This is a genomic window from Leucobacter insecticola (genome assembly GCF_011382965.1).
GTDB lineage: Bacteria > Actinomycetota > Actinomycetes > Actinomycetales > Microbacteriaceae > Leucobacter > Leucobacter insecticola.
This window is the reverse complement of sequence record NZ_CP049934.1, coordinates 2702705-2760375: the sequence shown is the minus strand read 5'-3', so window position 1 is coordinate 2760375 and position 57671 is coordinate 2702705. Positions and strand designations below refer to the sequence as shown.

Annotated in this window: 46 protein-coding genes, 1 tRNA gene, 3 pseudogenes and 1 riboswitch (1 of these 51 cut by a window edge); of the genes and pseudogenes, 35 read left to right on the top strand and 15 right to left on the bottom strand. The window is 62.3% G+C overall.

Going from position 1 to position 57671, the window contains the following annotated elements; all coding sequences use genetic code 11:
• From G7067_RS14735 to G7067_RS15300, 4 genes are all read left to right on the top strand, one after another.
• Window positions 1-241 carry the 3' portion of a site-2 protease family protein gene (locus tag G7067_RS14735; protein WP_166325147.1) on the top strand. Its footprint begins 26 nt before the window's first position, so only the last 241 of its 267 coding nucleotides appear in the window; the start codon falls outside the window, past its left edge; its stop codon occupies window positions 239-241.
• Window positions 242-254: 13 nt separating this feature from the next.
• A complete protein-coding gene (locus tag G7067_RS12925) occupies window positions 255-1019 on the top strand; it encodes a M15 family metallopeptidase (RefSeq protein ID WP_244301122.1) in 765 nt (254 codons plus the stop codon).
• 65 nt (window positions 1020-1084) lie between these two features.
• Window positions 1085-2236, top strand: a complete 1152-nt coding sequence (gene ispG / locus G7067_RS12920) for a flavodoxin-dependent (E)-4-hydroxy-3-methylbut-2-enyl-diphosphate synthase (RefSeq protein ID WP_205881149.1) — start codon at window positions 1085-1087, stop codon at window positions 2234-2236.
• Window positions 2237-2257: 21 nt separating this feature from the next.
• A complete protein-coding gene (locus tag G7067_RS15300) occupies window positions 2258-2539 on the top strand; it encodes a barstar family protein (protein WP_425280682.1) in 282 nt (93 codons plus the stop codon).
• A 127-nt stretch (window positions 2540-2666) separates the two neighbouring features.
• Here the strand turns inward: G7067_RS15300 and G7067_RS12915 are convergent, their stop codons facing one another.
• A complete protein-coding gene (locus G7067_RS12915) occupies window positions 2667-3353 on the bottom strand; it encodes an HAD family hydrolase (protein WP_166325144.1) in 687 nt (228 codons plus the stop codon).
• A 46-nt stretch (window positions 3354-3399) separates the two neighbouring features.
• Window positions 3400-4788: an amidase gene (locus G7067_RS12910; RefSeq protein WP_166325141.1), complete on the bottom strand. Its 1389-nt coding sequence runs from the start codon at window positions 4786-4788 to the stop codon at window positions 3400-3402.
• Window positions 4789-4944: 156 nt separating this feature from the next.
• Between G7067_RS12910 and G7067_RS12905 the strand changes: the two genes are divergently transcribed.
• Genes G7067_RS12905 through G7067_RS12885 form a run of 5 tightly spaced genes read left to right on the top strand, consistent with a single transcriptional unit; the run spans window position 4945 to window position 9940 of the window.
• Window positions 4945-5673 (top strand): GntR family transcriptional regulator, encoded by a 729-nt coding sequence (locus tag G7067_RS12905; protein ID WP_166325138.1) that lies wholly within the window; start codon window positions 4945-4947, stop codon window positions 5671-5673.
• Between the two features lie 52 nt (window positions 5674-5725).
• Window positions 5726-6829, top strand: a complete 1104-nt coding sequence (locus G7067_RS12900) for an urea transporter (RefSeq protein ID WP_166325135.1) — start codon at window positions 5726-5728, stop codon at window positions 6827-6829.
• Entirely contained in the window at window positions 6826-7770 is a 945-nt protein-coding gene (locus G7067_RS12895) for a hypothetical protein (RefSeq protein WP_166325132.1), read from the top strand. The genes G7067_RS12900 and G7067_RS12895 overlap by 4 nt, the downstream gene beginning before the upstream one ends.
• On the top strand, window positions 7767-8690 hold the full coding sequence (locus tag G7067_RS12890; RefSeq protein WP_166325129.1) for a choline kinase family protein: 924 nt from the start codon (window positions 7767-7769) through the stop codon (window positions 8688-8690). The genes G7067_RS12895 and G7067_RS12890 overlap by 4 nt, the downstream gene beginning before the upstream one ends.
• Entirely contained in the window at window positions 8687-9940 is a 1254-nt protein-coding gene (locus tag G7067_RS12885; protein WP_166325126.1) for a Zn-dependent hydrolase, read from the top strand. Before G7067_RS12890 ends, G7067_RS12885 begins: the two co-directional genes overlap by 4 nt.
• A 9-nt stretch (window positions 9941-9949) precedes the next feature.
• Here G7067_RS12885 and G7067_RS12880 read toward each other — a convergent pair whose 3' ends face one another.
• From G7067_RS12880 to G7067_RS12860, 5 genes and pseudogenes are all read right to left on the bottom strand, one after another.
• Complete coding sequence (locus G7067_RS12880; RefSeq protein ID WP_166325123.1) at window positions 9950-10669, bottom strand: FadR/GntR family transcriptional regulator; 720 nt, start codon at window positions 10667-10669, stop codon at window positions 9950-9952.
• Between the two features lie 59 nt (window positions 10670-10728).
• Window positions 10729-11520: a 3-oxoacyl-ACP reductase gene (locus G7067_RS12875; RefSeq protein WP_166325120.1), complete on the bottom strand. Its 792-nt coding sequence runs from the start codon at window positions 11518-11520 to the stop codon at window positions 10729-10731.
• Between the two features lie 56 nt (window positions 11521-11576).
• Window positions 11577-12931, bottom strand: a pseudogene (locus G7067_RS12870) (aldehyde dehydrogenase family protein).
• The gene (locus G7067_RS12865) at window positions 12928-13602 is read right to left on the bottom strand and encodes a gamma-glutamyl-gamma-aminobutyrate hydrolase family protein (RefSeq protein WP_341872839.1); all 675 of its coding nucleotides are present in this window, start codon (window positions 13600-13602) and stop codon (window positions 12928-12930) included. Before G7067_RS12865 ends, G7067_RS12870 begins: the two are co-directional and overlap by 4 nt.
• Window positions 13603-13737: 135 nt before the next feature.
• Window positions 13738-15108 (bottom strand): glutamine synthetase family protein, encoded by a 1371-nt coding sequence (locus G7067_RS12860; protein ID WP_166325117.1) that lies wholly within the window; start codon window positions 15106-15108, stop codon window positions 13738-13740.
• A gap of 264 nt (window positions 15109-15372) precedes the next feature.
• Here G7067_RS12860 and G7067_RS12855 point away from each other — a divergent pair, with 264 nt between their 5' ends.
• The 6 genes from G7067_RS12855 to G7067_RS12830 all read left to right on the top strand — a co-directional run bounded on the left by G7067_RS12855 (window position 15373) and on the right by G7067_RS12830 (window position 24262).
• Window positions 15373-16926 carry an amino acid permease gene (locus G7067_RS12855; RefSeq protein ID WP_166325114.1) on the top strand — a complete coding sequence of 518 codons (1554 nt, stop codon included), beginning with the start codon at window positions 15373-15375 and terminating at the stop codon, window positions 16924-16926.
• 36 nt (window positions 16927-16962) lie between these two features.
• A riboswitch (glycine riboswitch) is annotated at window positions 16963-17056 on the top strand.
• A 167-nt stretch (window positions 17057-17223) separates the two neighbouring features.
• Window positions 17224-20091: an aminomethyl-transferring glycine dehydrogenase gene (gcvP, locus tag G7067_RS12850; RefSeq protein WP_166325111.1), complete on the top strand. Its 2868-nt coding sequence runs from the start codon at window positions 17224-17226 to the stop codon at window positions 20089-20091.
• Window positions 20088-21203, top strand: coding sequence for a glycine cleavage system aminomethyltransferase GcvT (gene gcvT / locus G7067_RS12845; RefSeq protein WP_166325108.1), 1116 nt, complete (start codon window positions 20088-20090; stop codon window positions 21201-21203). Before gcvP ends, gcvT begins: the two co-directional genes overlap by 4 nt.
• 111 nt (window positions 21204-21314) lie before the next feature.
• A complete protein-coding gene (gene gcvH, locus G7067_RS12840) occupies window positions 21315-21695 on the top strand; it encodes a glycine cleavage system protein GcvH (protein ID WP_166325105.1) in 381 nt (126 codons plus the stop codon).
• 16 nt (window positions 21696-21711) lie between these two features.
• The gene (locus tag G7067_RS12835; protein ID WP_166325102.1) at window positions 21712-23124 is read left to right on the top strand and encodes an L-serine ammonia-lyase; all 1413 of its coding nucleotides are present in this window, start codon (window positions 21712-21714) and stop codon (window positions 23122-23124) included.
• 115 nt (window positions 23125-23239) lie between these two features.
• Window positions 23240-24262: an LOG family protein gene (locus tag G7067_RS12830; protein ID WP_166326198.1), complete on the top strand. Its 1023-nt coding sequence runs from the start codon at window positions 23240-23242 to the stop codon at window positions 24260-24262.
• A 10-nt stretch (window positions 24263-24272) separates the two neighbouring features.
• On the opposite strand, the gene G7067_RS12825 is transcribed toward G7067_RS12830, so the two are convergent.
• Together G7067_RS12825 and G7067_RS12820 are read right to left on the bottom strand one after the other, a co-directional pair.
• Window positions 24273-25742, bottom strand: a complete 1470-nt coding sequence (locus G7067_RS12825) for an amino acid permease (protein WP_244301121.1) — start codon at window positions 25740-25742, stop codon at window positions 24273-24275.
• 214 nt (window positions 25743-25956) lie between these two features.
• Window positions 25957-28311 (bottom strand): ATP-binding cassette domain-containing protein, encoded by a 2355-nt coding sequence (locus G7067_RS12820; RefSeq protein ID WP_166325099.1) that lies wholly within the window; start codon window positions 28309-28311, stop codon window positions 25957-25959.
• A 143-nt stretch (window positions 28312-28454) separates the two neighbouring features.
• Here G7067_RS12820 and G7067_RS12815 point away from each other — a divergent pair.
• Both G7067_RS12815 and G7067_RS12810 read left to right on the top strand, forming a co-directional pair.
• Window positions 28455-29311: pseudogene (locus G7067_RS12815) on the top strand (CPBP family intramembrane glutamic endopeptidase).
• A 163-nt stretch (window positions 29312-29474) separates the two neighbouring features.
• The gene (locus tag G7067_RS12810; RefSeq protein ID WP_166325096.1) at window positions 29475-29807 is read left to right on the top strand and encodes a TM2 domain-containing protein; all 333 of its coding nucleotides are present in this window, start codon (window positions 29475-29477) and stop codon (window positions 29805-29807) included.
• 110 nt (window positions 29808-29917) lie between these two features.
• Here G7067_RS12810 and aroQ read toward each other — a convergent pair whose 3' ends face one another.
• Complete coding sequence (gene aroQ, locus G7067_RS12805) at window positions 29918-30358, bottom strand: type II 3-dehydroquinate dehydratase (protein WP_166325093.1); 441 nt, start codon at window positions 30356-30358, stop codon at window positions 29918-29920.
• A gap of 174 nt (window positions 30359-30532) precedes the next feature.
• Between aroQ and trmB the strand changes: the two genes are divergently transcribed.
• The 6 genes from trmB (at window position 30533) to G7067_RS12775 (ending at window position 35932) form a co-directional block, all read left to right on the top strand.
• Window positions 30533-31189, top strand: coding sequence for a tRNA (guanosine(46)-N7)-methyltransferase TrmB (gene trmB / locus G7067_RS12800; protein ID WP_244301363.1), 657 nt, complete (start codon window positions 30533-30535; stop codon window positions 31187-31189).
• A gap of 57 nt (window positions 31190-31246) precedes the next feature.
• Window positions 31247-31501: a type II toxin-antitoxin system Phd/YefM family antitoxin gene (locus G7067_RS12795; protein ID WP_166325090.1), complete on the top strand. Its 255-nt coding sequence runs from the start codon at window positions 31247-31249 to the stop codon at window positions 31499-31501.
• The gene (locus G7067_RS12790) at window positions 31498-31890 is read left to right on the top strand and encodes a type II toxin-antitoxin system VapC family toxin (RefSeq protein ID WP_166325087.1); all 393 of its coding nucleotides are present in this window, start codon (window positions 31498-31500) and stop codon (window positions 31888-31890) included. Before G7067_RS12795 ends, G7067_RS12790 begins: the two co-directional genes overlap by 4 nt.
• Before the next feature lie 117 nt (window positions 31891-32007).
• On the top strand, window positions 32008-33390 hold the full coding sequence (locus tag G7067_RS12785) for an MFS transporter (protein WP_166325084.1): 1383 nt from the start codon (window positions 32008-32010) through the stop codon (window positions 33388-33390).
• A 44-nt stretch (window positions 33391-33434) separates the two neighbouring features.
• Complete coding sequence (locus tag G7067_RS12780; RefSeq protein WP_205881148.1) at window positions 33435-34100, top strand: hypothetical protein; 666 nt, start codon at window positions 33435-33437, stop codon at window positions 34098-34100.
• A complete protein-coding gene (locus tag G7067_RS12775) occupies window positions 34097-35932 on the top strand; it encodes a YhgE/Pip family protein (protein WP_166325081.1) in 1836 nt (611 codons plus the stop codon). The genes G7067_RS12780 and G7067_RS12775 overlap by 4 nt, the downstream gene beginning before the upstream one ends.
• A gap of 179 nt (window positions 35933-36111) precedes the next feature.
• Here G7067_RS12775 and G7067_RS12770 read toward each other — a convergent pair.
• Window positions 36112-36184: transfer RNA gene (locus tag G7067_RS12770), tRNA-Arg, on the bottom strand.
• Between the two features lie 45 nt (window positions 36185-36229).
• On the opposite strand from G7067_RS12770, the gene argS reads away from it, so the two are divergent.
• On the top strand, window positions 36230-37912 hold the full coding sequence (gene argS, locus G7067_RS12765) for an arginine--tRNA ligase (RefSeq protein ID WP_166325078.1): 1683 nt from the start codon (window positions 36230-36232) through the stop codon (window positions 37910-37912).
• 30 nt (window positions 37913-37942) lie between these two features.
• Complete coding sequence (locus G7067_RS12760; protein WP_166325075.1) at window positions 37943-38704, top strand: LmeA family phospholipid-binding protein; 762 nt, start codon at window positions 37943-37945, stop codon at window positions 38702-38704.
• Between the two features lie 23 nt (window positions 38705-38727).
• Here G7067_RS12760 and G7067_RS12755 read toward each other — a convergent pair whose 3' ends face one another.
• The gene (locus G7067_RS12755; protein ID WP_166325072.1) at window positions 38728-40236 is read right to left on the bottom strand and encodes an alanine/glycine:cation symporter family protein; all 1509 of its coding nucleotides are present in this window, start codon (window positions 40234-40236) and stop codon (window positions 38728-38730) included.
• Window positions 40237-40558: 322 nt separating this feature from the next.
• On the opposite strand from G7067_RS12755, the gene G7067_RS12750 reads away from it, so the two are divergent.
• Complete coding sequence (locus G7067_RS12750; protein WP_166325069.1) at window positions 40559-41857, top strand: NAD(P)/FAD-dependent oxidoreductase; 1299 nt, start codon at window positions 40559-40561, stop codon at window positions 41855-41857.
• Window positions 41858-42060: 203 nt separating this feature from the next.
• On the opposite strand, the gene G7067_RS12745 is transcribed toward G7067_RS12750, so the two are convergent.
• On the bottom strand, window positions 42061-43506 hold the full coding sequence (locus tag G7067_RS12745; protein ID WP_166325066.1) for a PucR family transcriptional regulator: 1446 nt from the start codon (window positions 43504-43506) through the stop codon (window positions 42061-42063).
• A gap of 156 nt (window positions 43507-43662) precedes the next feature.
• Between G7067_RS12745 and G7067_RS12740 the strand changes: the two genes are divergently transcribed.
• From G7067_RS12740 to G7067_RS12705, 8 genes are all read left to right on the top strand, one after another.
• Entirely contained in the window at window positions 43663-44760 is a 1098-nt protein-coding gene (locus tag G7067_RS12740) for an alcohol dehydrogenase catalytic domain-containing protein (protein ID WP_166325063.1), read from the top strand.
• A gap of 64 nt (window positions 44761-44824) precedes the next feature.
• The gene (locus G7067_RS12735; protein WP_166325060.1) at window positions 44825-46249 is read left to right on the top strand and encodes an APC family permease; all 1425 of its coding nucleotides are present in this window, start codon (window positions 44825-44827) and stop codon (window positions 46247-46249) included.
• Between the two features lie 178 nt (window positions 46250-46427).
• Window positions 46428-47876, top strand: a complete 1449-nt coding sequence (gene lysA / locus G7067_RS12730; RefSeq protein WP_244301120.1) for a diaminopimelate decarboxylase — start codon at window positions 46428-46430, stop codon at window positions 47874-47876.
• Window positions 47869-49173 carry a homoserine dehydrogenase gene (locus G7067_RS12725; RefSeq protein WP_166325054.1) on the top strand — a complete coding sequence of 435 codons (1305 nt, stop codon included), beginning with the start codon at window positions 47869-47871 and terminating at the stop codon, window positions 49171-49173. Before lysA ends, G7067_RS12725 begins: the two co-directional genes overlap by 8 nt.
• Window positions 49170-50102 carry a homoserine kinase gene (gene thrB, locus G7067_RS12720; protein ID WP_166325051.1) on the top strand — a complete coding sequence of 311 codons (933 nt, stop codon included), beginning with the start codon at window positions 49170-49172 and terminating at the stop codon, window positions 50100-50102. Before G7067_RS12725 ends, thrB begins: the two co-directional genes overlap by 4 nt.
• 195 nt (window positions 50103-50297) lie before the next feature.
• Entirely contained in the window at window positions 50298-52232 is a 1935-nt protein-coding gene (rho, locus tag G7067_RS12715; RefSeq protein WP_166325048.1) for a transcription termination factor Rho, read from the top strand.
• A 123-nt stretch (window positions 52233-52355) separates the two neighbouring features.
• The gene (gene prfA / locus G7067_RS12710) at window positions 52356-53429 is read left to right on the top strand and encodes a peptide chain release factor 1 (protein WP_166325045.1); all 1074 of its coding nucleotides are present in this window, start codon (window positions 52356-52358) and stop codon (window positions 53427-53429) included.
• Window positions 53430-53588: 159 nt separating this feature from the next.
• On the top strand, window positions 53589-54980 hold the full coding sequence (locus G7067_RS12705; protein ID WP_166325042.1) for an MFS transporter: 1392 nt from the start codon (window positions 53589-53591) through the stop codon (window positions 54978-54980).
• Between the two features lie 116 nt (window positions 54981-55096).
• Here the strand turns inward: G7067_RS12705 and cysE are convergent, their stop codons facing one another.
• Window positions 55097-55663, bottom strand: coding sequence for a serine O-acetyltransferase (cysE, locus tag G7067_RS12700; RefSeq protein ID WP_166325039.1), 567 nt, complete (start codon window positions 55661-55663; stop codon window positions 55097-55099).
• A gap of 4 nt (window positions 55664-55667) precedes the next feature.
• A pseudogene (gene cysK, locus G7067_RS12695) lies at window positions 55668-56601 on the bottom strand (cysteine synthase A).
• A 152-nt stretch (window positions 56602-56753) separates the two neighbouring features.
• On the opposite strand from cysK, the gene prmC reads away from it, so the two are divergent.
• Window positions 56754-57653 (top strand): peptide chain release factor N(5)-glutamine methyltransferase, encoded by a 900-nt coding sequence (gene prmC / locus G7067_RS12690; protein WP_166326192.1) that lies wholly within the window; start codon window positions 56754-56756, stop codon window positions 57651-57653.
• The last annotated feature ends 18 nt before the right edge of the window (window positions 57654-57671 follow it).

Here is a 57671-nt window from a genome sequence, read left to right as displayed (position 1 = left end):
CGTTGCGCTGTTCGTGTTTAACCTCGTACCTCTCATGCCGCTCGACGGCGGTCACATTGCCGGCGCCCTGTATGAGGGCGCGAAGCGTGGGATCGCCCGGATCAGGCGGAAGCCCGATCCCGGCCCCATCGACACTGCCAAGATGGTGCCAGTGACCTTTGTAGTGGTTATCGCCCTCGGCGCTATGAGCTTGCTCCTGATCTACGCGGACCTCGTGAAACCGGTGGCGTTCTTTGGTTAAGGTTTCAGCGCGCGTGTTCGCGCTTACGACGGCGCTCCTCGTAGGTGTCATGGCTGGGGTGTCTGGGTGCGCCCCTGAGCCGGTGAAGGCGCCGCCGGTCACGCAGGCTCCGGATCCCGGGCCAACTCTCACTCCGACACCAAGCCCCACGCCACCGCCCGAGCCCAGCTTCGATAAAGCAGCGCACTCGCTCGACGATCCGATGTCGATCTGGGTGGTCAGTAACAAGCTGCGCCCCCTGAACCCGATCGAGTTTGAGCCGAACGACTTAGTGATGCCTGAGGGCGTGGGCAACCAGAACGGCCAACCGCTGCGGGAGCCCGCAGCGCGCGCCGTCGAGGCGATGCTTGCGGCTGCAGCCGAGGCCGGTGTGCCCGCCGGGATCATTAGCGCGTATCGCGGCTACGAACTGCAGCAGTCTCTCTACACGAGCTACATTGCCCGCGACGGGCAGGCTGCCGCTGACAGCTATTCGGCGCGTCCAGGGCACTCGGAGCATCAGACCGGGCTCGTTGTCGACCTCGACGACGGCAGTGGCTGCGCCCTCTCAGAGTGCTTCGGCGCGACCGGTGCGGGCGTGTGGCTTGCCGAGCACGCCGCGGAGTTTGGGTTTATCGTTCGGTACCCGCCGGGCAAGGAGGGCGTCACCGGCTTCATCCCTGAGCCCTGGCACTTCCGCTACGTCGGCCCCGAGCTGGCGATCGAGATGCGCGATACCGGTGTGGTGACGCTCGAGGAGTTTTTCGGGCTGCCACCCGCTCCCGACTACGCGCAGTAGCGAGGCGTGCCCCGGAATGCTGCACACTCAGCGCACCTCCCGCAGGCACCGCTAGACTTGCTTTCGTGGCAGCAGTCAATTTAGGAATGCCGAAGATCCCAGAAGTCCTCGCGCCTCGGCGCAAGTCGCGTGAGATCAAGGTCGGTTCAGTTATGGTCGGCGGTAATGCACCGGTGTCCGTGCAGTCGATGACCACGACGCCGACGACGGATATCAATGCGACGCTGCAGCAGATCGCGGAACTCACCGCGGCGGGCTGCGACATCGTGCGTGTTGCCTGTCCCTCGCGAGACGACGCCGAGGCGCTCCCCATCATCGCGATGAAGAGCCAGATCCCGGTGATCGCAGATATTCACTTCCAACCCGCCTATGTGTTTGCGGCGATCGACGCCGGATGCGCGGCGGTGCGTGTGAACCCCGGAAATATTCGCAAGTTTGACGATCAAATTGCGGAAATCGCGAAGCGAGCGAAAGCAGCCGGTACATCGATTCGGATCGGCGTCAACGCGGGCTCCCTTGACCCTCGACTGCTGCAAAAGTACGGCAAGGCGACACCGGAGGCGCTTGTTGAGAGCGCGGTGTGGGAAGCCTCCCTTTTCGAGGAGCACGACTTCCACGACTTCAAGATTTCTGTGAAGCACAATGACCCGGTGGTCATGGTGAAGGCGTATCGCCTGCTTGCTGAGCGCGGAGACTGGCCACTGCACCTCGGTGTAACCGAGGCCGGCCCCGCGTTCCAGGGAACCATTAAGAGCGCAACGGCGTTCGGGATCCTGCTCTCCGAGGGCATTGGTGACACGATCCGCGTCTCCCTTTCGGCTCCGCCCGTTGAAGAGGTGAAGGTTGGCCTGCAGATCCTGCAGTCGCTGAACCTCCGCGAGCGCAAGCTTGAGATCGTGTCGTGCCCGTCGTGCGGGCGCGCGCAGGTGGACGTTTACACGCTCGCAGAAGAGGTCACCAAAGGGCTCGAAGGCATGAGCGTGCCGCTCCGTGTCGCCGTGATGGGTTGCGTGGTGAACGGCCCTGGCGAGGCGCGCGAGGCCGATCTTGGGGTCGCGTCAGGCAACGGCAAAGGCCAGATCTTTGTGAAGGGTGAGGTCATCAAGACCGTGCCCGAGAGCGAGATCGTCGCGACGCTGATCGAAGAGGCTAACCGGATCGCCTCCGAGATGCCGGCGTCTGCCGGATCAGGCACGCCCGACGTGTATACGCCGTAGCTGCTGTGACTGCTGGTTCTCATGGAGTCATTGGTAGTGGACTGCAGTGAGGTGCGGTCGCAGGCAGATTTCTGGCGACTTTACCTGCGAATGGTTCGCCCAGAGGGTGCAGAACACTTCGGATCTAATCTAGAAGCGTTCCGCGATGCCGTCTTGGGTGGCGGACCAGGCTGGCCTGGGGACCGCACGCTGCGTTTCACCGGTAGTGCGCATATGAGCGCCATTCAGAATGGGGAGTTTCTGGCCAAGCTGAAACTGATTGCTGAAGCCTCAGACGGTGACCCGGAGATACGTTTTGAGTGACGACTAAAGGAAACCGCGCAGATCCTCACACCGAGCGAGTCGAGGACACGCGAGGTCTAGGCGAAGTAGCCGCTCGCTGAGTTGACGTGGTCGGACTCGCGCTCCTCCATGAGATTCTGGATTTCCTTTAAAAGGCCCTTGGTTCGCGTGAGATTAAGTCAGGTGTGAGGCGTGCGATCGAGTGTTTTGTGAGTGCGACTGCTTCCGACTCCGTGAGGCTTCCCAACACCGCGACTGTAGCAAGCCCAGCTCTCGTTGCGGCTGCGATGCCAGTGCGTGAATCTTCAAATGCGACAGCCTTTCCCGTGGGCAGGCCGAGCTGTGCCACTGCGCGAATGTAGCACTCTGGTTCTGGTTTTGAAGCCGAGACATCTTCAAATGCGATCACGGCGGTAAATGCGCCAGCGAGTCCAGCCTGGTGGAGTGCCGGGAGTACCGTGTCTCGGCTTGCTGCGGTGACCACTGCGAGCTGCTTTCCAGCAGCGCAGGCTGCGTGAACAAAGGCCCGCGCATCAGGGGCGATCCTGCTCTGCTCTTTCGTTCGTGCAAGATAATGCGCGTTAAATAGGTGGAGCAGAGAGCTTGGGTTAGAAAGTGCTCCTGCAGATTCAGCAGCGAGGATGCTAAACATGTGTTCCTCTGTGAATCCGGCAAAATCAGTAAAGTAGCGTTCCTTAGAGATCGTGATGCCGAGCTCATGTTCTGCAATCTCGGAGACAATTTCGGCGAGCAAGTCCTCATCATCGGAAAGCGTTCCGTTGAAATCGAGCAGAAGCGCATCGGCCCGGTTGATGAGTTCCCGTGTGGCCGACATGCTGGGGGCAGTGAGGGGCAAAGTGGTGTCCTTCTCGTTGGGGTGGTTAAGAGGAAAAGTGCTGCGGCTGCAGCTTTGTCGCATCAGGATATTCAAGTGTGAGGGCCAGGAGTTCCTCCACAGTTTCTGCAAACTCAAGGAGCGCAAAATCGCTCCCGTGAGGCCCAGCAAGTTGCAGCCCTACGGGGTGACCCTCTGAAGAAAGCCCCATTGGTAGCGAAAGCGCGGGCTGTCCTGTCTGGTTGAACCAAGCTGTGAAGTTCGCGTGATAAAGGAGGGGCGCTGTGGTATCGGGACCGAAGTCGGTCGCTGGAAAACGATGGACTCCCATTACGGGGGAGACGATTAGATCGTAGCTGGCGAATTGTGCGCTGATGCGAGCTGAGACTGTGGAGAGGTGCTCAAAATCCCGAAAGTAATCGACAGCGCTCAAATCTCGGCCAGGTGCTGCCCAGATACGAATCTCTTCGAGCAGCGAGTCTCGACGCTCGGCAGGACACCCCTCAAGCTCCGCAATGCAACGGACCATTAGGCAGCGGTTGAGTGCCTCAAAGTCTGTGTCGTGTAGGTTCGGTAATACCGCGGTGAGGTGTGCTCCCTGATCCGCAAATAGGTCGGTGGCGTTGCGAAAAAGTTGAGCTGTGGTTGAATCGGCTCGGGGGCCGTAGCCAGGATGCTCCATGACACCGATATTTACCCCTCGTAGTGAGCGGGGTCTTTCCTGGTTCAAGCGGGGGATCTCGCGTGAAAGCTGATCGCTCGGATCCGGGATGGCAACGACTTGGAATAGCTTGCGTGTTTCTCTCACCGTGCGCGCCATTGGACCGGCCGACCGCCAGGTGCTGGCGGGTGCATAGGCAAGCGCACCCTGAGTGGGCTTGAGCGCTGTGATGCCGCAGTGCGCGGCGGGAAGTCTCACACTTCCAGCAATATCGGTCCCGAGTGCGAAGGGGGTTGCTCCCGTGGCTACTGCTACTCCTGCACCGGAGCTTGACCCGCCAGGTGAAGCTGATAGGTCCCAGGGGTTTCGGGTCACTCCAAAAGTAGAGCTTACTCCAGAGGCCAGGAGTCCGAAGTCGGGCATCGTTGTCTTTCCAAGGATGATCGCGCCAGCTTCCACCAAACGTTGCACGGGGACTGACGCTGTTGTCGAGACTGCGCCGGGGTGCGCAGCACTGCCGTGCCAGCGAGGCATGGCAGGAACATGAAAGCTATCCTTGACGGAAGCAATCACACCCCATAAAGGTTTGTCATTTTGAACCTTATTAGAAACGTTGAGTTTCTCTGCTTCATGCAGGGCATTTCTCGTATCGAGATGAGAGAACGCGTTCGTTGCTGCTTGGGTTAGTGCTGCGCTACCGATACGTGTTTCGATGGACTCAAGCGCTGAGTAATCGGCGATCGAGGGGTGTTTTGAGCTGTCTGTGTGTGTCACTTTGGGGTGCCCTTCTGCAGTGAAGGCTGACTGCCGCCTGGAAAATTGCCTCTGGACACGGAGTGTATCGGTGAATGTATACTTGCCGAAACCCCAAATGGGCGATCGACGTGATCGGTAAATGGTTTGGAAATTTGGCCTTAAGGAGCGGGTGTGATGATCGGCGAACAGCTCGCGCACTTGGTAGAGGGCCTCCGGCTTCAGGGAGAGCTGAAGCTGCCCTCTGAACGGGAGCTCGCGGCGCAGCTTGGCATTTCACGGGGTGGCGTCCGAAAGGGACTCGCGACGCTGATTGAGAATGGCCAGGTCGTTCAGCGTGTAGGCCGCAATGGGGGAACCTACATTCGCACCGTGAACGTTGACTCATACATTGTCTCCCCGCCAGTGGCGCCCTTTACTGTCTCCCGGTCTTTGAATGAAGTTGTTGGGGTTCCGACCCTCTTGGTCGACCAGGGGTACACGCCGAGTACACGAATCCTGCGGGCTGAGGAACGTGATGCCCAGAAGCGAGAGCGCGATCAGCTTGGCTTATCGCCCGGGCAGCGGGTCGTGACTATTCGCCGCTTGCGATCTGCGAATGAGGTGCCCCTTTCTCTGGAGGAGATGACTCTCCCTGCCTCAGTGTTCCCCGATCTCCTCTCGCGTGACCTCAGCTCAATCTACGAGTTAATGGCTGACGGCTACGGTGTGTCCGTGGTGACTGCTCAAGAACGTATCGGAGTGGGCGAGGCGACACCCTCAGCCGCCTATCTATTGAAGGTTGCTCCGGGCGCTCCGCTTTTTGACATCGAACGCATCGCCCTGGACCAGAACAATCGACCCATTGAACTCTCCCGAGATTTGTTTCGGGCTGACCTTACCCGACTCACAGTGACGAGTCCGTAGCCCTAGTGTGGCTGTGCTGCGGCTCAGTGACACCCAACAAAAGGAATCAACGATGATTCAGCATGATGTTCGTCCCCTTGATCGGTTTTCCGGAACCTTTCGTCTCACTGAACACATTGACCGCACCAGCAGGATTTTGGGCACTATTGACAGTTCCCTCAGAGGAATAGGTCAAATATTCCTGATCAACAATCCGCTCACTGGCCTCGCTTTCCTGATCGCAGTCACAGCTCATTCTCTTTGGAGCGGGACCATGCTAATCGGGGGTGCGATAATCGCCACCCTTACTGCTGTTCTACTCGGATATGACTCCGGGGTTGTACGTCTCGGATTCTTCTCATTCAACGGCGCACTTTTTGGAGTACTGGGGGCAGTCTTCCTTCAAGGGGAGTGGGTGCCGAGCAACGCGGCCTTCACACTTCTGGCCGCAGCGATTTCCGTCCCGATTATGCAAGCAACGATTGAGGTGCTGGTGGTCAGGTTTGACGCGCCAGCACTCTCGCTGACTTTCGGATTGCTCGGATTGCTCGTGCTGCTTCTCGCTCCTGCAACCGCGAATGGCAATGGCAACCTCGCTCTGCTGCAGCCAGTTGAGAGGTTTTCCCAAACTCCTGACCCGATTCTCCGCGCCAGCCTTGAGGGGAATGCGGTGGACTCGCTCACTGGTCTTCTTAATGCTACCTTTCGCGGAATTAGCCAGGTTTTGTTGATGGATTCAGTTCTTGTCGGCGTGCTGATCGTCATCGGGATCGCACTCGCCACACGTATTGGAGCGATCATGGTGATTCTTGGTTCCTTTGCCGGTGCGCTTGCTGGGCAAGCGATTGGAGCCGATGGATCGGAGATTTATCACGGTCTCTGGGGATATAACGGCGCCGTTGTGGCTGCTGCCCTGTTCGGAATCGTGCTCGTACCGAGCGTGAAATCGTTTATCGCAACCATCGTCGCTGCGGCTGCCTCGGCACTTCTTTACGGAGCGCTCTCTCAATTCCTGGCTCCGTATGGAATTATCCCGCTGAGCCTGCCCCTCGTGATCGTAATCATTGGATCCGTACTCGCATTTCGCGGCAGCCGAATTGGCGTGATCGCGATTGCCAATTACTCCAACGCCGAGCATCAGTTCAGCGTACGCTCCGTCGAAAGGAATAACTCGTGACGCACTGGCAAGAAAACCCTGGCGCCTGGGTGCAGGGCTTTAGTCTGGAAACAATTGAGTGGGGTGGTCCGGTTGCTCAGGTACCATCGCCGAGTTGGTGGGCGTCAGACAGCGAACTACTTACGGGGGAAAGCCCTGAGCATGGCCCGGTGCTCCTTAAGAAGCTCTCCCGACACGCCTGGTCCTGGCGGAACAAAGAAAACCTGATCGCAGCTGCGACCGCCGCGGGCGAGATCGGAGTGGGGCCACGGGTTCTCGCTGCAGACAGCGAGCTGGGGGTCATCCTTCAAGAGAGGCTCAGCTCGGAATGGCGCGTGGGGCGTCTCGACCTTTTCCGCAGCAAGGCGCTGCGTGGAAACCTCATTGAGGCGCGAGCACGTTTTGCCGAGCTTGATGTTCCATTGTCGCCTCGGAGTCCCTTAATCGATCTCAACCAACTACTGGACGAATGCGATGACAGAGGCATCGAGGTCGACCCACGGGTGAGGAGCCTCATCGCCTATGTGTCCGAATTTCGTGAACCGCTACTTGCGTATCGAAAAACCATAGAAATGCGGCCATCTCACGGAGAAGGCACCGTCTCGAACGTTATGGTGCACCACTCTGGGGAGGTACAACTGCTGGGGTGGGGGTCGGCTGCAAGCTTGTCAGCCGTGCATGATCATGCGACTCTCATTGCTGAGGCCTGTCCTGGCGCTCTCGATATCGATGGCTTTATTGCGGAGTTGGCACCAGACGCTCAACCAAGAGATCGAGCAGTGATCAAGCTTGTTACTGGAATCGAACACTTGCGTTGGGCGGTATTGACGCGGCTCCGGTCATCAGTTGACCCTGATGTCAACCTCGATTCAATTAAGTATGGCCTTTGGCGGATGACCTTTGCCGATCTCCTCCTCACCGCCCCCGGTACCCGCGCCGAGCTTGAAGGAGCGCTCTCATGAACTCGATTACACTTCCCGAAGAAGTGCTCGCTGCGATCGCGAAGAATCCAGACTGGACTGGCAAACAAGTACTGGCGGACCCCGTATTCGGAGGAATTACCAACGAAAACTTTCGGCTACGCATCGGAGAGGCCGACCCAGTGTTTGTGAAAATGCCGGGCATAGGCACCGAGAAGTTCATTAACCGTGACACGGCGAACCAAGCTGCTCGACAAGCCGCGGCAGTTGGGATTAGCCCCAGGGTGCTCTTCTATGACGTTGCATCAGGCATTGAGTTCACTGAGTTTGTTGAAGGCGGGTTTCGCGCCGCCACAACCCTTGACTTCCAAAGAGCCGACGTGTGCAGTGGGGTGATACGGGTCTACCGTCACTGGCACAGCACAGAACTGCTGAGTGAAACCAAAACGATGATTGACATGGTCGATGAACACCTTTCGCAAGTGAAGGCCGATCGTATCGAGCTCCCAGACTGGAGCGGGGACGTGCTGAAGAACTATCGAGAGGCCATCGAAGCTTTTGAAGCCTCGGGACTGGACCTTGTTCCTGCGCATAACGATCCAATGCCGGGCAACTTCCTCATCGACGCGGAAGCCAACGTGAAACTCATCGACTTTGATTACGCGGCGAATAACGAGGCAAGTTATGAGCTTGGATTGATCCTCACTGAAATGTTTGTAGATATTGATCGATCACGTGAACTCGTGGCTGAGTATTGCGGTGGTCCTGACGAACGGTTCTTTGCTCGCGCAATGCTTTCCCGCATGATCGCGGATACAAAGTGGGGGCTCTGGGGGCTGATTAACGCCCATGCGCGCGATGAGGACTTCGACTACTACAAATACGGATCATGGAAGTTGTACCGCACCTTTTGGATATCTCGGCACCCTGATTATCAGGCATGGCTTAAGGCGGCACGATGACAGATCCTGCGGCTGAGCTTTGCGACGAGCTGTTTGGTCGTTTTTCCGACATTGGACGTAAAGACGAAACTGGAGTTGAGCGTCTCGCTTTCGGAAGAGCTGACGCTGAGGTTCGTGCACAGTTCCGGGATGAATGCCATCGGCACGGGCTTCATTTTCACGTTGATCAAATTGGCAATCAATTTGGGTTGGTGAAGGCTCCGGAAGAGGGACAAAAGATAGTTCTCGTGGGTTCCCATCTGGATAGCCAACCGGCTGGTGGACGCTTTGACGGGCAACTTGGAGTCGCCGCAGGACTGGCCGTTGTGGCGATAGAAAGAGCGAAGGGCAGCCTCCCCGTTGGTTGTAATCTCGGTACCGTGAACTGGGCGAATGAGGAAGGAGCCCGATTCCAGCCGAGTGTGATGGGAAGTAGCGTTTTTACCGGACAGCTTGCGCTCGAGACTGCACTGAACGCGCGAGATGCGCAAAATGTGCTCCTGGCAGATGAGCTAGAGGCGAAATGCCTAGCGGGGACCTCGATGTTGCCCGGCCAGCTTGCCGCGTACGCAGAGCTGCACGTCGAGCAGGGGTCTGAACTGGAAGAGCACGACTTGAATATTGGTGTGGTCGAACGGACCTGGGCGGCATACAAAGCTGACATTCGTGTGCGTGGGCAGCAGACCCACACAGGACCAACACCAATGGCAAAGCGCATAGACGCGCTGGCTGCGGCGGCCAGGCTTATCGTTTTGGTGCGTGAGCTAGGACTCCGGGATTACAATGCGCAATTGCATACGGCGATAGCTTGGATGCGGATAACACCAAACTCACCAAACGCGACTCCCTCGCTGGTTGAACTGAAAGTTGAACTGCGTAGTCCGGATGAATCATTGCTCGATGCCACACGCGCGAGATTGAGCGCGGAGGTGACCTCGCTCGAGGATGAAATGGGAGTCCAATGTGAGCTTAATGATTGGTCTGAGCGGCGTGCCAGTCGCTTTTGCCCAGAAATTGTTGCGGGCGTAGAGGCAGCGATATCGACGCTTGGACTGAGTGTGAAACGCGTTGCGACGATCGCGGGACACGATGCCGTGGTTACGAACGCGGCTGGAGCACCAACGACACTGCTGTTTGTTCCGAGTGCTGGTGGAATCACTCACAATGCTGCTGAGTTCACGAGCGTGGAGGATCGTCATCGCGGAGTTACTGCTCTTGCTGTGGCTGTGAAACACCTCTTAGAACGTATAGAGACTGACTCGCCGCATTGAGGCTGCCAGTTACAGGAAGCCGCGGAGCAGTGCGGAGGAGCCCTCAACGTGTTCCAGCATTGCTGCGGCCGCAACCTCGGGTTGGCCCTGCAGGATCGCCGTCACGATCGCCTGGTGCTGATCGTTTGAGTGGGCGAGATTGGGCGCGAGCATGGGAATGTCGTCGAGCAAGGTATTGACTCGCGTGCGCAGGTTCGCGACAAGCGGCACGAGACTCGCGGATCCCGAGAGTTCTGCGATGAGCATGTGCAGACGCGAGTCGTGGCGACGGTGATTCTCAACCGTTGCCGCTGCGCACTCGTTGAGCGTGGCGACGAGGGCGGCGCGATCCTCCGCCGCAAGCTCGCGCGCCGCCGCCTCACGCGCGGCCCCCACTTCGAGTACGCGGCGCAACACGGCTATATCTTCGACTTCCCCTTCCAGCGGAGTGGGAAGAGGAAAATGAATCGAGACGCCCTTCGGTAGTTCATCGACGACGAAGGTGCCACCGTAGCGGCCGCGCCTCGACAGCACATACCCGGATTCGACGAGGGTGGAAATGGCTTCGCGGACGGTGTCGCGACTGACCTTCAGCATTGCTGCCAGATCACGCTCGGCCGGGAGTTTTTCACCCGGTTCGATCAGCCCGAGCCGAATCGACTGCAACAGTCGTTGCATCGTCTCTTCGTAAGCGTTTGTGGGGCGCACGGCGCGCACGAGGAGTTCGATGCCGACAGTATTGCTCCGCATGTCCCTCCTTTGCCGGTGATGACTCTCTCTGGCGAGTGTACCGCGCCCCCGGCCAGCGCCTACAGCGGGGTGGTGTAGGCGCTGCTGATGCCGCCGTCGACGAGGAACGTTGACGCGGTGATAAACGATGCGTCGTCACTCGCGAGGAAAGCGACCGACGCCGCGAGCTCCTCGGGCCTGGCGAATCGACCGACGGGCACGTGCACAAGACGCCGCTCGGCGCGCTCGGGATCGCTCGCGAAAAGTTCTTGCAACAGGGGAGTGTTGACCGGTCCGGGGCAGAGCGCGTTCACGCGGATGCCCTGGCGCGCGAACTGCACGCCGAGTTCGCGGCTCATCGCGAGCACACCGCCCTTTGAAGCCGTGTAGGAGATCTGCGAGGTCGCGGATCCGAGCACCGCCACAAACGATGCCGTGTTGATGATGGAGCCGCTACCCTGCTTCACCATGTGGCGCAAGGCCGCGCGTGAACACAGGTAGACGCTCTTTAGATTCACATCCTGCACCTTCTGCCACGCAGGCAACTCCGTGGTTTCGATGGAGTCGTCATCTTCCGGGGAGATACCGGCATTGTTGAATGCGATATCAACCGCGCCGTATTCGCGGGCGGCGGTGTCGAAGAGATTGTTGACTTGATCCTCGTCTGTGACGTTGACCTGCACGAAGAGCCCTGCGACGGCGTCTGCCGCCGCCTGACCGCTCGCCGGATCCATGTCGCCAATGACGATGCGCGCGCCTTCAGCGCGCATTCGTTTCGCTGTCGCGAGACCGATGCCACTGCCGCCGCCGGTTATGACGGCGACTTTGCCGGCTAGCCGCTGGGTGAGGTCGATGGGGGTGATGTCGCTCATGGGGAGGCTCCTTTGTGTGGGGTGTGGTGAGGGTGGGGCGAGCGAAGCGAGCTGAGCTACTCCGACGCGAAGAAGACGTTCTTGGTTTCCGTGAAGTGCAGCGGAGCGTCTGGCCCAAGCTCGCGCCCGAGCCCGGACTGTTTGAAGCCGCCGAACGGAGTCGCATACCGCACCGACGAGTGCGAGTTCACGGACAGGTTGCCGCCCTCGACCCCGCGTGCCACTCGAATTCCGCGGCCGAGATCCGAGGTCCAGATCGAACCGCTCAGGCCGTACTCTGAGTCGTTGGCGAGAGTGATCGCGTCAGCCTCGTCCTCGAAGGGAAGTACCGCGACCACGGGTCCGAAGATCTCTTCCGTAGCGATCCTGTCGCCGCGGTTTGGGGTGACGACGGTGGGCGCAAACCACGCGCCGGGGCCGTCAGGGCAGGATCCGCGGAACGCGACGGGGGTGTGTTCGGTGATGAACGCGGCAACACTCTCACGGTGGGCGAGGGTCACGAGTGGGCCGACTTCGGTTGTCTCGAGTGTGGGGTCGCCCACTTTCACGCCCTTTACGGCCTGCTCAAACTCTGCCATGAAACGGTCGTAGACGCTGCGCTGTACAAGCAAGCGGCTGCGTGCGCAGCAATCCTGGCCGGCGTTGTCGAACACCGAATACGGTGCGGTGGCTGCTGCCCGTTCGATGTCGGCGTCAGCGAACACAATGTTGGCGCTCTTGCCGCCGAGTTCAAGCGTCACCCGTTTGACCTGATCTGCGCAGCCCGCCATGATGCCTTTACCGACGGCGGTGGATCCGGTGAAAACGACCTTGCGTACCGCTGGGTTCGTGACGAAGCGCTCTCCAACGACGGATCCGCGGCCGGCAAGCACCTGAAACAGTCCCTCGGGAAGCCCCGACTCGAGGGCAAGCTCGCCGAGGCGCAGGCTCGTGAGCGGCGTCCACTCGGCAGGTTTCAGCACCACGGCGTTGCCGGCTGCGAGCGCCGGCACAAAACCCCACGATGCGATGGTCATGGGGAAGTTCCAGGGGTAATCACCCCGACGACGCCGAGCGACTCGTGAAAGGTGACGTTCATGCCGCCGGCCACCGGGATCTGTTGGCCGATCAGGCGTTCGGGCGATCCGGAGTAGTACTCGAGCACATCGCGCACGTGGCTCGCTTCCCAGCGGGACTGTGTGATGGGGTGGCCGGAGTTTGCGGTCTCGAGCTGGGCAAGCTGTTCGATGTCGCCGTCGACGGCATTGGCGAAGCGGCGCAGGGCGCGGGCGCGGTCGGCGGGGGCGACGCGAGCCCAGTCGTGCTGTGCGCGCACGGCGGCGGCGATGGCGGCGTCGGTGCCGGCCGCGTCGAGATGCTCGACCTCGGTGACGACGGTTTCGTTTGCCGGGTTAATGACGGTGTAGCTCATGAGGCGTCCTTCGCGGCGGTGTCGGGGGAGCTAAAGTGCTCGGGAAGTGAGGCAGAGACTCTGGGGGTCCCGCGGGCGGAGCGGTATTCTCGTGCCGCTCGGACGAGCCCGGAAAACAGCCTGCGGTCCTCGGGGTTTTCTTCGGGGTGCCACTGCACCGCGATCCCGAAGGGTACCGACTCAAGCTCGAGCGACTGGATCACGCCGTCGTCGCTGCGGCTGGTAACGGTGAGCCCTGATCCGACGGTGTCGATCGCCTGGTGGTGGTAGAGCGCCGCCTGCGCCCGTGGGTTCTCGCCGAGCACGTCGGCGATGCGCGTATCAGGATCGACCTCCACGCCGATGCGGTTGAACTCGCCGTTGCCGAGCTGGTACCTGTTGTCGCCGATGATGTCGGGGAGATGTTGGGTGAGAGTGCCGCCGAGTTCGACGTTGAGTAATTGCGCGCCACGGCAGATGCCAAGGAACGGTAATTCGGCGTCGATCGCGGCCTGCAACAGCGCGCTCTCAAAGTTGTCGCGGTCCGTGCGGGGTGGGGCGGTGTGTTCGTGCGGCTGTTGGCCGTAGCGTGTGGGATCAAGGTCCGCTCCTCCCGAGAAGATGATGCCGTCGAGGGTCGCGATGATCCGCTCGGCGATCTCGGGGGAGACCGGTTGTGGCGGAAGCACCACGGCGATGCCCCGGCATCAGTGACTCCGTTCAGATACACCTCCGGCAGGAAGGATGCTCGCACGTCCCAGACTCCTGTCTGGGCCTGTTCGAGATAGCTGGTGACGCCGATGATCGGAGCCGCGCTTGAGAGAGAGTTAGAGTCGTTCAAAGCCACGCACCCGCTCCCAATCGGTGATTGCGGAATCGAAGGCCGCTACCTCGACCCGTGCGGCGTGCACATAGTGTTCCACGACGTTGTCGCCGAATACCGCGCGGGCGAGGTCGGACTGTTCGAAAAGATCTGCGGCCTCGCGCAGCGTTGATGGGACGCGCTCGATATCGCTGGTGTAGGCGTTGCCCGCGAGCGGTTCGCCGAGCTCCATCCCCTGCTCGATCCCGTTCAGGCCGGCGGCGAGCATGGCAGCGACGGCGAGGTACTGGTTGACATCGGCGCCCGGCACGCGGTTCTCGACGCGCATCGCGTGGCCGCGGCCGACGACACGCAAGGAACAGGTGCGATTGTCGTGTCCCCAGGCGACGGCGGTGGGGGCGAAGCTGGCATTGGCGAAGCGTTTGTACGAATTGATGTTTGGCGCAAACATCAGCGTGAACTCCCGGGTTGCTGCGAGCTGGCCTGCGATGAAGCTGCGGAACATGGGCGACATGCCGTCCGGCGCACTGTCATCGGCAAAGACGGGATCGCCGGCTTCCGTGCGCAGGCTCGCGTGTACGTGGCAGCTGCTGCCCTCTCGCTCGTTGAACTTTGCCATGAAGGTGATGGACTTGCCGTGCGCGTCAGCGATTTCCTTGGTGCCGCTCTTAAAGATGGAGTGGTTGTCACAGGTATTCAGGGCGTGCGCGTATCGGAAGGCGATCTCTTGCTGGCCGAAATTGCACTCGCCCTTCACTCCCTCGCAGTACATGCCAGCGCCGTCCATGGAGTTGCGGATGTCGCGCAGGAGCGGCTCCATGCGGGTAGAGGCGTGCAGGGCGTAGTCGACGTTGTAGTCGCTTCCCGCCGTGAGATCGCGGTATCCCTTCTGCCAGGCGCTTCGGTAGTCGTCTTCAAAAACGATGAACTCGAGTTCCGTGGCCACCTGGGGGACCAGGCCGAGCTTCTCGAATCGCTCAACCTGGGTGCGCAGAATCTGCCTGGGGGAGACGGGGATGGGGGTGTGGTCGCGCGCGGTGGTGAGATCGGCGATGACGAGCGCAGTTGCGGGTAGCCAGGGCACCAGGCGCAGCGTGCTGAGATCCGGGACCATCGCCATGTCGCCGTAGCCACTTTCCCAGCTGGTGAGCGCATAGCCTTCGACCGTGTTGAGTTCCACGTCGACGGTGAGGAGGTAATTGCAGCACTCGGTGCCGTGGTCCATGGCGTCCTCGAGGAACAGCCGCGCGGAGATGCGTTTGCCGACGAGACGGCCCTGCATGTCGGTGAAGGCCACGATGACGGTGTCGATGTCGCCCGCCGCTACCGCATTCCGCAGCTGTTCAGGGGTGAGATTGCCGCTTGCCGGAATCATTCATGCTCCTTCTTCTCGTCATCGAGGGGGCGTGCAGAAACAAACTTAAAGGTTGGATTCTCGTCCATTACACCACACCGCGTGACGGGAGCGCTACCCCTGCTTTTCCGTAATCCTGGGCTATGAAAGCGCTGGTTGGATTGGTTGAGGAAATAAAGGTAGGCACGGCGACCAATAAAAGCTATACTCGGCCCCACGTCCTGAAATGAATGACGCGTGAGTCTGATCGCGTCATCCGATCACAACGAAGTGAAAGGGGTCGAGATGGCCAAGGATACATTGAAGGTCTCCGGAGCAACATACACTGCTGCGGAGTCCGGATACTTCGAAAAGCGGAAGCTGAAACGCGCTGCAGGCGTGTGGGGGCTGTGGGGTCTCGCTGTCGGGGCGGTGATCTCGGGAGACTTCTCCGGCTGGAACTTCGGTATCGACGCGGCGGGTTTCGGCGGCATGTTGATAGCGTTCGCCGTGCTCATCGTGATGTATTACGGGCTCATTTTCTCAATTGGGGAAATGGCGGCCGCGATGCCCCACACGGGCGGCGCGTACTCATTCGGCAGGGCCGCGATGGGGCCGTGGGGTGGCTTCATCACCGGGCTCGCCGAGACGGTCGAGTATGTCGCGACCACGGCGGTCATCGTCTTCTTTTCGGCCTCCTACGCCAACGGCATCACCTCAGAGCTCCTCGGGGTTTCCCTTCCCTCGTGGGTGTGGTGGCTGATCCTGTACGCCCTCTTCATCGCACTCAACACGGCGGGTGCTGCGATCTCCTTCAAATTCGCGATTATCGTGTCCATCATTTCGATCGCGATCATTCTGCTGTTCTCTGCCATGGCGATCTTCAGCGGTGCCTTCAGCTGGGATGCACTTTGGAACATCGCCCCCGACGCGGGCCAGACGAGCTTCCTCCCGCACGGGCCGCTGCCAATCCTGTTCGCGCTCCCCTTCGCAATGTGGTTCTTCCTCGGGATCGAGGAGTTGCCGCTCGCCGCTGAGGAATCCCACAACCCGGTTCGGGACATTCCTCGTGCGGGGCTGTGGGCTCGCGGCACGCTGATCGTCACGGGTTTGCTCGTGCTCTTCCTGAACACGGGCGTGCTCGGCGCCGACGAGATGGGGGTTGCTGGCGAACCGCTCCTCGATGGGTTCCGTGTGATCGTGGGAGATCAGCTCGCTGCGGTGCTCGCGCTCTTCGCCCTCATTGGGCTCTTTGCGTCACTGCAGGGCATCATGTTCGCTTACGGACGCAACATGTACTCGCTCTCGCGTGCCGGCTACTACCCGAAGTTCCTGTCTCTTACCGGGAAACGACAGACACCGTGGATCGCGCTGCTCGCGGGCGCTCTCATCGGGTTCTTTGCGCTCGTGCTCGTTGACGTGCTGGGCGGTGCCGACGGTGTTGCCGGCGCGATCGTATTGAACATTGCGGTGTGGGGTGCGGTTCTCGCCTACTTCATGCAGATGGTCTCCTTCATCATCCTGCGACGTACCTTCCCGAATGCGAAGCGACCCTATCGGAGTCCCTGGGGACTCTTTGGGGCATGGGCCGCGGCCATTATTGCGGCGATGATTTTCGTAGGGTTCCTGCTCAACGAAACCTTCCAGCCCGCCATTGTGGCGATTGTGGTGGTCTACGTTGTCGCCCTGCTGGTCTTCTGGTTCTACGGGCGACACCACCTGGTGCTCTCACCGGAGGAGGAATACGCGATCTCTGGTGGTTTGCACGGTGACCCCGAAAGCGAAGGCTACGGAGGGGAAGTCGAGGACGAACTGCTGGCGGGCGACGGAAGAGCGGGGGCACAAGACGCCACGAAATAAAAGTGTAAGCTAGCAGCACTCGTGAATATCGGCCTTTGAGCCGTGGCGGGAGAGTCCGGGCCCAGAGCCCGGCGCCGAAGGAGCAAACCCTCCCCGGGAATCTCTCAGGCACCCGTACCGCCACAGCTAGGCAACTCTGGAAAGTGGTCAGTGACCGGCTCGACGTGCCGGTCACTGACACACCGACGGTGCAAGGAAGCCCCGAACGTATGGGGGCTTTTGAATCTCTCAGGTTTCCAACAGAGCGGGGAGGATCACCGCACGTCGCATCCTGCGACACTACCCTCTGGAGATCCTGTGACAATAACCCCGACTGTCCGCACCTTTACCGATCGCCATATCGGTGTCACCGATACGGATCACGCCGCCGCGATGCTGGACCGCCTCGGCTTCAGCAGCCTCGACGAGCTTGTCGACGCCGCGGTGCCCGCGTCGATCCGCCGCGAGGATGCGCTTCAGCTGGCGGAAGGCCTCAGCGAAGAACAGATCCTCGCCAGGCTTCGCGGCTTCGCGGATCGCAACACCGTGCACACCCAGATGATCGGCCAGGGCTTTTACGACACCCTCACGCCACCGGTGATCCGGCGTAACGTGCTCGAGAGCCCGGCCTGGTACACGGCTTACACGCCCTACCAGCCCGAGATTTCACAGGGCCGTCTCGAAGCTTTGCTGAACTTTCAGACGATGGTCGCCGACCTCACGGGACTTCAGATCGCAAACGCCTCGATGCTCGACGAGTCTTCGGCCACCGCTGAAGCCGTACTGCTGATGCGACGGGCGAACAAGAAAGCCCCTGCTACGGCGAAGACGGTGCTCGACGCGAACCTGTTCCCGCAGACCATCGCCGTGGTACTGGGCCGGGCCGAGGCGCTGGACATTGAGGTCGAGATTGCGGATCTGACGCAGGGCCTCCCTGACGGCGACATCACCGGCATCGTGCTGCAGCAGCCGGGTAATGACGGTGCGGTGGTGGACCATTCGGAGGTCATTCAGGCGGCCAAGGGGCGCGGGGCGATGGTAACAGTGGTCGCTGACCTCCTCGCCCTCACCCTCATCACCCCTCCCGGCGAACAAGGCGCCGATGTTGCTGTCGGAAACACACAGCGCTTCGGCGTGCCGCTCTTCTTCGGTGGGCCGCACGCCGCTTATCTCGCAATCCGGGAAGGTCTTGAGCGCTCGCTGCCCGGCCGCCTGGTCGGGGTCTCTAAAGACTCCGCGGGGGATCCTGCCTACCGTCTCGCGCTACAGACTCGCGAGCAGCATATTCGCCGCGAGCGCGCCACGAGTAACATCTGCACGGCCCAGGCACTGCTCGCGATCACCGCCTCAATGTACGCCGTGTACCACGGGGCCGATGGGCTGAAGGGGATCGCCGAGCGCACCCACGCGCACGCCCGCACGCTTGCCGCGGCGCTCGAAGCCGCGGGGATCCCGCTCGCGTCCAGATCCTTCTTCGACACCCTGTTCGCAACCGTGCCCGGCCGCGCTGACGAGGTCATTGCCCGCGCCGCAACTGCTGGTATCAACCTGCGCCGCGTGGATGCGGACACGGTAGGGATCTCGACTGATGAGGCGACCACCGAGGCCCATATCGACGCCGTTGCCGAGGCGTTTGGTGTCTCGGTAACCTCTCGCGCTATGCCCGGCGACTACGGCTTTGACCCCGCGCTTACTCGCACGAGCGACTACCTCACCCACCCCATCTTCCACTCGATCCGTTCAGAGACGCAGATGATGCGCTACCTACGCAGGCTCGCAGACCGCGACCTCGCGCTTGATCGGACGATGATCCCGCTCGGATCCTGCACCATGAAGCTCAACTCTGCCGCCGAAATGGAGTCGATTTCGTGGCCAGAGCTCGCGGGGATCCACCCCTACGTGCCGGCCGAGCAGAGCGCGGGATGGCGCGAGCTGATTGCTGAACTGGAAGCCTGGCTCGTCGAGATCACGGGGTATGCGGGCGTATCGGTGCAGCCGAACTCGGGGGCTCAGGGTGAGTATGCCGGGCTGCACGCGATCCGCGGGTATCACCTCGCAAACGGCGACGCGGGGCGTGACGTCTGCCTGATCCCGGCCTCCGCCCACGGCACCAATGCGGCCTCGGCCGTGCTCGCAGGCATGCGCGTCGTCGTGGTGAAGAACACCGAGGCTGGTCTCATCGACCTCGCAGATCTCACCGAAAAGATCGAGGCAAACCGAGATTCGCTTGCCGCCATCATGCTCACCTATCCGTCGACCTACGGGGTGTACGACGCCGACGTGCGCGACGTCTGTGAGATGGTGCACGCTGCTGGCGGCCAGGTGTATATCGACGGTGCCAACATGAACGCGCTAGTGGGGCTCGCGCAGCCGGGGCGCTTCGGCGGCGACGTGTCGCACCTCAACCTGCATAAGACCTTCGCGATCCCGCACGGTGGGGGCGGGCCCGGTGTCGGGCCGATCGGTGTCGCTGAGCATCTGCTGCCCTTCCTGCCGGGCGATCCCGCCGCCACGGCGGTCGCTGACTCGCCAGGTGGATCGCCAGTTGTGGCGACCCTCTTTGGTTCAGCCGGGGTGTTGCCGATCTCCTACGCTTATATTGCCCTGATGGGAGGTGCCGGCCTCACCCGCGCCACCAAGGTCGCGCTGCTGAACGCAAACTATATTGCGGCGAGGTTGGGCGATGTCTTCCCTGTGCTCTTCACCGGAAACCACGGGCTCGTGGCTCACGAGTGCATTCTCGATTTGCGCGAGCTGACCGCTAAGTCCGGGGTGACCGCGGAGGACGTGGCAAAACGTCTCATCGACTTCGGCTTCCATGCGCCGACACTCGCGTTCCCCGTGCCGGGAACGCTGATGGTCGAGCCCACAGAGTCCGAGGATCTTGGAGAGATCGAGCGATTCATCGAGGCCATGCGCACGATCCGCGCCGAAATTGATCAGGTGATCGCGGGCGACTTCACGCTTGAAGCTTCTCCGTTGCGGAACGCGCCGCACACGGCCGAGGTCGTCACCGCGAACGAGTGGGATCGCGCCTACTCCCGCGAGCAGGCTGCCTACCCGGTCCAGGCGCTGCGCGCCGACAAGTATTTTCCGCCCGTCGGCAGAGTCGACAATGCGCACGGGGATCGCAACCTGGTGTGCTCATGCCCGGCACCAGAGGCTTTCGAAGGGACCGCATCATGACCGAACTGAAACGCACATCGCTGTACGCCGAACATCAGCAACTCAACGCACACTTCACCGATTTTGGCGGCTGGGATATGCCCCTGCGCTACGGTTCCGAGCTCGCCGAGCACCGCGCCGTACGTGAGGCCGCAGGCTTGTTTGACCTCTCCCACATGGGCGAGATTTGGGTCGAGGGGCCAGACGCCGTGGCGTTTTTGAACACGGCACTCGTCGGTAACTTCGGCGCCGTTGCGGTGGGTCGGGCCAAGTACTCGCTGCTCTGCGCTGAAGACGGTGGCATCATCGATGATCTGATCTGCTATCGCCTGGCCGAGGATCGTTTCCTGGTGGTGCCAAACGCGGGAAACACGGCGACGGTCGCTGGTGCGCTGCGGGATCGATCAGCAGTCTTTAGCGTCGCCGTGCGTGATGTTTCAGCCGAGACGAGCCTCGTCGCGGTGCAGGGTCCGCAGTCCGTGGCGATCCTGCGTGGCCTCATCGATCCCGAGTCGCTGGCTGCGCTAGACATGAAGTATTACTCCGCCGAAGAAGCACGGATCGCGGGGCTTGACGTGCTGCTTGCGCGCACCGGCTACACGGGCGAAGACGGCTTTGAGCTCTACCTGCCGAACGAGCAGGCGGGTGAGTTGTGGCGTGCGCTGCTGCTGGCGGGTGAGCCTTTCGGGCTGATCCCCGCGGGACTCGCAACGAGAGATTCTTTGCGGCTTGAAGCGGGGATGCCGCTGTACGGTAACGAGCTCAGCCTCAGTGTGAATCCGTTCGAAGCGGGCCTTGGGGGAGTTGTATCGTTCAAGAAACCCGAGCAGTTCGTGGGCCGTGCGGCGCTCGAGGCCGTGCGTGATGCGGGCCCCAAACGTGTGCTCGTTGGTCTGCGCGGATCCGGTCGGCGTGCCGCTCGTGCCGGCTACACGGTGATGTCGGGGGACGAGGCCATCGGAGAGCTCACGAGCGGGCTGCTCAGCCCGACCCTCGAATACCCGATCGCGCTCGCATACGTGCGGCCCGAGTGCGCCGATCCCGGCACCGCGCTCGACGTCGACCTGCGCGGCAAACCGCAACCCTTTGAGGTTGTGCCGCTCCCGTTCTATAAGCGCCCCATCGCCGGTTGAGCGGGGCGCTAGTCGAGTCGGAACCCATATACCTCCTTGATTTCGACTCACTGCGTTCGATCAATCGGCGGAGCAACTTCCCAAACACACAACACAGAAAAGAGCACATACATGAGCACGGTACGCAACGGACTAAAGTACTCCGTCGAACACGAGTGGATCACCGATGGGAGCCCGGCCACGGTCGGCGTCTCCGAAGTGGCCGTTGATGCGCTTGGCGAGATTGTCTACCTCGAACTGCCCGAGGTCGGCGCTACTGTCACCGCTGGTGAAGTTTGCGGCGAGATCGAATCCACGAAGTCGACGTCTGAACTCTACTCACCGGCCACGGGCGAGGTTGTCGAGGTGAACGCCGCCGCGGTCGACGATCCCGCGATGATCAATGCCGAGCCCTACGGCTCCGGTTGGCTCTTCAAAGTTGCAGTGACCGAGCTTGGCCCGCTGCAGTCGCCGGAAGAATACGCCGCCGCGAACGACGCCGAAGTGTCTTAGTTTAAGGAGATGCGCTGTGGCAATTAGCACCTTCGACCTTTTCAGCGTGGGGATTGGGCCGTCCAGTTCCCATACAGTCGGCCCGATGCGTGCAGCCCAGCGCTTCGTCACCGAACTGCAACGATCCGGCACCCTGAGTTCCGTCGCGGCGCTGAACGTGGACCTCTACGGTTCGCTCGCCGCGACGGGCCAGGGGCACGGAACGTTTCCGGCGGTACTGCTCGGTCTCGAGGGCTATGACCCCGCGCTGATCCTGCCCGAAGAGGTCGAGCGTGCCATCACGCGCATCGAAGCGGACGGGAAGCTGCGGCTCGGTGCCCAGGTGGGTGCGCAGGATCCCGATTCCGCACCCGAGATCGCTTTTGGGCTCGCGGACCTGGTGCTTCGCCCGCTCACGGTGCTGCCGCGCCACACAAACGGCATGCGCTTTCGGGTGAGCAATGCCGCGGGAAAAGTGATTGACGAACAGACGTACTTCTCTGTGGGTGGCGGTTTTGTGATCCGCGAGGGAGAGGAAGATGAGGCTCAGGCCGAACTTGCCTCCTCCCACGCGGTGCAGCCCTACCCCTTCACCACGGCCCTCGAACTCCTAGCGCATGCCGAGGGGAACGGGCTATCTATTGCCGAGGTGATGCTCGCCAACGAGCTCGTCGCACGCGATGAGGCCGAGATCCGCACCGGCCTCGCTCACATTTGGGACGTCATGGAGGAGTGCAAAAACAACGCGCTACGACGCACCGGTGTGCTGCCCGGCGGACTGAATGTGCGGCGGCGGGCGCCCGAGTGGCATCGCCGCCTGCTGGAGCAGGATCCGGACCGGGATCCGCGCTTCTGGCAAGAGTGGGCGAACCTCGTCGCGCTCGCCGTCAATGAGGAGAACGCTTCGGGCGGTCGGGTAGTAACGGCGCCCACGAACGGCGCTGCGGGGATCATTCCCGCCGTGCTGTTCTATGCGACGCACTACGTGACGCTGCCCGCGGGAGGAAAAGCGGAAGCCATTGCCGACTTTCTGCTCACCGCCGCCGCAATCGGGGTGCTGTATAAGGAGCAGGCTTCGATCTCGGGTGCCGAGGTCGGCTGCCAGGGAGAAGTCGGGTCTGCCTCGTCAATGGCTGCTGCCGGGCTCGCTCACGTGCTCGGGGGAACCCCTGCGCAGGTAGAGAACGCGGCCGAAATTGCGATGGAGCACAACCTCGGCCTCACCTGCGATCCCGTCGGCGGGCTCGTGCAGATCCCGTGCATCGAGCGCAACGCCATCGCGGCCTCGAAAGCGATCAACGCCGCCAAGATGGCGCTCATGGGAGACGGGAGCCACCACGTCAGTCTCGATCAGGTGATTGTAACGATGCGCGAGACCGGGCGCGACATGAGCGACATGTACAAGGAAACCGCGCGGGGTGGCCTCGCCGTGAACGTCGTGGAGTGCTAGATTCGCCGATTGAGCGAACGGAGTGAGCGCCGTGCTGAGCGAGGCATTTGCCGAGTCGAAGTATCGAAATCAAAGACCTCCTGTGCATGCCTAGACTGGGGTCGTGGAAAAACTGATGAACGAGAACCCGGATGAGTCCCTGAACGGTGCCATCGCCGCACTGATGACCGAGGCGGGAATCAAGGATCAGCGTGCCCTTGTTCGGCGCATTATTCAGGCCGGAATCGGGCTGGGTCAGGATGCCGTGACCCGACCAGATCTGAAGCTCACCGCGGCCGTAGTCGAAGAGATGCGGGCGGCATTCAAGACCTTTGCCCCATACCGGGGTACTCCCAAAGTAACCATTTTTGGTTCGGCACGTACTCACTCCGAAGATCCACTGTGGCTGATGACCGAGGCGACCGCGCGCAATTTCGCCGAGCGGGGATGGTTCGTGGTAACGGGGGCCGGCCCCGGAATCATGGAAGCCGCGGCGACGGGCGCAGGCCCTGAGCACTCACTCGGTGTGTCGATCCGGCTACCCTTTGAAGAACACGCGAACGCGGTCGTGGCACAGGATGACCGTCTCGTGTCGATGAAATACTTCTTCACCCGCAAGGTGATGCTGGTGAAAGAAGCGAGCGGATTCGTCTGCCTGCCCGGTGGTTTCGGCACGCTCGACGAAACGCTAGAGCTGCTGACACTGCAGCAGACCGGGAAAATGATCCCGACCCCGATCGTGTTGCTGGATCGGCCGGGCGGGAGCTATTGGCGTGGCTTCGCCCAGTTCGTGACAAAGGAACTCGCGGGCACCGGCATGATCTCGATCGATGATCTTGATCGGGTGCTCATAACCGACTCGGTTGACGAGGCGATCGCCGAGATCACGGGTTTCTGGCGCAACTATGATTCACTGCGCTGGGTGGGTGACCGCCTGGTGCTGCGCTTGCGCACTGCTCCCAGTGACGCGGATCTTGCGAGCCTCAACGAACACTTCTCCGGGCTCTGTCTTGCGGGAAGGATTGAGCGCACCGAGCCTCTCGAAGTTGAGCGGGACGAGCCTGACCTGCTGAGCCTGCCGCGCATCATCTTCACCCCGCGGCCGCGTGCGGTGGGGGATCTGCACCGCCTAATCCGCGCGCTAAACCAGCTCGGATAGGAGCCCGCACCTAGTCACGCGGATGCGCCCCAGTGGTCTTGCGCTTCTTGAGGTTGCGGCGTACAAGGGGCCAGAAGGCGACGAGCACCGCCGTCGCAATGAGGCTCGTCCACACCTGAGTGGAGCCATCTTCAGTGAACAGCATCGCCACGAAGATCGCAGCGATTGCCGCGATCAGGAAGATGTTGAGCCACGGGTGGAACCACATCTTGAGTTTCAATCCCGCAACTTCTTCCGGGGTCATCTTTTGCCGGAGCCGCATCTGAGTCAGTGAGATGAACGCATAAACGAACAGCGCGACGAGACCGGCGGAGTTCATAATGAAATCGAAGATCCCCGAACCCGGGGCCGCGAAGTTGAAGATGGTTGCGATGATCCCACCGCTGGTCGAAGCGAGGAGAGCAAAGACGGGGATCCCGTTTCTGGCGCGCTTGGCCACGAAACGCGGCGCGAATCCTTGGCCAGCGAGCGAGGCGAACATGCGAGAGGCGGAGTAGAGACCCGAGTTCAACACCGAGATTATTGCGGTGAAGATGACCAACTGCATAATGACGCCGGCGTTCGGGAGCCCCAACAGCGTGAAGACGTAGGTGAAGGGTGCCGTCGCGGTGTCTTCGGGTTTGGGGAGTTCGTTCCAGGGCACGATGGTGACGATCACCAATACGGCGCCGACAAAGAACAGCAGGATGCGCCAGATGACCGTGTTCGTTGCTTGACGGATCCCCTTGGCAGGATCATCCGATTCTGCAGAGGCCATGACCGCGATTTCGGTTCCGAAGTAGGAGAAGATCACGAGTGCGACGCCCGTGAAGATCACGCCGACGCCCTTCGGTGCGAAACCGCCGTGCGCCCATAAGTTGGAGATCGTGTTCGTTGAATCGGGCCACAAGCCAAACATGAACAGCACGCCCGCACCGAGGAATACGATGATGGCGAGCACTTTGATGCTCGCCAGCCAGAACTCGATCTCACCAAAAGCGCGCACCGAGATGAGGTTCACGCCGACAAAGACGGCGAGCATGATGAGTGACCACGCCCACGAAGGCAAGATCGGAAACCAGTCGTGCATGGTGCCACCGGCAAGCACCGCTTCAAATGCGATAACGCCCACCCAGAAATACCAGTAGAGCCAGCCGACAAGATACGCAGCCCAGTTGCCGAGCCCGACACGCGCGTACTCCATGAACGATCCGATGGCCGGTCGTGCGGCGGCCATTTCCCCCAGCATGCGCATCGCGAGGAAGACGAGCAAGCCTCCGATCAGGTAGGAGACAATGGCGGCAGGCCCCACTGCGCGGATCACGTTTCCTGATCCTACGAACAGTGCTGCACCGATGATGCCGCCGAGCGTGATCATCGTGATGTGGCGCGGTCGAAGTTTCTTGTGAACTACGGTTGAACCCGCGGAGGTTTCAGGGGAGACGGGGTCGCTAAATGGCGACTTGTCGAACTTGGGGTCAGGGGTGTGAGCAACTTCCATGGTGCAGAACTCCTTCGATGGAGACGCGCCTCCGGCGGCCTGCCATTGGCTTATTCGACCACCTGGGCCACGAGTGTCTTGTAACGCGGGTGGTTGCTCGCTCATTCTGACAAAGTTCAGTCGGCAGTATTTCGCGCTTGTGCATAGTGGCGAAGGGGTCAACTGTGCGCAAGTGGCTCAAACGCGGGGTTTCGCCTTGTGTGGCGAAGAAAAGCTAGACCCCCACGTACTCCGCGAGGTGTTCGCCCGTGATCGTTGATTTCGCAGCGACGAGATCCTGCGGGGTGCCCTCAAAGACGATCGTGCCACCCTGCTGACCGGCCCCGGGGCCGATGTCGATGATCCAGTCGGCGTGCGCCATGACCGCCTGATGGTGCTCGATCACGATCACGCTCTTGCCTGCGTCGACCAAGCGGTCGAGGAGCCCGAGCAACAGGTCGACGTCGGCTAAGTGCAGGCCGGTCGTCGGCTCATCGAGCACGTAGACTTCGGCGTCTTCGATCATATGGATCGCGAGCTTTAGGCGTTGACGTTCGCCGCCCGAGAGCGTCGAGAGCGGCTGCCCGAGGGTGAGATATCCGAGGCCGACATCGACGAGCGGATCCAGGATCTTTACCGCTTTTGGCACCTTCGATTCGGCCGCGGCGAAGAACTCACGTGCGTCCGCCATACTCAGATCCAGGACCTCGGCGATGTTCTTGCCGCCGAGCGTGTATTCAAGCACCTCGGCTGCGAAACGCTTTCCCTCGCAAACTTCGCAGGGGCTCTCCATCGTCGCCATCATGCCGAGATCCGTGAAGATGATGCCGGCGCCTTTGCACTCGGGGCAGGCGCCCTCTGAGTTCGCGCTGAAGAGCGCGGGCTTCACGCCATTGGCCTTCGCGAACGCGGTGCGCACGGGATCCAACAGTCCTGTGTATGTGGCGGGATTGGAACGGCGCGAACCCTTGATTGCGCCCTGATCCACCGCGACCACACCCTCCTGCGTCGAGACGTAGCCGTGGATGAGCGTGCTCTTGCCCGACCCTGCGACCCCCGTCACCACGCACAGCACTCCGAGCGGCACGCTGACGTCGATGCCCTGCAGATTGTAGCGATCCGCCCCGCGTACTTCGATACTGCCGGTGCTTGTACGCGTCGAGGGTTTCAGTGTGGCACGGTCGTTGAAGTGCCTGCCGGTGCGGGTGTCTGACGTGCGTAGCTGATCAACGGTCCCCTCGAAGCAGATCTCGCCGCCGCCCGCACCTGCGCCGGGGCCAAGATCCACCACGTGGTCGGCGATCTGGATCATCTCCGGCTTGTGCTCCACCACCAACACCGTATTGCCCTTGTCTCGCAGCTTCAGCAGCAATTGATTCATGCGCTGCATATCGTGCGGGTGGAGCCCGATCGACGGCTCATCGAAGACGTAGGTGGCGTCGGTGATGCTTGAGCCGAGATGCCGAATCATTTTGGTGCGTTGCGACTCGCCTCCCGATAGCGTGCCGGTCGGGCGGTCAAGGCTCAGATAGCCCAGCCCAATTTGCACGAAGGAATCGAGGGTATCGAGCAGTTTTGCGATGAGCGGCGCGAGACCGGGGTCGTTGATCCCGCGCACCCACTCGGCGAGATCCGAGATCTGCATAGCGCAGGCGTCGGCGATGCTGAAGCCCTTGATCTTGGAGGATCGCGCCGTCTCGTTGAGGCGCGTGCCGTCGCAGGCGGGGCACGGGTTGAAGACGATGGCGCGATCCACGAAGGCGCGAACATGCGACTGCATCCCCTCGCGATCCTTCGACAGCATGGATTTCTGAATCCGCGGGATCAGCCCCTCGTAGGTGACGTTGACGCCCTCGGCTTTCACTTTGATCGGCTCGTTGTGGAGCAGGATATGTAGTTGCTCTTCTGTGAACTCCTTGATCGGAGTTTCCATGGGGAGGACGACCGCGAAGATGCGGCCATACCAGCCGTCCATGCTGAAACCGGGCACCTTGAGCGCGCCCTCGGCGAGTGACTTGTCAGCGTCGTACAGCTCGTCGAGCGCAAAATCGCTGATGGTGCCGCGGCCCTCGCAAGTGGAGCACATGCCGCCGAGCACCTCGAAGCTGCGCCGCTCCTTGATCTTTTTGCCACCCTTTTCGAGGGTGACGGCGCCGGCGCCGCTGATCGAGGCGATGTTAAAGGAAAATGCGTTGGGGGATCCGATATGGGGCTCACCGAGCCTGGAGAACACAATGCGCAGCATCGCATTGACGTCGGTGGCGGTGCCGACCGTTGAGCGGGGGTTTGCCCCCATCCGCTCCTGGTCAACGATGATCGCCGTGGTAAGTCCCTCGAGCACGTCGACGTCTGGGCGGGCCTGGCTGGGCATAAAGCCCTGCACGAAGGCGCTGTAGGTTTCGTTGATCAGGCGCTGGGATTCGGCCGCGATCGTCGCGAATACGAGGGAGCTCTTGCCCGATCCTGACACCCCGGTGAAGACCGTCAGGCGGCGCTTCGGGAGGTCGACACTGACGTCTTTGAGGTTGTGCTCGCGGGCGCCCTGCACTCGTATGCGGTCGTGTGAGTCTGCGGGATGTAACGCGTTCATAGAGATGACATTACCGGGGAATGCGGTGTTGGTAACTTGTCACGAGAATCCATTAATTCGACGAGAAGCCTGTTCGCGTGCACCGGTGGAGGGGTGTCTCGTCGAATTACTGGCCTTTCGACGTGGCTGAGTACCCTGGGGACATGAATGTGGTGGGAGAAGACGCGGGTGGAAGCGCGCGGGTGCAACCGGGGCATCTGGCTGCGGCCATGCTCACAGTGCTTGCGGCTCCCGCGTTCTTTGTGGCGGAGATCCCGATCCTGGGCTTTGGATTGCTGGCCGTCGGACTCCTGCTCGCCTGGGCGGTGGAGCGGCCGGTTTCCGTGCGAGGATCTGCGCCGTCGCTCCTGCGAGACCTCTCACTCATCACCGTTGGGCTCGGGATCGTGCGCTCGATCCCGCTCGCGGCGGAACTCGACAACTGGGCGATGCTGAAGTTTACGCTCGCGCTCGGGGGAGCAGTCGCCGTGCCCTATCTGGTGTCAAGGTTTGTCTACCAGGATCGGGCGACTGGGTTTCCGTGGCGGGGCGGCGGCACCTGGGGGCGACTGCACTGGACCTGGCTGTTCGCTGCGATCGTGTTGGCCTGGCTGATCCTGCCCGGCTACTTCATTGGCTCGGGGTGTACCAGAATTGGCCAGCCGTGGGCACCCCGGATCTGATCGCGCGGTTGTTTGTTGGGGTGGGCGCCGTCGGGATCTGGGATGAACTCTTTTTTATCTGTACCGTGTTTGCGCTGCTGCTGCGGCACTTCCCGGTGTGGCTCGCGAACGTGCTACAGGCGGTGGTGTTCGTGTCGTTCCTGTGGGAGCTTGGTTACCGCGCTTGGGGGCCGCTGATCACGATCCCCTTCGCGCTCGTACAGGGTTACATCTTCCTGCGAACCAAGTCGCTCGCTTACGTTGTGGTGGTGCACCTCTTGTTCGACGCGGTCGTGTTTGCGGTGCTCGTGCACGCGCACAACCCGGAGTTGTTCAACGTCTTTCCGCTCGTGCCGTAGGGCCAGATGGTGTCGCGCCCGACAAAAGTTGGAGCTGAGGCGTACAACGTTTATTATTTGAGTTCAGTGTGAATTCAGTGGGAATTTGCACAAACATCAGGAGCAATACATAAGTGATCTTTCCGGCAACGCCGCACCACAGCCAGCACCGGCTGCACCTGCAATGCCACAGGCACAGGCATCTGAGGTTGGAACCCGATCCTTCTTGGTGACGTGGATCCTGAGCTACCTGCTCGGCCCGCTGGGAGTTGACCGCTTCTATTTGGGTAAGATCGGCACCGGTGTGCTGAAGCTTGTAACCTTTGGTGGACTGGGGGTGTGGGCGCTGGTCGATCTCATTCTTGTGCTTGTAAGTGCGCAGCGCGATAAGCAAGGAATGAAGCTTGAAGGATACGATCAGCACAAGAAGCTGGCTTGGATCATCACCGCTGTGCTCATCGTGCTCGGCGGCATTAGCGGCGCAATTAACGCCAGCACGATGATGTCGAGCTTCTAAGCGACACGGATTCTCACCGAGGGCCACTTCACAGCATTTCGGCTGCGAGGTGGCCTTTGGCGTCTCAAGATCCTTGGAATGCTCTGCGGGTGCTGAGCTCCGGGGAATCGTTAAGCTGCGAGAAGCGCGGCGATCCGACGCACGGCGAAGTCGTAGCCCTGCACGCCGCAACCTGCGATCACGAAGGCCGCGACGGGGGAGACGTAGGAGTGCTGGCGGAACGGTTCGCGAGCGTGCACGTTTGAAAGGTGCACCTCAGCAACCGGCAGTGACACTCCAGAGAGAGCATCGCGCAGCACCACCGAAGTGTGCGTGAGACCTCCCGGGTTGATGATGATCGCGGCGCAGTCTTCTCGGGCGGCGTGGATTGCATCGATGAGTACACCCTCGTGGTTGCTCTGCACCGCGCCCACCGTCAACCCGAATTCGCTGGCAGTGCGAGAGGTCAGCGCCTCGACGTCAGCGAGGGTGCTGGTGCCGTAGATCTCGGGTTCGCGGGTGCCGAGCAGATTGAGATTCGGACCGTTCACCAACAGAATCTGCCTGGTCATGATGCTGCCCTTCGGTTCATGCGGATTGGACTCCAGCGTATCCTGAGCTAGCGTTGTGGGGTGACTGAACACCCCGCCCCCGCCTCCACTTCTCAACGTTCAAAGATTGTTCGGCCCCAAGACCCGAGCAAGTTTCGTGAGAAACCTGTCTCCTTCGTGCGCCGCAGCGGCCGGATGACTCCCTCGCAGATCAAAGCTTGGGATGACCACGAAGCCAAGTATGTGCTCGATGTGGATCACGGAGCCACTGTGACGGGTGTGGCGGATCATGTGCGGCTTGATCCCGAACAAATCTTTGGCCGATCCGCGCCGCTTATCGTTGAGATTGGATCGGGCCAGGGTCACGCGATCCTGCACGCTTCTGCGGCGCACCCCGAGAAGAACTTCTTGGCGGTGGAGGTGTTTCGGGCGGGGCTTGCGCGCACCATCATTCGCGCGGAAAAGGGCGGGATCACGAACCTTCGGCTCGCCGAGGTGAACGCGCCCGAGCTGTTGGAGAAGGCGCTGGCCGCTGAGGTCGTTGATGAGTTGTGGGTGTTTTTCCCTGATCCGTGGGCGAAAGTGAGGCACCAGAAGCGTCGCCTGGTTGACGCTGATTTCGCCCGGATCGCGGCCGGTTCGCTGAAGCCGGGCGGTGTGCTCCGTCTCGCGACCGACTGGGAAGAGTACGCGGAGCAGATGCGTGAGGTGCTCGATGCGGCCCCGGGGTTCCGGCGCGGCTTCGAGGGCGAGTGGGCCGAGCGGTACGACGGCCGAGTGCTCACCGCGTTCGAGAAGAAGGGCGCGGATAAGGGCCGCGCGATCCGGGATCTCAGTTACGTGCGTGACTAGGGTCTGCGCGAGAAACCGGCTCTGGCTTATGGCTAGAAACCTGGCTAACATTGGTACATGTCGACCTACAGCGTCTTTGAAGCCCGCAACAGTCTTTCCAGACTGCTTGCGGAGGCTAGAGCTGGCGACGAGGTTGTGATCGCTAATCGAGGCGAGCCTGTTGCCAAGCTTGTCTCGATCGATGGTGGTTCAGATGCTACCGGGGTGAGTTTTGCTGCCTGGCTTGAAGAGAACCCGCTGCCTCAGAGGCTAGGTCGACCATCCGAGGCGATCGACGTGCAGATCCTTGAGTCTAGGGACGCTTGGGAATGATCTTCCTCGACAGTTGCATCCTGATCTACGCCATTGAAGACGGCAGTGAGCGAGGAGACCGCGTGCGAGCCAAGCTTTCCACTGCCGAAGAAACGCTCTTGGTGAGTCCGCTGGTGCTGCATGAGTGTCTGGTCGGCCCCTTGAAAGACAAGCGAATTGAACTGCGAGAAAGGTACTTTGAGGCCTACCGGCGGCTACGAAAGGTTCCACTTGGAGTTGACATCTATGTGCAAGCGGCTGAATTGCGTGCGCATCACGGCATGAAAACTCCGGACGCACTACACCTCGCGACTGCGCAACGTTCAAGATGCCGAGAGCTCTGGACGAATGACAAGCGCCTTGTCGCCGCCAGCAACGGATTGGCCGTCGACATTATCGGAGCTGCGTAGTAGATCCCCACTCCTCAGCTTCGCGGGTCACAGAAGTGCACTACTCGGCGGGTTTAGTGCATCTCTGTGACCCGCAAATGCCGAGCAAGAGAGGGTTCCTGCCCCTACCATGAATCCATGACTGAAACTGAGACCGGCACACGGCGCACTGATGCCAGGCGCAGCATCGCCCAGCGCCTTGACGCGCTGCCCTTCACCCGGAAACACGGTCGCGTGCTCACCGGCTCGGGCATCGGCTGGGCGCTCGACGCGATGGACGTCGGTCTCTTCTCGTTCATCATCGCCGCGCTGACTCAGCAGTGGGGTCTCAGCATGGGCGAGAGTGGGCTGATCGCTTCGATCGGTTTCGTTGGCATGGCGATCGGTGCAAGCCTGGGCGGACTGATTGCAGACCGGATCGGGCGACGCCAGGTGTTCGCGATCACGCTGCTCATCTACGGCCTCGCGACCGGGGCGAGTGCGCTCGCCGGAGGGATCGCGGTGCTGATGGTACTGCGCTTCTTTGTGGGTCTCGGGCTCGGAGCCGAGTTGCCCGTCGCCTCCACCTATGTGAGCGAGTTCGCCCCGGCCAGGATCCGCGGCCGCTTGATCGTGATCCTCGAAGCCTTCTGGGCCGTCGGTTGGACGGCTTCCGCGCTGATCGGCTACTTCGTGGTGCCGGCGTCTGAACATGGTTGGCGGTGGGCATTCGCGATCGGCGCCATTCCTGCGCTGTATGCGTTTGCGGTGCGTTGGGGATTGCCAGAATCGCCGCGCTGGCTGGCTGGCCGCGGTCGTGTCGCCGAGGCCGAGCGGATCGTTGAGACGTTCGAAGCGCAGGCCGGGAAGGCACGGCAGGCTCAGGATCCCGGTGGCGATCTGGTTCAGGATCCCGCCCCCTCGCCGGTCGCACGATCGGCGGGAGGACGGGTCGCGGCGCTCTGGTCGCGTGAGTTCCGGGGGCGAACACTGTCGATCTGGCTCGTCTGGTTCTGCGTCAACTTCGCCTACTACGGCGCGTTCATTTGGATCCCGAGCATCCTCGTCGATGCCGGGTTCAGCCTGGTGCGATCATTCGCGTTCACGCTCATCATTACGCTCGCTCAGCTTCCCGGCTACGCGGTCGCGGCCTGGCTGATCGAGGTGTGGGGGAGGCGGCTGACGCTTTCGGTGTTCCTGGTTGGATCGGCGGTCTCGGCAACAGTATTCGGCACCGTGCACGCCGAGTGGGCGATCATCGCCTCGGGCATGGCACTCTCCTTCTTCAACCTGGGGGCGTGGGGAGCACTGTACGCGGTGACCCCGGAGATCTATCCGACCTCGCTGCGCGCGACGGGCGCTGGCTGGGCGGCGGGGGTGGGGCGCATCGCCTCAATCATCGCGCCGCTGCTGGTGCCGGTGCTGCTGCTCGCCGGCGGATCCGGGCTCGCCTTCGCTGTTTTTGCGGTGTTTTTTGTTGTCGCAGCCGCGGCGACGTGGGGGCTCGTGGATCGGCGTGGCGAAACGCTTGACGATCGTTAGCTGACTGCCCACGCGCTACCCGTGGCACGGTCTAGAGTGTCGCTATGAAGGTGGAAATCTCAGGGGTCGCCAAAGGCCCAAAGCAACGCGCGCTGCCGGTGACGTCAACAGCGTATGAAACGGGCACTGCGACGCTTGCGTGCGTGGAGACCGAGCAGCGTCCGAGCCTTCTGGGGTTGATCGCGAGCGGCCGGATGCGTCCCGATGTGGGCGAGGTACTGATCGACGGCGAGGCAAATGCTCGGGATCTGCGCCGCCGCGTCGCACTTCTTGACGCGCCAGAGGTGTGCGATCCCGAACCCAATGTGCTCGTGATCGGATTCGTTGAGGAAGAGCTGATGTTCGCCGGTTTGCGGGCCGACCCCATCGCGGCACGTCGCTGGTTGGAGAAACTGGATCTCCGCCATCTCGCCACCACCCAAATGGCGAATGTAGCGCCGGCCACCCGCATTCGCATGCTCTGCGAACTCGCGGTGTTGAGGCGGGGCATCGAAGGTTTTGTACTTGTCTCACCCGATCGTCACGGCGGTGAACCGGAGGTGTGGTGGGCGATTGCGCGCGAGTTTGCGGAGCGAGGGTACGCGGTGCTGGTGATTGCTGGGCGGGCCTCAGAGTCGGTGTTGCGACCGCTGATCCATCCGCAGGCCCGGCTACAAGCGGGGGTGGGATCCCGCGCGGAGCACACGGAAACGGAGGAGGCCGCCTCATGACTCGAACTCAGGTACCCCGGTTCAAGGTTCCGCAGATGATCCTCGCCGAACTGCGCCGCCTCGTCTCCTCCAAGATGGCGCTGCTCGCGCTCGCGGCCCTGCTGTGTGTGCCGATTCTCTACGGCGGGCTGTATCTCTGGGCGAACCAGGATCCCTATCAGCGGCTGAGCGAAGTACCCGTTGCGCTTGTTGTCGAGGATCAGGGCGCGGAGGTGAACGGCACCGAGCGGAATCTGGGCCAGGAGGTCGCCAAGAAGCTACTCGCCAGCGACACCTTCGACTGGTCAGAGGTCGACGCGAAAGAAGCCGCGGCAGGGCTCAACGATGGCAGGTGGGACTTCTCGATCACCCTCGGCAGCGGCTTCTCGGAGGCAATCGGGTCGATCAGTTCGGCGGATCCGCACCCGGCTGGCATCGAACTGCGCACGAACGACGCCAACAACTATCTCGCCTCCACCATCGGATCACAGGCGGTGGAGCGCATCGGCAAGACAATCACGCAGCAGGTGGTGAGTGAGGCCGGGCTCGCGATGCTTGACGGGCTCAACACAATCCGCGGTTCACTCAGCGAAGCCGCCGATGGGGCTGGAGAACTCACGACCGGGCTTGGCGCCGCAAACGACGGCGCCACCACACTCTCGACGGGAGCCACCGCGCTGGTGGAGGGCACTGCGCAGGTGCGAGACGGTGCCGCGTCGCTCTCCGAGGGGGCGGGCCAGGTCGCGGCCGGTGCGGGGCAGCTGGCCGCAATCGCTGACGCTGCGGGTACGGTGTCCGCAGATCTGCTTGCGGCGCAACCGCAGCTCCGTGCCGATATTGCGGCGTCCCTCGCGGACGCGGGACTCGAGCAGGCAAAGATTGACGAGGTGCTGGCTCGCCTGGATCCCGTCGGCACCGTTGTTGCTGACCTGAATACTCGAGTGCAGGGGGCCGTGGGCGAGATCGACCGTTTGAACGCGGGAGCACAGCAAGTGTCTACGGGGGCTGGTGCGCTGGCCACGGGCGCTGCGACCGTGGCCACTGGAACTACCGAGTTAAGCGAGGGGGCTACACAGTTGAAGGACGGGCTCGGCCAACTCGTTGCGGGTTCTGAGACACTCGAAACTGGTTTGGTCGACGGGGTAGCTCAGATCCCGAATTTTGATGCGGCAACCCGTGCGGAGCAGGCGAAGATCCTGGGTGATCCCGTGCGGATCAAGACCGACGCACTCACGTCGGCCCAAAACTACGGCGCGGGCCTTGCGCCATTCTTCGCGGCGCTCGCCGCCTGGATCGGGATCTACGCGCTGTTCTTGATTGTCAAGCCGATCTCCAAGCGTGCGGTGACGGCGCTCAGATCCCCGCTGCGGGTGACGCTTGCCGGGTGGGGGACGCCGGCGATGCTGGGTGCGGTGCAGATGGTGGGGCTGTTCCTCGTGTTGTCGTTTGCCCTGGGATTTGAGTTTGCCAACCCCCTCGCGACGCTGGGGATATTGATCTTTGCCTCGATGACCTACACCGCGATCATTCTCGCCCTGAATGTGTGGTGGGGTGCCGTCGGCCAGTTCGCCGGGCTCGTACTGATGGTGGTGCAGCTGGTGACCGCGGGCGGCACCTTCCCCTGGCAGACGCTGCCGGCCCCGCTCGCGGCGCTGCACCATGTGTTGCCCATGAGCTACGTCGTGGACGCGATGCGGCAGGTGATGTACGGCGGCAACCTGGATCGCGTGTGGACGGATCTCGGCGTGCTGCTGTGCTGGCTGGTGATTGCGGGTCTGCTCGCTGCAATCGGTGTGACCCGCATGACCCGCTTCCGCACACTCAAGGATCTGCAACCGAGCGTCATTGTGTAGGGGTGCAGGATCCCCGCGGGTGACTGCCCACCAAACCGGCGAGCGCCCACGAAAACCACTCGCGGGTCCCGTGGGCGCTCACCGGTTTGGTGGGCGCTCAGCACACGGCCGTCCCGCGCGCCACGCAAAGAGGTCTTGACCGAGTGGTAAACACCCGGTCAAGACCTCTTTTATTACAGTGCCCCCGGAGGGATTCGAACCCCCGACCTACGGTACCGGAAACCGGCGCTCTATCCCCTGAGCTACGGAGGCGAGCAATGCAACCCGTCCAGCCTAGCGCAAGTAGACTGAGTTGTTGTGACGCCACAAGAACTCGCCCATGCCCTCGCCCAGATTCTCAACGACATCATTGCCGCGCGCGGTGATGACGCTGCCCAAGAGATCGTCGCCACCGAAGCGGACACCGCCGTTGAGCGACCGCGGAACCGCGAGCACGGTGATTGGGCCTCCAATGCTGCCATGAAGTTTGCGAAGCGCCTCGGCCTGAACCCGCGCGATCTGGCCACTGATATCGCCGCTCGCGCGGCCGAGATTGAGGGCGTCGCAACGGCCGACGTTGCTGGCCCCGGCTTCATCAATATCACCCTCGACGCGGCGAGCGCCGGCGAAACTGCGCGCCGCGTGGTTGAGCAGGGGGAGAATTACGGCCGTAGCGACACGCTCGCGGGCCAAAACATCAACCTCGAGTTCGTCTCCGCAAATCCCACGGGCCCCCTGCACATGGGGCACACCCGCTGGGCGGCGCTCGGTGATTCGACCGCCCGGGTGCTCCGCGCGGCTGGCGCGAAGGTGACGAGCGAGTACTACATCAACGACGCCGGTGCGCAGATGGAGAAGTTCGGCCGATCCGTGCTCGCGGCAGCCCTCGGCGAGCCCGCCCCCGAAGACGCCTACCCGGGTGCCTACGTGCAGGAGCTCGGTCGCCAGATTCGTGAGCAGATCCCGAATCTGCCTGAGATTGCCCAGCAGGATCGCGCCGCGGCACTTGAGCAGGCGCAGGAGCTCGGCTACGCGCTGCAGCTCGCGGAGATCAAGGATTCCCTCGAACGCTTCAACGTGCACTTCGATGTCTACTTTTCCGAACGCACGCTTCATGCCCCGGGAGCGAACGGTGGGCTGAGCCCCATTGCCGCCGCGGTGGATCGCCTGCGCGAGCAGGGGCATGTCTACGAAGAAGACGGCGCGATCTGGGTGCGCACTACTGACTTCGGAGACGACAAGGATCGCGTCTTCACCCGCGGCAACGGCATCTACACCTACTTCGCCGCCGATGCCGCCTACTACCTCTCCAAGAAGGATCGCGGCTTCGGCGAGAAGATCTATCTCCTCGGAGCCGATCATCACGGCTACATTGGGCGCCTCACCGCGATCGCGGGGGCCGCAGGCGACGACACGGAGAAGGACATCTCGGTTCTCATCGGGCAGCTCGTGAACCTCAACGGAGCCAAGCTCTCGAAGCGTGCCGGCAACATCATCGAGCTTAACGACCTGCTTGAGTGGCTCGGCAGCGACGCGCTGCGCTACTGGCTGGCTCGCTACCCCGCTGATTCCCCGCTTGCCCTCGACGGTGAGAAGGTGCGCAGTCGCTCCAACGACAACCCGGTGTTCTACGTGCAGTACGCTCACGCGCGCACCTGCGCTGTCGATCGTAACGCTGAAGCCGCAGGCGTCGACCGTTCGGTGTTCGTACCTGAGCTGCTCACTCACGAAACAGAGACTGAGATGCTCGGGAAGCTGCAGCAGTACCCGGGCATCGTTGCGGGCGCCGCTGAGCTGCGTGAGCCGCATCGCATCGCACGCTTCCTCGAAGAACTCGCAGCCTCGTATCACCGTTGGTACGACAACTGCCGGGTGATCCCGCTCGGGGATGCCCCGGTGGAGGATCTGCACCGCACCCGCCTGTGGCTGAATGATGCCGCTGGACAGGTGCTCCGCAACGGCCTGGACCTGCTCGGAGTCTCAGCGCCTGAGCGACTGTAGTCACCAACGCAAGCACGGGAGAGAAACGCAATGACTAAACGGAAGCCTCGCTGGTGGCTCCGCCTAATCTGGGTGGTGGCGATTATTGGGGTGCTCGCGGGTGCCGCCGAGATTGCGCTGCGGTTGATTATCCCCGGCGTGGTCGAGGGAGCGGTGCGCAGCCAGCTGAAGCTGAGCGATGACCATCCGGTCGATGTTTCTCTCGGTGGATCGGCGCTGCTGTACGCACTGCAGGGGAGCGTTGGCGACGTCACGATTGCGGTGCCGAATGTGCCCCTGCTCGACGGAATTGAAACCGATGCGTCGTTGCGTGCGGGATCCGTCCCGTTCAACCCCCTCTCGGGCGAGATCCGCGATGCGAGCGTTGACCTGGTGGTCCCGAAGGAGCAGCTGGGGGCCGTCGTCAACCTTCTGACCTCGGGGATCGCGCAGACCGGGGAGGTGCGGGGCGGCAATTTTGTTGCCGGACGTTCGGTCGAGATGTTCGGTCAGTCCGTCGATCTGGCGGCCACCCTTGGCGTCTCTGTCGTGGATGGCGCAATCAAGATCGAGCCGCTCGAGGTGAAAGTAGCAGGCTTTGATCTGACGGCCGAGCAGATTAGCGCGGCGACCGGTTCGCTTCTGGATCCGGTCCTGAAGCCGCAAACGGTGTGTGTTCAGGATCAGTTGCCCGCAGGAGTCACGTTGAAAGACATCCATTTCTCCAGCACGGGATCCGTCACGATCCGCGCAGACCTAAGCCCCGGGATTCTCTCCGATCCCAAACAACAGGCGATGGGGAGCTGCGGCTGAGGCAAGAAACCCGCCGCAGACTCTCACTCGCGTTCGGTCGTTGAGGGCTGCGCGGGCGCAGCGCTGTCGCGCGAGCCCTCATCCTCGAGCGCTTGCCACTCGCGATAGCCCGGATCGTCACGCAGTGCCTCACGCACCTCCGCATCGCTCGCACGCAGCTTGGGATCAAACTTCAGATAGGCGCGGGTTTCGCGCGCGATCAGGCCCGACAGAATCAGCAAGCCGATCAGGTTCGGGATCGCCATCAGCCCGTTCATCACGTCCGAGAACGACCACACGACGCTCAACTGGGTCGTCGCGCCCACGAACACGACCAGTGAGAACAAGATGCGGAACGGCATCACCGATCGGCGACCAAAGATTCGCGCGAGGCTGCGCTCGCCGTAGTATGACCAACCGAGGATGGTCGAGAATGCGAACATCACGAGGCCGATCGTCACGACCCAGTGCCCCCACTGACCGGGAAGCCCGTTCGAGAAGGCTTCGCCGGTCATGAGCGCGGCAGACATCTGCTCTCCGGTCTCCGGATCGACGCTCTTCCAGGTGCCGGTCGTGACGATCACCAGACCGGTCATCGAGACCACGATAATCGTGTCAATGAAGGTCTGCGTCATCGACACGAGCCCCTGCCGCACCGGGTGGCTCGTCTGCGCGGCCGCCGCGGCGATAGCCGCCGATCCCATGCCCGACTCGTTCGAGAAGATGCCGCGCGCAAAACCGAACTGCACCGCGATAATCATCAGCGACCCCGCGAAGCCGCCCACCGCGGCCGTGCCGGTGAACGCGTCGTGGAAGATTTGCCCAAACGCCGCAGGCACCTGGCCGATGTTCACGAACAGGATGAACAGTGCCGCCGCCACGTAAAACACGATCATGATCGGCACAAAGCCCGCGGTCACCTTGCCGATCGACTTGATCCCGCCGACCAGGACGATACCGGTGAAGACGGTCAGCAGCACGCCCGTCACCCACACGGGCAGGTGAAAACTGTTCTCCACGTTCGCCGCAATCGAGTTGGCCTGGGTCATATTGCCGATCCCGAAGCTCGCGAGCACCGCGAAGATTGTGAACGACCACCCCAGCACCTTGCCCACCGGGCCGCGAATGCCGCGCTCTAGATAGTACTGCGGTCCGCCGTTGCGCTCACCCGCAGAATCGACGGTGCGGTAACGCACTCCCAAAAAGGCTTCAGCATACTTCGAAGCCATCCCCAAGAGTCCGGTCACCCACATCCAAAACAGCGCTCCCGGTCCACCAATGCTGATCGCGGTGGCGACACCCACGATATTGCCGGTGCCGACGGTCGCGGCAAGCGCGGTTGTCAACGCTTGGAACTGGCTGATGTCACCCTTCGAGCCCGGGTCGCGACGCCGCAGAATCCCCAGGTTGAGCGCTGCCCCGAGCCGCACAAACTGCAGTCCGCCAAGCCTGAAGGTCAAATACAGTCCGGTCAAGAACAGCAGCGGGATCAGTACAAACGGCCCCCAAATGATTCCGCTGAGCCAGTCGAGAAATTCTTGGAGATTCTGCATGTCGAGCACTCCTTTGTGCGAGGTGTTGCAGCGTAGTGAAAGTGGATTGGCGTTCCTCCAGGCTTAGCTGGCTTTCACTTGTTGAATATTTAGCTAGCATAACCAGTTTCTCGAAGCCGCGACAAGTATTGCCACTGCCGCGTTTGGGCTGGCGAAAGACCTGGCCTCAGCCACGGGTGCTGGGAAGGTCATCGAGCAGAGGGGTGCATCCGACCCGAAAGGCGCTACGTTAGAAGTGTTGTCAACGCGATCCTCAGGCTCTCCGCTCGCGCAGCCGGTGGCAGGGTCGAACTCCCAACGGCCCAAAGGAGGGCACACAGAGATGAAGGCTCAGCATGTCGTCGTCGTCGGTGGCGGCCTGATCGGTCTCAGTACCGCGTATGCGCTGCTTCGCGAGGGGCACCGCGTCACGATTATTGACCGGGATCGGCTCGGCGGGGGCGCGGCAACAGGTAACGCCGGTGAGCTGACGCCGCAGCAGGTAGCGCCTCTCGCCTCCTCGAATACAGCGAAAGACATCATCAACGGCGTCTTCACCAGGTCGTCCTACCTTTCAATTGAGCCGTTGCAATTGCCCCGCCTCGCGCTCTTCGGCCTCGGATTCCTTCGGGCATCCGGCGCCAAGCGGGCGGCGAAGGGAGCAGCCGCGCTCGCCCAGTTCTCGGGTGGGATCCTGCCGGCGCTGCAGCGTATGGCTGCTGACGGCATCGATATCTCCGGTGGCGGTGACGGCTACTTGATGACCAGCTCGGTGGAGCCGGATCTACAGGCGGCCCACGCGGCTTACCGCACACGCGCAGATCGCGGCTGGGGGGAGGGGCCTGGCCCGATCCTTCGCGGCACACAGCTCGCCGAGCACGAGCCGGCGCTCGCCGGAGGGGTCACGGGCGGGTTCATGCTGCCCGGCGAATTCTCGCTTGATCCCGTCACCTTCGTTGCCAGCCTCATCGCGCACATCACCGCCAACGGTGCAGAGATCCGCGAGGGGCTTACCGCCGAACGCCTTGGTGACGGTGCGAGCATCGTGTGCCGTGCCATCGACGGCACCAGCACGACGATCAGTGGCGATCGCCTCGTGCTCGCCGCCGGGGCGTGGACCACGCCTATCCTGCGTAAATCGAGCATCCGCTCTGCCGCCGTCGTCGCCGGGAAGGGGTACAGCTTCACCGTCCCCGTGGAACGCATGCCAAACACACTCGTGCACTCGATGGATCGACACTGCGTAGCGATCCCGATGCACGGGCGGCTTCGGATTGTCGGCATGATGGAGTTCGGGAGCCCCCCGGAACGCCTGAACCGCCAAAAGCTTGAGGTGCTCACTCGCGCCGCCTCCAGCGTGATCGCTGGGGCTGACTGGCAGAACCTGAGCGAAGAATGGGTCGGAGCGCGCCCCATGACCGCCGACGGTATGCCGCTGCTGGGCGCGATCCCGAACCGCCCAGAGGTGTTGGTGGCTGCCGGCCACAACATGCACGGGCTCTCGCTCGGGCCAGTCACGGGCGAGGTCGTCGCCGACCTGATTGCGGGCGGGATCCCTCCGCCGGCGGGAGGCCGCTCGATCTGCGCCCGTTTGCGATCAGGCGGTAGGCCACACAAATTCATATTCCCAGCTCTGCGCTGAAGAGCCACTAGAATTATCTCGTTCGATCGCGGGTGAAGCCCGCCTTCGCGCGGCTTCAGGGCCAATCCGGGTCCGCTCGCCAGTGCAGCGGTTCTTGCGCGGCACCAACAGTGCTCTTTGTGTTGCCCTGCGAGTTTCGGCACCGCCCTCTGGACGGCGTATCTGACAAGCGATTGCGCGCCTTACTCCCGCGGATCAGGTGACTAGAACCCTGCCGCTCGCAGCGCAAGCCACGCGGTGGCGCGGTCGTCCGCGTGTTCCATTGAGAGACCGGTCAGTTCCTCGATCCGTTGGATTCTGGAACGGAGTGTCTGGCGGTGGATCTTTAGACGTTCAGCACTCGCGCGGTGCGCGCCGTGCTCGGCGAGAAACACTCGGAGGGTATGGGTGAGATCACCGTGTCTCCCAGAACTGTCGCGCAGCGGTTCCAGGACAGCGGTGAGGTGTTCCCTGGGGGCCGGAGCCAGCTTTGTTAGCACCAAATCGACCGTCGTGAGCCGCGCGTAGTTGAGAAGACGATGCCCCTCTTCCAGCGCAGAGTTCAGTGCTTGGCGAGCTTGCACAGCGCTCAGCTTGAGTGCATCGACGCTCGTAGAGGTACCTAAACCGAGAGCGATCCAACTGCCGCCTATCGGAGCGAAAGCTTCGACCTTGGCACTCAGCTCGGGCACTAGATCGTCGCGGATAAACCCGCTTACGAGACCAGGTTGTGACGCGAAGACGTGCTCTGCGCCAAGGTCGTCAAGCCAGCGCCTGAGGACTCGCTCGAGGTCGATGGTTCGGGTGCGAGCACCGAGGGCAAACGCGGTGAGCTGCGACTCGTGCACTCCCCAACGCCGCAGCAGCGTCCGAGCTTCGTCGCCGCCTGCGAGGAGTCGATTGAGGAGCGCTTCGCGGCCGAGGTGTTCGGTGAGTGACGGGTCGTGGGTGCGCAGGAGGAGGTCAACAAGAGCCGCAGCCTGTGTTGCAAGATCGCGTGGTCGGCGTCTCGAGCTGGATCGGCTCGCAATCACGAGGTGTCCCGCGAGATCCTGGTCCGTCCCAACTTGGTGCACCTGTAGGCCTTCGTGCCTAACGCGGACTGGGCGACCGAGCGCGACCGCCACTGCATCGGTTATATGGAGGCGGCCTGCGCCGGCACTTGCGACGAGGTGTCCCTGCGGGTCGAGCAGCACGACCCAGCCATCAATTCGGTGGGCGAGTTCCGCGATGACTGCCGTAAGGCCGCCCCGGCGCGCGACCTGCGTGAGGACGTTCATTCCGGCGGCGACGAGCCGCTCCGAAGCGGCACGTTCGTCCGAGACCAGCGCGCGCAGTGTTGCGTTTAGAGCGGTGCCTGCGAGATCCGTGCCAACGATCGCGGTCATTCGATGTGCGGCAAGGAGATTTCGCACTTCAGGGGAATCTTGATCCGTGACGAACACGCCATCGGCGAGGGGATCTGTAGGCGATCCTGATAGGTGAGACCGCCCGAGACGTGAGCTTAGTGCGTCGACGGTGCCGGTCACGAGGGTGACGTATTCGGAGTTACCAATCACCACGTAGGTGTCGATGTCGGCGACGCCATCAATCTGGGCGCGGTCAGTGACGCGGTGGGGCAGACACTCGCCACCGATGGCGCGGATGACGGTTTGCAGGGTAATTGACACGAACAGATTGTACCAAGTGGTGATATTTGATGAAGAAAATCATCGATTGACGCAATGACAGAACAGTCTTTCGGTCCGTAGCATCTGCACAGTTGTCATTCATTTCTGGCTCCGGTGTGAACGGGGCCGCAACACCGAGAGACAAAGGAGTTCCCCATGAAGGCTGTGGTGTTTCGAGACCCGGGTACCCGAGCGGAAGTCGCTGATCTTGTACTTGAAGGTCCGCGCGCAGGCGAGGTGCGTGTCAAGATTGCGGCTGCGGGCGTGTGCCATTCTGATCTGCACGTCAAGCGTGGAGAATGGGAAGCCCCTGCACCGCTGGTGATGGGGCACGAAGGCTCAGGGGTGGTCACCGAACTGGGCGAGGGCGTGACCTCTCTTGCCGTCGGCGATCATGTCGTCCTGAGCTGGGTTCCGCCTTGCGGTGAATGCCGTTATTGCCTGCAGGGGCATGAGGCGCGCTGTCAGAAAGTTGCGACCGTTGTTGCTCCCAAAGGGGTTCTCTTTGATGGGACTTCACGACTGAGCCTGAGGGAAGAGACCCTGCATCACTATCTCGGGGTCTCCTCGTTCGCCGAGGAGACCATCGTTCCGGCCTCTGGTGCAATCAAAGTTCGTGACGATGCCCCGCTGGATGTCATTGCGGTTGTCGGGTGCGCAGTCGCAACGGGCGTGGGTGCTGTCCTCAATACTGCCGCGGTTGAGCCCGGGGCGACGGTCGCCGTGATCGGTTGCGGCGGTGTGGGCCTAAACGTAGTGCAGGGTGCAAAGCTCGCGGGTGCCGAGCGCATTGTCGCGATCGATATCGTGCCAGAGAAGACACTGATGGCGATGCAGTTCGGAGCGACTGATCGGATAGACGCCTCCGACCGGGACGCTGTAGAGCAGTTATTCGAACTGATCCCGGACGGCGTGGATTACGCTTTTGACGCGATCGGGCGTACCACCACGACGGAGCAGTCGATCCAGATGCTCGGTCTCGGCGGTGCTGCTGTCATCGTGGGACTCCCGCCGACGGGCGCAAAGGCGTCGTTCGAGCCTTTGGTGCTCGCTGAAGCGGATCAGCGGATACTCGGTTCAAACTACGGCTCGGTCCGCCCGTCAATCGATATCCCCGCGCTCGTAGACCGTTACATGGATGGGCAACTGCTGCTTGATCCCCTTATTTCGGGTCGTCGTCCCCTCGACGAAGCTGCCGACGCGCTCGATGATCTTGAATCCGGGGGAGTGCTGCGCACCCTCCTGATCCCGTGAGAGTTGAACTGGCTTTCTCGACACGCCACCTCATTCATCCACTGTCACTCATAGGAGAGATGTCATGACTCAACCCACTCATTCTAAGGCGGATGCTGGCCTGCGCGAAGGAGTGATGTCCGGCCCTGAGCTCGCCGCTCAGGCAATCGCGAGCATCGCACCCAGCGCCGTCATCGCATTCACCGCAGCCGCAATTTTCCTCGGCGCAGGCAACGGCACCATGTCGGCGTTCCTGCTCGCCACGATCGTGATTCTCTGCGTCGGCTACATCGTTTCGATGTTCGCCCGCCAGCACGCCTCCGCTGGCTCGCTGTACACTTATGTGTCGAAGGGGCTCGGGCCCACCGGCGCGTTCGCCGCAGGAGTCTCCCTCTTGATCGGATCATGGGGCATCGCCGCGGGATCGCTGGGAGGAGCCGTCTCGTATGCCTCAGATCTGCTGCAAATCTTTGGCATTCCAGCGAGTGGCACGCTGTGGTTGATCGTGTTAACCGTCGCCATCGGCGGGCTAGCAACATTCTTTACCATTCGTGGTATTCGAATCTCAGCGCGAGTATCCCTGGTTCTCGAACTCCTTTCCGTTTTCATTATTCTCGTAGTACTCATTTCGGCCCTGGTGTGGCTCGGCCCTGATGCATGGGACCCGGCGCAGTTCTCGTTTGACGGCGTACCATTCCAAGGAGTCGCGGCGGGCATGGTGCTCGGCATTCTCGGCTTCGTCGGGTTTTCTTCCGCCGATGCCCTGGGCCGGGAAGCGCGGAATCCACACACGGCTATCCCGCGTGCCATCATGTGGAGCGCTGTGGTGGTCGGCGTGCTCTACGTGTTCGCCGCCTACACCCAGATCGCTGTGCTCGGCGACGAACTCGGAGAGGTCGCGAGCCCGCTGCAGGCAATCAACGAACGCATCGGCATGCCTGGGTGGTTTGCACCCGTTCTTGTGTTTGGTGTTGCCGCGTCATTCTTTGCTGTGGTGGTCGCGCCACTCAACGTTGTCGGACGTATCGTTTACGTCATGGGTAAGGAAGGGATCGTGCCCGAGCGCTTTGGACGGACCCACGAGACTCACCTCACTCCGCACCGTGTGCTGTTGATTGCGGGACCGGCAGCGATCATCCTCGATATTCTATTGCTGCTCATCGGCACGCATCCGATGGACATTACGGTGTGGGTTGATACCTACGGCACCTACGGCTATATGGTCGCGTATTCGCTCGTAGCGGTCGCTGGGGTGATCTACACCAAGCGTCAGGGCATGAAGAATGCTCTTATCTGGATCTGTGCAGTCGTAGCTGTAGCAGCCATGGGGTATGTGTTCTTCGCGAACGTGTGGCCGGTGCCCGCGTTCCCGATCAATATCATCCCGTATCTGTTCGTGGCCACGCTGCTGCTCGCGTTTATGCGGTTCTGGTGGATCAAGGCCAACAGGCCCGAGGTGCTCACAAAAGTGGGGAACACTCATACAAAGATGCTCGAGGGGATCGGGTAGCGCCGGCTGCGGCATGTGACTCGCGCTAAACTAGCTAGGTTCGTTCCGAGCCGCTGGCTCTGTTCGCGCGGCTTCAGGGGCCAATCCGGGTCCGCTCGCCACCAGCTTTTCGCCGTCTGTGTACGTCGATGAGTCTGAGCGCGCGAACACCATCCCGTTCCCCACTATGGAGCATCACATGCCCGAGCCTCAGCACACAGCACCCGCTGACCCCAACGCGATCGACCAACGTGTGTTCCCGCCGACGGCCCGTCGCGGCCGCGAGTGCGAACAACTGAAGATTGGCGGGATCCGCGCAACGGAACTGACCGCGAAGCACGGCTCCCCGCTCTACGTGGTCGATGAAGACGCGGCTCGCACTCGGGCGCGCGAGATTCGTGAGGCGCTGCAGACCGAAGCACTCCGCATCGGCACCGAGGCAACCGTGTACTACGCGGGCAAGGCCTTCCTGTGCGTTGAGGTTGCGCGCTGGATGGCCGAAGAAGGGCTCGCTATCGATGTCGCCAGCGGAGGGGAGCTTGCGGTGGCGCTCGCCGCCGGGGTCGATCCCGCCAGGATCGGGTTCCACGGCAACAACAAGTCCGAGGCTGAGATCGCTCGTGCGGTGCGCGCGGGGGTCGGCACGATCATCATCGATAGTGAGATTGAGACGCAGCGGATCGCGCATGCCGCAGCCGCGGCAGGGACAACGCAGCGTGTTCGTCTGCGGGTCAACAGCGGGGTGCACGCTTCCACGCACGACTTTCTTGCGACCTCGCACGAGGACCAAAAGTTTGGCCAGCCGCTGCGTGATGCGCCGAGGCTTGTGCGCGGGATCCTCGCCCACGAATCGCTTGAGTTCGTCGGCCTGCACTGCCACATTGGGTCACAGATTTTTGCGACCGACGGCTTCCGCGAATCCGCCAGGCGCCTGCTGGGGACCTACCGCGAACTCGCCGAGATCACCGGCGCGGACATTCCCGAACTCAACCTCGGTGGCGGCTTCGGAATCGCCTACACCAGCGCCCAGGCTGAGGAAGCCCCGGCGATCGCCGAGATCGCTCGCGAGCTCGCCGATATCGTCGCCGACGGTGCCCGGGAGCACGGGATCGCGATCCCGAAACTCGCGTTTGAGCCGGGTCGTGCCGTGATCGGGCAGGCCGGTGTCACGCTGTACACCGTGGGCACCACCAAGACCGTGCAGCTCGCGGAGAGCGACGTCGCCGGAGATCCGGCCGACCTCGGCTATTCCGAGCGGCTCTACGTCAGCGTCGACGGTGGCATGAGCGACAATGCCCGTCCGGCTCTGTACGGCGCCGACTACCAGGTCCGCATCGCCAACCGTGTGAGTGACGCCGCGCCCGCCCTTGTGCGGGTGGTGGGAAAGCACTGCGAGTCCGGAGACATCGTCGTGCAGCGCGATGTCATCCCGGGGGATGTGCGCCCGGGGGACACCCTGGCCGTTGCCGCGACCGGCGCCTACTGCTGGTCGCTCTCAAGTAACTACAACTACATGCCCAGGCCGCCGGTCGTCGCGGTGCGCGGGGGAACTTCCCGCGTCATCGTTCGGGGACAAACAGAAGACGATCTGCTCGCGCAGAGCGTGATGGTGGCAGACGCCATTGAGAATGGAGACACCAATGAATGAGTACCGCGATCTTCGGGTTGCGCTGCTGGGCTGCGGCTCGGTCGGAGCGCAGGTTGCCCGCCTCATCCTCGAACACGGCGACGAGCTGGCCGCGCGTGCGGGTGCTAGGCTGTCGCTCGCAGGCATTGCGGTGCGGAATCTTGATTCGCCGCGTGATGTCGAGTTGCCCCAGGAACTGTTTACGGTCGACGCCGAGCGCCTCGTGCAGAGTGCCGACATCGTGATCGAGCTGATGGGTGGGATCGAGCCGGCGAAGACGCTGATCCTGCAGGCGCTCCGGGGCGGAGCTGATGTGGTGACCGCGAATAAGGCGCTGATCGCCGCTCACGGACCGGAGCTTGCGGAGGCTGCCGAGCAGGTGGGTGCGCAGCTCTCCTACGAGGCCGCGGTCGCTGCGGCGATCCCGATCCTGCGCCCGCTGCGCGAGAGCCTTGCAGGTGACCACATTACTCGGGTGCTTGGCATCGTCAATGGATCGACGAACTACATTCTTGACCGCATGGATCGCTTTGGTGACAGCTCCGAGGACGCGATGCGTCTCGCGAGTGAGCTCGGTTACCTCGAGGCTGATCCGACCCTCGACGTTGAAGGCTACGATGCGGCACAGAAGGCGACGATCCTCGCCAGCATCGCCTTCCACACGGAGGTGCCCGTCGACGCCGTGTACCGCGAGGGTATCTCAAACATTACGGCCGCTCAGATTGAGGCCGCGAAGCATGCGGGCTACGTCATCAAGCTGCTCGCGATCGCCGAGCGACTCACCTCGGCCGACGGCACCGACGGCGTTTCTGCCCGCGTGTATCCGGCCCTGATTAGCCGTGACCACCCGCTGGCTGTCGTGTACGGCGGCAAGAACGCCGTGTTTGTTGAGGCCGAATCTGCCGGTGAGTTGATGTTCTACGGTGCCGGCGCGGGCGGCGCAGAGACTGCATCGGCAGTGCTTGGCGACCTCGTGTCCGCGGCACGCCGCCACGTCGTCGGTGGCCCCGGGATCCCGGGATCCCTCCACGCAGGGCTTCCGATTCTGCCGGTTACCGAGGTGACTACGGCCTACCAGGTGATGCTCGAGGTGCGCGACGAGCCGGGCGTGCTCGCGGGGATCGCCGGAATTCTCGCTGAACACGGGGTGTCGGCGGCGAGCGTGGAGCAGGCGGCCGCGCCGGGGGATCAAGCGTCTCTCGTGATCGGTACCCACGATGCCCGCGAGGGGGATCTGGCTGCGATGGTTGAGGCGCTTCGTGCCAGCGACCGCGTGGTGAGCGTGACCAGCGTGCTCCGTCTGGAGGGTCAGGCGTGAGCGCCCAGCGTGCGGTGCGGGTTCGGGTTCCCGCGACCAGCGCCAACCTCGGCCCGGGCTTTGACACGCTCGGGATCGCGCTCGCCTACGGCGATGAGGTCACTGCGGTGACGAGGCAAGCGCCGGGCGCTGAAGTCACCGTTAGGGGCGTCGGTGAGGGCGAAGTGCCCACCGACGCATCAAACCTGGTGGTGCGATCCGCAGCGCACGTCTATGAGCAGCTGGGCCGCGAACTTCCCGGGCTCACCGTGACCGCGCACAACCGGATTCCTCACGGCCGAGGCATGGGGTCTTCGGGATCCGCGATTGTCTCCGGTGTGATGATCGCGGCGGGGCTTCTCGAAAGCGACCCGGATCAACCGCTCGTGTTGAGTGAACAGCAGCTACTCACGTTTGCGACCGACCTTGAGGGGCATCCCGACAACGTGGCCCCCGCGCTGTTCGGCGGTCTCACTATTGCGTGGACCACCCCTGGCGGCCCAAAGTTCAAGCGCCTCATGGTGCACCGTGGCGTCGCGCCGCTGGTGCTTGTGCCAAGTTTCACGATGTCGACGGCGCTCGCTCGCAGTCTGCAGCCGAAGCAGGTGCCGCACGAGGATGCGGTGTTCAACGTCTCGCGTTCGGCGCTGCTGATTGCGGCGCTGACGCAGAGCCCCGAGTTGTTGCTCGAAGCAACTGAGGATCGGCTGCACCAGAATTATCGAGGCGAGGCAATGCCTGCAACGCGGGATCTGATCGCTGAACTGCGCGCGGCCGGATACGCCGCAGTGGTCTCGGGCGCTGGACCATCGATTCTGGTGTTATCCAATGGCCCGGCTGAGCGGCTCGCAGCAGCCGACCTTGTGGCGGCCAATCACGATGACTGGCGGGCCTTGATCCTGGCGGTCGACACCAAGGGTGCTACAGTGGAATCGATCCCCGCGCATTAGCGTGAGTTTTCGAGAGGGTTTTTCCTTCGCGAAGTGGTGTCGACAAGGTTGAAGTTTGCCCTGTCGGGTTCGCTTCGTTGTCGTTACTGAACACGGTTTCATGGCTTGCGAAACGTGGATCATTTTCCTCACCGATCTTAAGCTCGGTGATCCCGACGCACATCTGTGCAACCCCGCTACGGAGGAGAAGCCTAAATGAGCGCTTTCTTCTGGCGGCGTTCCGAAAGGAAGAACGTAGAAATGAACACCGAAGACACGACCACTCCCGAGAGTGCGAGCGATGCACCCGAGAAGCCTGTGCGGCGTCGCGCATCGCGGCGCGTGACGGCTGCCGCTGGGGCGACCTCAGACGTTGCGGAGGTCGCTGCGGAAGCCGCTGCGCCCGCTGCACCCGCTGCGGAAGAAGCGCCGAAGAAGCGCGCGACCCGCACCCGCAAGAAGGCTGCTGAGCCGGCGGAGTCCGCTGAGGCGCCCGCGACTACTGAAGAACCCGAGAAGGCCACGAAGACTGACGGTGCGGAGGCGAGCACCGAGCCCGCAGCCCCGGTCCGTCGCACGCGCGGCCGTCGCGCTCAGGCTGCCACTGCTGAGACCGCGAGTGCAGATGTCGCCGATACCGCGAGCGCCGAGGCTGGGTCGAGCGATGCGGTGAAGTCCGAGGCCGGCAACGCTGAGCAGAGCTCGACGCCGGACGGTGCTTCCGATGCCGCAGAGGCGTCCGAGGCGAGCACGAGCGAGAGCCCTCGCACCCGGAGCCGCCGCGGACGAAACCAGAAGATCGAGGCGACTGAATCCGCAGATTCCGAGCAGAGCTCGGATGAAGAGAATAAGGGTCGCGGCCAGGCGAGTCAGAACCGTACCCAGAACCAGGGCGGCCAGAATCGCGGCCAGAACAACCAGGGCCTGAGCGATCGCAATGAAGACAGCAACGGCCGTTCGAGCCGCACCCGTCAGCGAGATCGCAAGCGCCGCGGCCAGGGAGATGACTTCGAGCCTGAGATCACCGAGGACGATGTCCTGCTGCCGATCGCTGGCATCCTTGACGTGCTCGACAATTACGCCTTCGTTCGCACGAGTGGCTACCTGCCGGGCACGAGCGACGTGTATGTCTCGCTCGGCCAGGTGAAGAAGTACAGCTTGCGCCGCGGTGACGCGATCGTTGGGGCAATCCGTCAGCCGCGCGACGGTGAGGGTGGCAGTCGCCAGAAGTACAACGCCATCGTGAAAATCGACTCCATCAATGGACGTCCAGTCGACGAAGAGGAAAAGCGCGCCGACGTTACGGAGCTGACCCCTGTGTTCCCGCAGGAACGTCTGCGCTTCGAGACCGAAGCTTCGCAGCTACTCGGCCGCGGTATTGACCTCGCGGCTCCCATCGGTTTCGGTCAGCGCGGCCTGCTCGTGCTGCCTGCCCAGACATCGGCTATCGGCCTCCTCAGCGAGCTTGCTGCCGCGGTCACCGCGAACAAGCCTGAAGCACACCTGATGCTCGTGCTTACCAATGCGCAACCCGAAGAGGTTACGCAGTTGCAGCGCACGGTGCACGGTGAAGTTATCGCCGCTACCTTTGATCGTGCCGCTGAAGATCAGACCACGATCGCCGAGCTCGCAATCGACCGTGCCCGCCGCCTCGTTGAGCTCGGTCACGACGTAGTCGTGCTGTTCGACTCGGTCAACCGGCTGGCGCGCGCGTACGCGCAAACCCAGCCCGGTATTGCGAAGGCGAACGCCGATGTGATCGACGAGTACGCAATTGCTCAGATTAAGAAGTTCCTCTCTGCAGCTCGCAACGTCGAGAACAGTGGGTCACTCACGATCCTGGCGACGGCCCTCACGAAGACGGGAGTTGCGGCAGACAAGGCGCTCCTGCGTGAGCTTCGCTCGGTCATTAACAGCGAGGTCCGCTTCGTAAAGGCTGGCGTAGGCCAGGTGCCTACCGTGGACCTCACCGCCTCACACACTCGAAACGTCGAGGCCATGCTTGGTGCTGCCGAGGCCGTTGTGCTCTCACAGGTGCGGCGTGCGCTCGCTGACGAGGATTCCGCGAGCAAGATTGCGGAGCGTCTGAAGAAGACCTCTTCCAACGCTGCGCTCCTCGCTGAGATCCAGCGCTCTGGCGGAATCTCTTAGCTACGCCTCCTGCCGGGTGGGTGAGGGAACTCGCCCACCCGGCGGATCTCGTTCACTCCACGGTAGAGAATAGAAACGCGATTGATTCTGCACTTTCCTGTGCAGAATGACGAGAGGTCAACAATGTTCGAACAGGTTGAGGGATTGCTCGTTGAGCATGCGAAGTTGCAGGAAGAACTCGCCGATCCCGCGCTGCACGCCGATCCCGCACGGGCGAAGAAGGTGAACCGCCGATACGCTGAGCTCAGCAAGATCAAGGCGGCCTACGAGCAGTGGCAGCAGCACGGCGATGACCTCGAAGCGGCGCGTGAGCTCGCGAAGGAAGACGACGCCTTCGCTGAAGAGATTCCCGAGCTTGAGAAGGGTCTTGCGGAAGCCCAGGAGAAGGTGCGGAGGCTCCTGATCCCGCGCGATCCCGACGACGCCCGCGACGTGATTCTCGAAATCAAGGGCGGTGAGGGCGGCGCAGAATCGGCGCTGTTCGGCGCCGATCTGCTGCGTATGTACATGTACTACGCGGAGTCCAAGGGCTGGAAGACCGAGATGCTCGAGAAAGACGAGAGCGACCTCGGCGGCTACAAGAACGTGCAGATTGCGATCAAGTCAAACGCCACGGATCCCTCGCAGGGTGTCTGGGCGCACCTGAAGTACGAGGGCGGCGTGCACCGCGTGCAGCGCGTGCCCGTGACCGAGTCGCAGGGCCGCATCCACACCTCCACCACCGGCGTGCTTGTCTACCCCGAGGTCGATGAGCCCGGCGAGGTTGAGATCAATCAGAACGACCTCAAGATCGACGTGTACCGCTCGAGTGGCCCCGGCGGACAGTCGGTCAACACCACCGACTCTGCGGTGCGCATCACCCACCTTCCCACCGGGATCGTGGTCGCGATGCAGAACGAGAAGAGCCAGCTGCAAAACCGCGAGGCCGGTATGCGCGTGCTGCGCGCCCGACTCCTTGCCCGCATGCAGGAGGAAGCGGCCGCCGAGGCGAGCGCGCACCGATCCAGTCAGATTCGCACGATGGATCGCTCCGAGCGGATTCGCACCTATAACTTCCCGGAGAACCGCATCGCGGATCACCGCACCGGTTTCAAGGCGTACAACCTTGACGCGGTAATGGACGGCGCCCTCGGCCCGGTCATTGAGTCCTGCATTCAGTTTGATGAAGAAGCGCGCCTCGCTGACCTCGGCTCCTAAACACCCCGCGCCGAGACACCACCGGACGAGAAGCTAGTATCTCGACGAGAAGCCACCCTACCGACGCACGCAGAGTGGTTTCTCGTCGGCAGAGTGCTTTCTCGTCGAGTTTGGATCAACTACCCTCCCGTTTCTGAGCCGGGCCGCTAGCATAGGCCTATGCGATCGATGAGACCTTTCCTTCCTTGGGTGGTCTGGGGAGTCGCGGCGCTCGCGTACGCGATCGCGATTATCAACCGTTCGTCACTGGCTGCGCTTGGGCCTGCGGCTCAGGATCACTTCGGGATCGACGCGACCACCCTTGCCGCGTTCCCGGTGATCCAGCTCGTCGTGTATGCGGTGCTGCAGATCCCCGTAGGGGTGCTGCTTGATCGTTTCGGTTCGACGGTGCTGATCCTCGCCGGCGGGATCCTCATGACCATCGGTCAAGTAGCGATGGCGACTGTTGCGGACGTGTGGCTCGCGATCCTTGCGCGAGTGCTGGTTGGTGCGGGTGACGCGTGCATGTTTATCAGTGTGATGCGGCTGCTTCCCGAGTGGTTTGCGGTGAGACAGCTGCCGACGGTGAGTCAGCTTACCGGGCTGATCGGCCAGGCCGGGCAGCTGGTTTCGGTTGTGCCGCTGGCCCTGGTCGTGTCAAATCTCGGATGGATGGCGGGCTTCAGTGGTATTTCCGCTACGGTGTTCCTGGTCTCGTTGCTCGCGTTTTTTGTGGTGCGGGATCGGCCCGGGATGGGGACCGGCTTTGAGCGCGTGACCGGGCGGCTCGGTTCGCTCAGCCGGAATGCTCGCTCGCTTGCGACCGCTCCGCTGACCGGTGCGGTGGTGGTTTCGCCCCCAGCGACCGAAATGATTGAGACGCAGCAGGCCGACGGCAAACGGACGCTGAGGTTCTGGGGCAAGGCGCGTCGTCTGCTCAGCTTGCCGGGGGTGCGGCTGGCGTATTGGGTTCACTTCACATCACCGTTTGCGGCCACCGTGTTTCTGCTGCTGTGGGGGCTGCCGTTCTTGACGGGTGGTGTTGGGCTGAGCCCGTCGACCGCTCGGGGACTGTTGACGCTCACGGTGCTGTCTTCGATGTTCGCGGGTCTTGTGCTTGGGCCGCTGAGCTCACGATTTGTTGAGCGCCGCGTGTGGATCAATGTGTGGATCACCCTCGGCATCGTGGTGACGTGGGTCGCGATTCTGTTGTGGCCGGGGCCGCCGCCGATGTGGCTGATCGTGGTGTTGTTGGTCGTGATGCCCCTTGGCGGACCGGCCTCAATGATTTCGTTTGAGGTGTCGCGTTCACACACCCCGCGCAGCTTTATCGGCTTCGGTACCGGCCTCGTGAATACGGCCGGGTTCACCTCTGCGCTGTTGACGATCCTGCTGATTGGCTTGGTGCTCGATTTGCAGGGCGCGGGATCCCCAGACAACTATTCACTCGGAGCATTCAAACTGGCGTTCGCGGTACAGATCCCGTTCTGGGCGCTGGGTCTCACCATGATCTTTATTGAACAGCGCCGCACGAGGCGATGGATGCAGAAGCACGGCCGCAGGCTGCGGTAACTCCCTGTCCGTATTGCCCGCCGGTCCCAAAGCTCATGTGTCACGGATATGTACTTCAGTGCCGGGAAATACACATCCGTGACACATGAACGGGGCGGGGGACGGGGCCTGGAAGATCAGATCATGTAGAAGTCGGCTGCGTCGGGCATCTCAGCGGGGGCACCGCGGCGTGGTCGCCCCTGCGCCGGGATCCCGGTCAGCGTGGTCCAGGGCGGTGCGGAGTGCACAACCACCGCGTTTGAGCCGACAGCACAATCATGACCGAGTTCGATGTTGCCGAGGAGCTTTGCCCCCGCGCCGATGACGACCCGGTCGCCGATAGTGGGGTGGCGCTTACCGCCATCGTGACCGGTGCCGCCGAGGGTGACGCCGTGGTAGATCAGCACGTCGTCACCGACCACCGCCGTCTCACCGATCACCACGCCCATGCCGTGGTCGATGAACAAACGCCTGCCAATCGTCGCCCCCGGGTGGATCTCGATGCCGGTGAAGAATCTCGTCAATTGCGAGAGGGCGCGAGGGAGAAACCTCATCCCGCGCGCCCACAGGGCATGTGAGACGCGATGCCACCACACCGCGTGGAGACCCGAATAAACGAAGAATATCTCGGCTGCCCCGCGCGCGGCGGGGTCGCCCGCGCGGGCCGCCTGGATGTCTTCGCGGACGCGAGAAAAGAGTGACACGAGACTACACCGCGAGATCCTCGTAGAGCACTGTCGAGAAGTATCGCTCGCCGAAGTCGGGCACCACGACAACGATCTTCTTGCCCGCGTTTTCGGGGCGTTGAGCAAGCTGCGTGGCGGCCCACACGGCGGATCCCCCGAGATCCCGGCGAGGATACCTTCGTCGGTGCCGAGCGCGCGTGCCTTCGCGATCGAGTCTGCGAGCGTGACATCGATGACCTCGTCGTACACGTCGCGGTTCAGAATGTCGGGTACGAAGTTCGCGCCGAGACCCTGGATCTTGTGTGGCCCGGCCTTGCCCTCGGTGAGGAGCGGTGAGTCGATCGGCTCGACGGCGATGACCTGAATGTTTGGGTTCTGTTCCTTCAGATAGCCGCCCGCGCCGGTGATGGTGCCACCCGTGCCGATGCCCGCGACGAAGATATCGACGGTGCCGTCGGTGTCGTTCCAGATCTCTGGCCCGGTGGTGGCGCGGTGGATCGCGGGGTTCGCCGGGTTGCCAAACTGCCTTGCGAGCACGGCCCCGGGGGTGTTCGCGGCGATCTCTTCAGCCTTTGCGACCGCACCTTTCATGCCGAGTGGCCCTCGGTGAGCACGATCTCTGCGCCGTAGGCGACGAGCATCTTGCGGCGCTCAATACTCATGGTCTCTGGCATGGTCAGGATCACGCGGTACCCGCGTGCCGCGCCCACCATAGCGAGCGCGATACCGGTGTTGCCGCTTGTGCCCTCGACGATAATGCCGCCGGGCTGTAGCTCGCCGGATTTCTCTGCCGCGTCGATGATGGCGATCCCGATGCGGTCTTTGACGCTGCCGGCGGGGTTGTAGAACTCAAGCTTCGCGTAGACCTCGGCGCCCGCGCCCTCGGTGACGCGGTTGAGGCGCACCAGTGGGGTGTTGCCGAAAGCCTGCGTGATATTTTCGTATGTTCGTGCCATGTGTGTGCCTCCTGAAGCGTCAGAACCCAATTGTTCAACTATAGCGTGAGCTTATCTGAGGATTTCCTTTACCTTATGTTTATGACGGCAGGTGACGCCGCTTGGTGCGGCAGGTATGGCAGAGTGGAGCCGTGACAAGGGACCTACATGAAATGCTCGGCGAGATCCGTGCGACGCTTGAAGACGCTGGGATCGAGGATCCGACAGTGGACGCCGAACTGATCGTCGGGCACGTCCTCAAAGAGTCCCGGGGCCGCGTGCAGGCGCTCGCGATCATGGGCACCCAGCTTCGTGACGAGCAACATGATGCGATCGAGGATCTCGTGGGGGAGCGATCCAGGCGAGTGCCGCTGCAGCACCTCACTGGCCGCGCGCCCTTCCGTAACCTCGAGCTCGCAGTGGGGCCCGGGGTGTTTGTGCCGCGCCCAGAGACCGAGTCGGTCGCCCAGTATGCGATCGACGCACTGCGGGCGGTGCGGGATCCCGAGCCGCTGGCCCTCGACCTCTGCACCGGCAGCGGCGCCCTCGCCCTCGCGCTTGCGACCGAGGTGCCATCCGCGCGGGTGTGGGCCGTCGAGAAGAGCCGCGAAGCGCACGCCTGGGCAGAGAGAAACGTTGCCGAGTACGGTGACGGCAGGGTGGAGCTGCTGCTCGGCGATCTCGCTGAATTGGAGGCTCAGGATCCCGACGCCAGTCCCGCAACCCCGCTCGGGCGGGCATTAACCCCGTTTACGGGTCGCGTACACGTGCTCGTGTCAAACCCCCCGTATGTACCCGCTGACATGGTGCCACGGGATCCCGAGGTGCGTGATCATGACCCCGAGATGGCGCTGTACGGAGGCAGCGATGGACTCGACATCGTGCGCGTGATCAGCCGGGTGGCCCGCGGGCTGGTGGCGCCCGGTGGCGCGCTCGTGCTCGAACACGCGGAGACGCAGGGGCGCGCGATCCGGGATCTACTCACCGCGGATGGATGGCGTTCGGCCGCAACTCATCCCGACCTCACGGGCCGGGACCGCACGACTACCGCGGTGAACGGTGATCGTCTCTAAGGGTCCGTGCTCTAAACT

Bases quoted from the DNA above. Each gene is read 5' to 3' on its own strand.
- G7067_RS12900 (WP_166325135.1), top strand. From the start codon at position 5,726: ATGATTCAGCATGATGTTCGTCCCCTTGATCGGTTTTCCGGAACCTTT.
- G7067_RS12740 (WP_166325063.1), top strand. From the start codon at position 43,663: ATGAAGGCTGTGGTGTTTCGAGACCCGGGTACCCGAGCGGAAGTCGCT.
- G7067_RS12810 (WP_166325096.1), top strand. From the start codon at position 29,475: ATGCCACAGGCACAGGCATCTGAGGTTGGAACCCGATCCTTCTTGGTG.
- G7067_RS12890 (WP_166325129.1), top strand. From the start codon at position 7,767: ATGAACTCGATTACACTTCCCGAAGAAGTGCTCGCTGCGATCGCGAAG.
- G7067_RS12885 (WP_166325126.1), top strand. From the start codon at position 8,687: ATGACAGATCCTGCGGCTGAGCTTTGCGACGAGCTGTTTGGTCGTTTT.
- G7067_RS12785 (WP_166325084.1), top strand. From the start codon at position 32,008: ATGACTGAAACTGAGACCGGCACACGGCGCACTGATGCCAGGCGCAGC.
- G7067_RS12750 (WP_166325069.1), top strand. From the start codon at position 40,559: ATGAAGGCTCAGCATGTCGTCGTCGTCGGTGGCGGCCTGATCGGTCTC.
- gcvH (WP_166325105.1), top strand. From the start codon at position 21,315: ATGAGCACGGTACGCAACGGACTAAAGTACTCCGTCGAACACGAGTGG.
- G7067_RS12905 (WP_166325138.1), top strand. From the start codon at position 4,945: ATGATCGGCGAACAGCTCGCGCACTTGGTAGAGGGCCTCCGGCTTCAG.
- aroQ (WP_166325093.1), bottom strand. From the start codon at position 30,358: ATGACCAGGCAGATTCTGTTGGTGAACGGTCCGAATCTCAATCTGCTC.
- G7067_RS12830 (WP_166326198.1), top strand. From the start codon at position 23,240: ATGAACGAGAACCCGGATGAGTCCCTGAACGGTGCCATCGCCGCACTG.
- G7067_RS12780 (WP_205881148.1), top strand. From the start codon at position 33,435: ATGAAGGTGGAAATCTCAGGGGTCGCCAAAGGCCCAAAGCAACGCGCG.
- G7067_RS12755 (WP_166325072.1), bottom strand. From the start codon at position 40,236: ATGCAGAATCTCCAAGAATTTCTCGACTGGCTCAGCGGAATCATTTGG.
- G7067_RS12915 (WP_166325144.1), bottom strand. From the start codon at position 3,353: ATGTCGGCCACACGGGAACTCATCAACCGGGCCGATGCGCTTCTGCTC.
- G7067_RS12790 (WP_166325087.1), top strand. From the start codon at position 31,498: ATGATCTTCCTCGACAGTTGCATCCTGATCTACGCCATTGAAGACGGC.
- rho (WP_166325048.1), top strand. From the start codon at position 50,298: ATGAGCGCTTTCTTCTGGCGGCGTTCCGAAAGGAAGAACGTAGAAATG.
- G7067_RS12735 (WP_166325060.1), top strand. From the start codon at position 44,825: ATGACTCAACCCACTCATTCTAAGGCGGATGCTGGCCTGCGCGAAGGA.
- G7067_RS12875 (WP_166325120.1), bottom strand. From the start codon at position 11,520: ATGAGCGACATCACCCCCATCGACCTCACCCAGCGGCTAGCCGGCAAA.
- G7067_RS12825 (WP_244301121.1), bottom strand. From the start codon at position 25,742: ATGGAAGTTGCTCACACCCCTGACCCCAAGTTCGACAAGTCGCCATTT.
- G7067_RS12725 (WP_166325054.1), top strand. From the start codon at position 47,869: ATGAATGAGTACCGCGATCTTCGGGTTGCGCTGCTGGGCTGCGGCTCG.
- G7067_RS15300 (WP_425280682.1), top strand. From the start codon at position 2,258: ATGGAGTCATTGGTAGTGGACTGCAGTGAGGTGCGGTCGCAGGCAGAT.
- G7067_RS12795 (WP_166325090.1), top strand. From the start codon at position 31,247: ATGTCGACCTACAGCGTCTTTGAAGCCCGCAACAGTCTTTCCAGACTG.
- G7067_RS12880 (WP_166325123.1), bottom strand. From the start codon at position 10,669: ATGCGGAGCAATACTGTCGGCATCGAACTCCTCGTGCGCGCCGTGCGC.
- G7067_RS12820 (WP_166325099.1), bottom strand. From the start codon at position 28,311: ATGAACGCGTTACATCCCGCAGACTCACACGACCGCATACGAGTGCAG.
- G7067_RS12705 (WP_166325042.1), top strand. From the start codon at position 53,589: ATGCGATCGATGAGACCTTTCCTTCCTTGGGTGGTCTGGGGAGTCGCG.
- trmB (WP_244301363.1), top strand. From the start codon at position 30,533: ATGACTCCCTCGCAGATCAAAGCTTGGGATGACCACGAAGCCAAGTAT.
- lysA (WP_244301120.1), top strand. From the start codon at position 46,428: ATGCCCGAGCCTCAGCACACAGCACCCGCTGACCCCAACGCGATCGAC.
- G7067_RS12775 (WP_166325081.1), top strand. From the start codon at position 34,097: ATGACTCGAACTCAGGTACCCCGGTTCAAGGTTCCGCAGATGATCCTC.
- gcvT (WP_166325108.1), top strand. From the start codon at position 20,088: ATGACCGAACTGAAACGCACATCGCTGTACGCCGAACATCAGCAACTC.
- prfA (WP_166325045.1), top strand. From the start codon at position 52,356: ATGTTCGAACAGGTTGAGGGATTGCTCGTTGAGCATGCGAAGTTGCAG.
- prmC (WP_166326192.1), top strand. From the start codon at position 56,754: ATGCTCGGCGAGATCCGTGCGACGCTTGAAGACGCTGGGATCGAGGAT.
- G7067_RS12860 (WP_166325117.1), bottom strand. From the start codon at position 15,108: ATGATTCCGGCAAGCGGCAATCTCACCCCTGAACAGCTGCGGAATGCG.
- G7067_RS12855 (WP_166325114.1), top strand. From the start codon at position 15,373: ATGGCCAAGGATACATTGAAGGTCTCCGGAGCAACATACACTGCTGCG.
- G7067_RS12760 (WP_166325075.1), top strand. From the start codon at position 37,943: ATGACTAAACGGAAGCCTCGCTGGTGGCTCCGCCTAATCTGGGTGGTG.